51 protein-coding genes and 1 other RNA gene (2 of these 52 only partly in view) are annotated in these 57,039 nt (G+C 60.5%); 31 read left to right on the top strand and 21 right to left on the bottom strand.

What is annotated here, in order from left to right; all coding sequences use genetic code 11:
* The 4 genes from AWM79_RS02230 to AWM79_RS02215 form a co-directional block, all read left to right on the top strand.
* Window positions 1-1,848: the 3' portion of an ATP-binding cassette domain-containing protein gene (locus AWM79_RS02230; protein WP_060782050.1), read on the top strand. The gene continues 63 nt to the left of window position 1, outside the view; the window shows 1,848 of its 1,911 coding nt (coding positions 64-1,911); its start codon lies off the left edge, out of view; its stop codon occupies window positions 1,846-1,848.
* 125 nt (window positions 1,849-1,973) lie between these two features.
* Window positions 1,974-2,606, top strand: a complete 633-nt coding sequence (locus AWM79_RS02225) for a LysE family transporter (RefSeq protein ID WP_060783929.1) — start codon at window positions 1,974-1,976, stop codon at window positions 2,604-2,606.
* A gap of 154 nt (window positions 2,607-2,760) precedes the next feature.
* Window positions 2,761-4,656, top strand: a complete 1,896-nt coding sequence (locus tag AWM79_RS02220; RefSeq protein ID WP_060782049.1) for a cytochrome c/FTR1 family iron permease — start codon at window positions 2,761-2,763, stop codon at window positions 4,654-4,656.
* Between the two features lie 2 nt (window positions 4,657-4,658).
* Window positions 4,659-5,114, top strand: a complete 456-nt coding sequence (locus AWM79_RS02215) for a YaiI/YqxD family protein (RefSeq protein ID WP_060782048.1) — start codon at window positions 4,659-4,661, stop codon at window positions 5,112-5,114.
* A 34-nt stretch (window positions 5,115-5,148) separates the two neighbouring features.
* Here the strand turns inward: AWM79_RS02215 and elbB are convergent, their stop codons facing one another.
* Both elbB and AWM79_RS02205 read right to left on the bottom strand, forming a co-directional pair.
* Window positions 5,149-5,811: an isoprenoid biosynthesis glyoxalase ElbB gene (elbB, locus tag AWM79_RS02210; protein ID WP_060782047.1), complete on the bottom strand. Its 663-nt coding sequence runs from the start codon at window positions 5,809-5,811 to the stop codon at window positions 5,149-5,151.
* A gap of 195 nt (window positions 5,812-6,006) precedes the next feature.
* A complete protein-coding gene (locus AWM79_RS02205; protein ID WP_017130584.1) occupies window positions 6,007-6,618 on the bottom strand; it encodes a DedA family protein in 612 nt (203 codons plus the stop codon).
* Between the two features lie 207 nt (window positions 6,619-6,825).
* On the opposite strand from AWM79_RS02205, the gene hemB reads away from it, so the two are divergent.
* On the top strand, window positions 6,826-7,839 hold the full coding sequence (hemB, locus tag AWM79_RS02200; RefSeq protein WP_017130583.1) for a porphobilinogen synthase: 1,014 nt from the start codon (window positions 6,826-6,828) through the stop codon (window positions 7,837-7,839).
* An 18-nt stretch (window positions 7,840-7,857) separates the two neighbouring features.
* A complete protein-coding gene (gene ppk1 / locus AWM79_RS02195) occupies window positions 7,858-10,080 on the top strand; it encodes a polyphosphate kinase 1 (protein ID WP_060782046.1) in 2,223 nt (740 codons plus the stop codon).
* On the opposite strand, the gene ppx is transcribed toward ppk1, so the two are convergent.
* Window positions 10,067-11,569, bottom strand: a complete 1,503-nt coding sequence (gene ppx, locus AWM79_RS02190) for an exopolyphosphatase (protein WP_060782045.1) — start codon at window positions 11,567-11,569, stop codon at window positions 10,067-10,069. The genes ppk1 and ppx overlap by 14 nt on opposite strands.
* A 342-nt stretch (window positions 11,570-11,911) precedes the next feature.
* On the opposite strand from ppx, the gene trxA reads away from it, so the two are divergent.
* The 5 genes from trxA (at window position 11,912) to AWM79_RS02165 (ending at window position 18,526) form a co-directional block, all read left to right on the top strand.
* Complete coding sequence (gene trxA / locus AWM79_RS02185; protein WP_017130580.1) at window positions 11,912-12,241, top strand: thioredoxin TrxA; 330 nt, start codon at window positions 11,912-11,914, stop codon at window positions 12,239-12,241.
* A gap of 245 nt (window positions 12,242-12,486) precedes the next feature.
* On the top strand, window positions 12,487-13,746 hold the full coding sequence (gene rho, locus AWM79_RS02180; RefSeq protein ID WP_017125454.1) for a transcription termination factor Rho: 1,260 nt from the start codon (window positions 12,487-12,489) through the stop codon (window positions 13,744-13,746).
* Window positions 13,747-14,022: 276 nt separating this feature from the next.
* Complete coding sequence (locus AWM79_RS02175) at window positions 14,023-16,002, top strand: acyltransferase family protein (RefSeq protein WP_060782044.1); 1,980 nt, start codon at window positions 14,023-14,025, stop codon at window positions 16,000-16,002.
* 89 nt (window positions 16,003-16,091) lie between these two features.
* Complete coding sequence (gene ubiD, locus AWM79_RS02170; RefSeq protein WP_017130577.1) at window positions 16,092-17,558, top strand: 4-hydroxy-3-polyprenylbenzoate decarboxylase; 1,467 nt, start codon at window positions 16,092-16,094, stop codon at window positions 17,556-17,558.
* The gene (locus AWM79_RS02165; RefSeq protein WP_060782043.1) at window positions 17,558-18,526 is read left to right on the top strand and encodes a CDP-6-deoxy-delta-3,4-glucoseen reductase; all 969 of its coding nucleotides are present in this window, start codon (window positions 17,558-17,560) and stop codon (window positions 18,524-18,526) included. The genes ubiD and AWM79_RS02165 overlap by 1 nt, the downstream gene beginning before the upstream one ends.
* 96 nt (window positions 18,527-18,622) lie before the next feature.
* Here the strand turns inward: AWM79_RS02165 and AWM79_RS02160 are convergent, their stop codons facing one another.
* Window positions 18,623-19,105: a hypothetical protein gene (locus tag AWM79_RS02160; RefSeq protein ID WP_060782042.1), complete on the bottom strand. Its 483-nt coding sequence runs from the start codon at window positions 19,103-19,105 to the stop codon at window positions 18,623-18,625.
* A 459-nt stretch (window positions 19,106-19,564) separates the two neighbouring features.
* Here AWM79_RS02160 and AWM79_RS02155 point away from each other — a divergent pair, with 459 nt between their 5' ends.
* Together AWM79_RS02155 and AWM79_RS02150 are read left to right on the top strand one after the other, a co-directional pair.
* Window positions 19,565-20,212 carry a gamma-glutamylcyclotransferase gene (locus AWM79_RS02155; protein WP_060782041.1) on the top strand — a complete coding sequence of 216 codons (648 nt, stop codon included), beginning with the start codon at window positions 19,565-19,567 and terminating at the stop codon, window positions 20,210-20,212.
* A 310-nt stretch (window positions 20,213-20,522) separates the two neighbouring features.
* Window positions 20,523-20,936 (top strand): flagellar basal body-associated protein FliL, encoded by a 414-nt coding sequence (locus AWM79_RS02150; RefSeq protein ID WP_086009290.1) that lies wholly within the window; start codon window positions 20,523-20,525, stop codon window positions 20,934-20,936.
* Between the two features lie 78 nt (window positions 20,937-21,014).
* On the opposite strand, the gene AWM79_RS02145 is transcribed toward AWM79_RS02150, so the two are convergent.
* Window positions 21,015-21,464, bottom strand: coding sequence for an EVE domain-containing protein (locus AWM79_RS02145; protein ID WP_060782040.1), 450 nt, complete (start codon window positions 21,462-21,464; stop codon window positions 21,015-21,017).
* A gap of 185 nt (window positions 21,465-21,649) precedes the next feature.
* Here AWM79_RS02145 and AWM79_RS24800 point away from each other — a divergent pair, with 185 nt between their 5' ends.
* Window positions 21,650-21,808 (top strand): hypothetical protein, encoded by a 159-nt coding sequence (locus AWM79_RS24800; protein ID WP_017130571.1) that lies wholly within the window; start codon window positions 21,650-21,652, stop codon window positions 21,806-21,808.
* A gap of 50 nt (window positions 21,809-21,858) precedes the next feature.
* Here AWM79_RS24800 and AWM79_RS02140 read toward each other — a convergent pair whose 3' ends face one another.
* The 4 genes from AWM79_RS02140 to AWM79_RS02125 all read right to left on the bottom strand — a co-directional run bounded on the left by AWM79_RS02140 (window position 21,859) and on the right by AWM79_RS02125 (window position 23,278).
* Window positions 21,859-22,464, bottom strand: a complete 606-nt coding sequence (locus AWM79_RS02140; RefSeq protein WP_060782039.1) for a 5-formyltetrahydrofolate cyclo-ligase — start codon at window positions 22,462-22,464, stop codon at window positions 21,859-21,861.
* 81 nt (window positions 22,465-22,545) lie between these two features.
* Window positions 22,546-22,723: non-coding RNA, 6S RNA (gene ssrS / locus AWM79_RS02135), on the bottom strand.
* Between the two features lie 31 nt (window positions 22,724-22,754).
* Window positions 22,755-23,072 (bottom strand): cell division protein ZapA, encoded by a 318-nt coding sequence (locus AWM79_RS02130; protein ID WP_060782038.1) that lies wholly within the window; start codon window positions 23,070-23,072, stop codon window positions 22,755-22,757.
* On the bottom strand, window positions 23,069-23,278 hold the full coding sequence (locus AWM79_RS02125; RefSeq protein WP_017130568.1) for a TIGR02449 family protein: 210 nt from the start codon (window positions 23,276-23,278) through the stop codon (window positions 23,069-23,071). Before AWM79_RS02125 ends, AWM79_RS02130 begins: the two co-directional genes overlap by 4 nt.
* Before the next feature lie 260 nt (window positions 23,279-23,538).
* Between AWM79_RS02125 and AWM79_RS02120 the strand changes: the two genes are divergently transcribed.
* The 8 genes from AWM79_RS02120 to gcvH all read left to right on the top strand — a co-directional run bounded on the left by AWM79_RS02120 (window position 23,539) and on the right by gcvH (window position 32,447).
* A complete protein-coding gene (locus AWM79_RS02120) occupies window positions 23,539-24,093 on the top strand; it encodes a YecA/YgfB family protein (RefSeq protein ID WP_017130567.1) in 555 nt (184 codons plus the stop codon).
* 26 nt (window positions 24,094-24,119) lie between these two features.
* Window positions 24,120-25,454 (top strand): Xaa-Pro aminopeptidase, encoded by a 1,335-nt coding sequence (gene pepP / locus AWM79_RS02115; protein WP_017130566.1) that lies wholly within the window; start codon window positions 24,120-24,122, stop codon window positions 25,452-25,454.
* On the top strand, window positions 25,451-26,638 hold the full coding sequence (ubiH, locus tag AWM79_RS02110) for a 2-octaprenyl-6-methoxyphenyl hydroxylase (protein WP_060782037.1): 1,188 nt from the start codon (window positions 25,451-25,453) through the stop codon (window positions 26,636-26,638). Before pepP ends, ubiH begins: the two co-directional genes overlap by 4 nt.
* A gap of 81 nt (window positions 26,639-26,719) precedes the next feature.
* Window positions 26,720-27,943 carry a 2-octaprenyl-3-methyl-6-methoxy-1,4-benzoquinol hydroxylase gene (locus AWM79_RS02105; protein WP_060782036.1) on the top strand — a complete coding sequence of 408 codons (1,224 nt, stop codon included), beginning with the start codon at window positions 26,720-26,722 and terminating at the stop codon, window positions 27,941-27,943.
* A 106-nt stretch (window positions 27,944-28,049) separates the two neighbouring features.
* Complete coding sequence (locus tag AWM79_RS02100; RefSeq protein ID WP_060782035.1) at window positions 28,050-29,051, top strand: extracellular solute-binding protein; 1,002 nt, start codon at window positions 28,050-28,052, stop codon at window positions 29,049-29,051.
* A 98-nt stretch (window positions 29,052-29,149) separates the two neighbouring features.
* Window positions 29,150-30,766, top strand: a complete 1,617-nt coding sequence (locus AWM79_RS02095) for an ABC transporter permease (RefSeq protein ID WP_017130562.1) — start codon at window positions 29,150-29,152, stop codon at window positions 30,764-30,766.
* 156 nt (window positions 30,767-30,922) lie between these two features.
* Window positions 30,923-32,005, top strand: a complete 1,083-nt coding sequence (gene gcvT, locus AWM79_RS02090; protein WP_017130561.1) for a glycine cleavage system aminomethyltransferase GcvT — start codon at window positions 30,923-30,925, stop codon at window positions 32,003-32,005.
* Window positions 32,006-32,063: 58 nt separating this feature from the next.
* On the top strand, window positions 32,064-32,447 hold the full coding sequence (gcvH, locus tag AWM79_RS02085; RefSeq protein ID WP_017130560.1) for a glycine cleavage system protein GcvH: 384 nt from the start codon (window positions 32,064-32,066) through the stop codon (window positions 32,445-32,447).
* A 94-nt stretch (window positions 32,448-32,541) separates the two neighbouring features.
* On the opposite strand, the gene AWM79_RS02080 is transcribed toward gcvH, so the two are convergent.
* From AWM79_RS02080 to AWM79_RS02055, 6 genes are all read right to left on the bottom strand, one after another.
* Window positions 32,542-33,681 carry a DegT/DnrJ/EryC1/StrS family aminotransferase gene (locus AWM79_RS02080; RefSeq protein WP_060782034.1) on the bottom strand — a complete coding sequence of 380 codons (1,140 nt, stop codon included), beginning with the start codon at window positions 33,679-33,681 and terminating at the stop codon, window positions 32,542-32,544.
* A 388-nt stretch (window positions 33,682-34,069) separates the two neighbouring features.
* Complete coding sequence (locus AWM79_RS02075; protein ID WP_060782033.1) at window positions 34,070-34,387, bottom strand: DUF2388 domain-containing protein; 318 nt, start codon at window positions 34,385-34,387, stop codon at window positions 34,070-34,072.
* A gap of 67 nt (window positions 34,388-34,454) precedes the next feature.
* Window positions 34,455-34,904, bottom strand: coding sequence for an NfeD family protein (locus tag AWM79_RS02070; protein ID WP_060782032.1), 450 nt, complete (start codon window positions 34,902-34,904; stop codon window positions 34,455-34,457).
* A 9-nt stretch (window positions 34,905-34,913) separates the two neighbouring features.
* Window positions 34,914-35,834 carry an SPFH domain-containing protein gene (locus AWM79_RS02065; RefSeq protein ID WP_017130556.1) on the bottom strand — a complete coding sequence of 307 codons (921 nt, stop codon included), beginning with the start codon at window positions 35,832-35,834 and terminating at the stop codon, window positions 34,914-34,916.
* 134 nt (window positions 35,835-35,968) lie between these two features.
* Window positions 35,969-37,750 carry a type IV pilus assembly ATPase TfpB gene (gene tfpB / locus AWM79_RS02060; protein ID WP_017130555.1) on the bottom strand — a complete coding sequence of 594 codons (1,782 nt, stop codon included), beginning with the start codon at window positions 37,748-37,750 and terminating at the stop codon, window positions 35,969-35,971.
* Between the two features lie 385 nt (window positions 37,751-38,135).
* A complete protein-coding gene (locus AWM79_RS02055; RefSeq protein ID WP_060782031.1) occupies window positions 38,136-39,503 on the bottom strand; it encodes a CYTH domain-containing protein in 1,368 nt (455 codons plus the stop codon).
* A 159-nt stretch (window positions 39,504-39,662) separates the two neighbouring features.
* On the opposite strand from AWM79_RS02055, the gene argE reads away from it, so the two are divergent.
* Both argE and argA read left to right on the top strand, forming a co-directional pair.
* Window positions 39,663-40,823 carry an acetylornithine deacetylase gene (argE, locus tag AWM79_RS02050; protein WP_017130553.1) on the top strand — a complete coding sequence of 387 codons (1,161 nt, stop codon included), beginning with the start codon at window positions 39,663-39,665 and terminating at the stop codon, window positions 40,821-40,823.
* 138 nt (window positions 40,824-40,961) lie between these two features.
* Window positions 40,962-42,260 carry an amino-acid N-acetyltransferase gene (gene argA, locus AWM79_RS02045; protein WP_017130552.1) on the top strand — a complete coding sequence of 433 codons (1,299 nt, stop codon included), beginning with the start codon at window positions 40,962-40,964 and terminating at the stop codon, window positions 42,258-42,260.
* A gap of 43 nt (window positions 42,261-42,303) precedes the next feature.
* Here the strand turns inward: argA and gshA are convergent, their stop codons facing one another.
* From gshA to AWM79_RS02030, 3 genes are all read right to left on the bottom strand, one after another.
* Window positions 42,304-43,887 (bottom strand): glutamate--cysteine ligase, encoded by a 1,584-nt coding sequence (gene gshA, locus AWM79_RS02040; protein WP_017130551.1) that lies wholly within the window; start codon window positions 43,885-43,887, stop codon window positions 42,304-42,306.
* Between the two features lie 200 nt (window positions 43,888-44,087).
* On the bottom strand, window positions 44,088-44,471 hold the full coding sequence (locus AWM79_RS02035) for a PaaI family thioesterase (protein ID WP_060782030.1): 384 nt from the start codon (window positions 44,469-44,471) through the stop codon (window positions 44,088-44,090).
* On the bottom strand, window positions 44,471-46,795 hold the full coding sequence (locus tag AWM79_RS02030) for a Tex family protein (protein ID WP_060782029.1): 2,325 nt from the start codon (window positions 46,793-46,795) through the stop codon (window positions 44,471-44,473). Before AWM79_RS02030 ends, AWM79_RS02035 begins: the two co-directional genes overlap by 1 nt.
* 336 nt (window positions 46,796-47,131) lie before the next feature.
* Between AWM79_RS02030 and ompR the strand changes: the two genes are divergently transcribed.
* Together ompR and AWM79_RS02020 are read left to right on the top strand one after the other, a co-directional pair.
* The gene (gene ompR, locus AWM79_RS02025; protein WP_017130548.1) at window positions 47,132-47,872 is read left to right on the top strand and encodes an osmolarity response regulator transcription factor OmpR; all 741 of its coding nucleotides are present in this window, start codon (window positions 47,132-47,134) and stop codon (window positions 47,870-47,872) included.
* 95 nt (window positions 47,873-47,967) lie between these two features.
* Window positions 47,968-49,281 (top strand): ATP-binding protein, encoded by a 1,314-nt coding sequence (locus AWM79_RS02020; RefSeq protein ID WP_017130547.1) that lies wholly within the window; start codon window positions 47,968-47,970, stop codon window positions 49,279-49,281.
* 200 nt (window positions 49,282-49,481) lie between these two features.
* Here AWM79_RS02020 and rimK read toward each other — a convergent pair whose 3' ends face one another.
* On the bottom strand, window positions 49,482-50,387 hold the full coding sequence (rimK, locus tag AWM79_RS02015; RefSeq protein ID WP_017130546.1) for a 30S ribosomal protein S6--L-glutamate ligase: 906 nt from the start codon (window positions 50,385-50,387) through the stop codon (window positions 49,482-49,484).
* Entirely contained in the window at window positions 50,384-50,866 is a 483-nt protein-coding gene (gene rimB, locus AWM79_RS02010) for a retropepsin-like aspartic endopeptidase RimB (RefSeq protein WP_060782028.1), read from the bottom strand. Before rimB ends, rimK begins: the two co-directional genes overlap by 4 nt.
* A gap of 210 nt (window positions 50,867-51,076) precedes the next feature.
* Between rimB and AWM79_RS02005 the strand changes: the two genes are divergently transcribed.
* From AWM79_RS02005 to AWM79_RS01995, 3 genes are all read left to right on the top strand, one after another.
* Window positions 51,077-51,481 (top strand): RNA-binding S4 domain-containing protein, encoded by a 405-nt coding sequence (locus tag AWM79_RS02005; RefSeq protein ID WP_017130544.1) that lies wholly within the window; start codon window positions 51,077-51,079, stop codon window positions 51,479-51,481.
* Between the two features lie 151 nt (window positions 51,482-51,632).
* Window positions 51,633-52,535: an Hsp33 family molecular chaperone HslO gene (gene hslO / locus AWM79_RS02000; RefSeq protein ID WP_017130543.1), complete on the top strand. Its 903-nt coding sequence runs from the start codon at window positions 51,633-51,635 to the stop codon at window positions 52,533-52,535.
* Window positions 52,536-52,714: 179 nt separating this feature from the next.
* Window positions 52,715-54,262: a phosphoenolpyruvate carboxykinase gene (locus AWM79_RS01995; protein ID WP_060782027.1), complete on the top strand. Its 1,548-nt coding sequence runs from the start codon at window positions 52,715-52,717 to the stop codon at window positions 54,260-54,262.
* A gap of 104 nt (window positions 54,263-54,366) precedes the next feature.
* On the opposite strand, the gene AWM79_RS01990 is transcribed toward AWM79_RS01995, so the two are convergent.
* Window positions 54,367-55,260, bottom strand: coding sequence for a LysR substrate-binding domain-containing protein (locus tag AWM79_RS01990; RefSeq protein ID WP_060782026.1), 894 nt, complete (start codon window positions 55,258-55,260; stop codon window positions 54,367-54,369).
* A gap of 109 nt (window positions 55,261-55,369) precedes the next feature.
* Here AWM79_RS01990 and AWM79_RS01985 point away from each other — a divergent pair, with 109 nt between their 5' ends.
* Complete coding sequence (locus AWM79_RS01985; RefSeq protein ID WP_060782025.1) at window positions 55,370-56,215, top strand: class II aldolase/adducin family protein; 846 nt, start codon at window positions 55,370-55,372, stop codon at window positions 56,213-56,215.
* A 114-nt stretch (window positions 56,216-56,329) separates the two neighbouring features.
* A protein-coding gene (locus AWM79_RS01980) for an MFS transporter (RefSeq protein WP_060782024.1) crosses the window boundary here: on the top strand, window positions 56,330-57,039 show its 5' portion. Its footprint extends 607 nt past the window's final position; the window shows 710 of its 1,317 coding nt (coding positions 1-710); it begins with the start codon at window positions 56,330-56,332; its stop codon lies beyond the right edge, outside the window.

The following is a 57,039-nucleotide window of genomic DNA, read 5'->3' as shown; positions in this document are numbered from 1 at the left end:
CTGACCCTGCACGCCGGCCATAAAGCCGGCCTTATCGGTGCCAACGGCGCCGGCAAATCCAGCTTGTTCGCCCTACTGCGGGGCGAGCTGCACCCGGACTCGGGTGATTGCTTTCTGCCGGCCGATTGGCGTATCGCCCACATGCGCCAGGAGGTCGATACCCTCGAACGCCTGGCGGTCGACTATGTACTCGATGGCGACATACGCCTGCGCCAGGTGCAGCACGACCTGGCAGTGGCCGAGGCAGCCCACGATGGCGCTGCCCAGGCACGCCTGCACGCGGAACTCGACAGCGCCGACGGCTACACCGCCGATGCCCGCGCGCGCAAGTTGCTGGCCGGCCTGGGCTTCACTAACGAACAAATGGATCGTCAGGTCGGGGATTTCTCCGGCGGCTGGCGGATGCGCCTGAACCTGGCGCAGGCGCTGATGTGCCCCTCGGACCTATTGCTGCTCGACGAACCGACGAACCACCTCGACCTCGACGCAATCATCTGGCTGGAAGAGTGGCTCAAGAGCTACCCCGGCACCTTGCTGCTGATTTCCCACGACCGCGACTTTCTCGACGAAGTGGTCGATCACGTGGCTCATGTCGACCAGCGCAAAATTACTCTCTATCGTGGTGGCTACACGGCTTTCGAGCGCGCCCGTGCCGAACGTCTGGCCCAGCAGCAGCAGGCTTACGAGAAGCAGCAGGCGCAACGTGCGCATATGGAAAGCTATATTGCCCGCTTCAAGGCCCAGGCCACCAAGGCCCGCCAGGCACAGAGCCGGATCAAGGCACTGGAGCGAATGGAGGAGCTGTCGGCGGCCCACGTCGATTCACCGTTCGACTTCACTTTTCGCGAGTCGCATAAGATCTCCAGCCCCTTGTTGGACCTGTCCGATGCTCGGCTGGGTTATGGCGAGAAAACCATCCTGGAGAAGGTCAAGCTGCAACTGACCCCCGGTGCCCGAATCGGTCTGCTCGGTCCCAACGGCGCGGGCAAGTCGACGCTGATCAAGAACCTCGCCGGCGAGCTGTCGCCGTTGGCAGGGCGCATGACCCGTGGTGAAAACACCGTGGTCGGCTACTTTGCCCAGCACCAGCTCGACTCGCTGGACGCCAAGGCCAGCCCGTTGCTGCACCTGCAACGGTTGGCACCGACCGAGCGCGAGCAAACCCTGCGCGACTTCCTCGGTGGTTTCGATTTTCGTGGCGCACGCATCGACGAGCCGGTGTTGAACTTCTCTGGCGGCGAGAAAGCCCGGCTGGCGTTGGCCCTGATCGCCTGGGAACGGCCTAATCTGCTGCTGCTCGACGAACCGACCAACCACCTGGATCTGGAAATGCGCCTGGCGCTGACCATGGCCTTGCAGGAGTTCAGCGGTGCGGTACTGGTGGTTTCCCACGACCGTCATCTACTCAAGAGCACCACCGACCATTTCTACCTGGTGGCCGACGGTAAGGTCGAAGAGTTCGACGGTGACTTGGAAGACTATGCCCGCTGGTTGGTCGAATATCGCCAGCGGAACGCGCCGGTCAGCAGCACCCCAGTGAATGCCGATAAGACCGACAAGAAGGCTCAGCGTCAGGCCGCGGCTGCGTTGCGTCAACAACTGGCCCCGCACAAGCGTGAGGCCGACAAGCTCGAGGCCGAGCTGGGCAAGCTGCATGAGCAGCTGGCAAAGATTGAGGCGAGTCTCGGCGACAGCGCGGTCTACGAAGCGGATCGCAAGGACGAACTGCGTGACCTGTTGGCCAACCAGGCCAAGCTCAAGGTGCGTGAGGCGGAACTCGAAGAGGCTTGGATGCACGCCCTGGAACTGCTGGAAAGCATGCAGGCGGAACTGGAAGCGCTGTCTTGATGTGCCTTGGTGTTCCTACACAAGATGTCTGCTCGTCGATGATCCTGTCCGACAAAAAACAATAGTCAATTTCAGGCCCACGGATTAGCTTAAAGGCGGGTTGGAGTTCTTATCCGAGGTGCATGATGCAGATTGAGACATGGCTGGCATTTTTCGCGGCGTGCTGGGTGATCAGCCTGTCCCCGGGCGCCGGTGCGATTGCCTCGATGTCCAGCGGCCTGCAATACGGTTTCCTTCGTGGCTACTGGAATGCCCTGGGCCTGCAACTGGGCCTGGCGGCACAGATCGCGGTGATCGCCGCCGGTGTCGGTGCGGTCCTCACGGCCTCGGCCACGGCTTTCTACGCCATCAAGTGGTTCGGTGTGGCGTACTTGGTGTACCTGGCTGTCAAGCAGTGGGGCGCGATGCCCAACGACATGACCGAAGAGTCCACGATCCGGCCGATCGGCAAACCGCTGACCTTGATGTTTCGCGGTTTCCTGGTCAACGTCAGCAATCCCAAGGCCTTGGTGTTCATGCTCGCGGTGCTGCCGCAGTTCATCGATCCCCAGGCGCCGCTCGTGCATCAGTACCTGATCTTGGGCGCGACCATGATCGGCGTCGACATGATCGTCATGGCCGGCTACACCGGCCTGGCGGCCAAGGTCCTGCGCCTGTTGCGCACACCCAAGCAACAACGCCGCCTGAATCGGACTTTTGCCGGGTTGTTCGTGGGCGCGGCGGGATTCCTGGCGACTTTGCACAAGGCTACCCACTGAGTCCCGGTCGGCAAATACCCACAACCGACCCTTCCCAAAGATGCCGACCGCTTATTGAAAGGCACTATTTGCGCCTCAAGGGCGCGCGGCGCTTGAGTGAAGTGCAGTGAGAGGGAACAATGTGTTACTTCGCATTTCCATTTAGGTTGTTTCGATGATTGTTCCCACGCGTTTCCTGGCCTGGCTGATGCTGCCGATGTTCGCCCTATGCAGCTCCAATCTGCTGGCGAAGACGGTGGAAGGCGCCGCCCAGGCCCTGCACCTGATCGATTACATCGGCGCGGACTATCCAGCCACGGTGGCGGACGGCAAGGTCATCGACGAGACCGAATACCACGAACAGCTGGAATTCCTGACAGCTCTGCACAAGCTGATTGTCGCGCTACCGGCCCGTGCCGAGCGGGCGGAGCTGGAGCAGGGCGTGGTCGATCTGCGCAAGGCCATCAGCCAGCGCCAGGATGGCGCGCTGGTGGCGCGGCAGGCCCGGCAACTGGGCGCAAGGCTGGCGGTGAGCTACGAGGTCAGTCAAGCGCCGGCCATCACCCCGGATCCGAGTCGTGGTGCGCCGCTTTACGCCCAGCACTGCTCGGTCTGCCATGGTGACACGGGAGCCGGCGATGGCCCGGCGGGTGTTGGTCTGACGCCCCCGCCGGCCAATCTGCGGGACGCCGCGCGCCTGGATCGCCTGAGCCTCTATGGTCTCTACAACACCCTGACCCTCGGTGTCGAAGGCACGGACATGCCCTCGTTCGCCGATCAGCTCGATGAACGTCAGCGTTGGGATCTGGCTACTTATATCGCCGGTTTCAGCGCCGCGTCGGTGGCCACGAACGACAAGGCCTACAATCTGGCCGACCTGGCCCGCCAGACCCCTGATGAAGTGCGGACAGCCGAAGGCGACGCCGCTGCCGCGCTGTTTCGCGCCCAGCGCGCCCAACCGCCGCAGGTCAAGCGCGGCCCTGCGCAGTTGCTCGACTACACGGGCGCGACCCTGGACAAGAGCCTGGCGGCTTACCGTGTCGGCGACCGTGAACAGGCCTACGATCTGTCCGTGGCCGCCTACCTGGAAGGTTTCGAGTTAGTCGAAAGCTCCCTGGACAACGTTGACGCCAGCGTGCGCAAGGGCACCGAAAAATCCCTGATGGCCTATCGGCAATCCTTGCAGGATGGCTTGCCGGTCGAGCAGGTCGAGCAGCGCCTGGCGTTCGCCAAGGATAAGCTCAAGGAGTCCGCCGGGTTGCTCGGCAATGATGGACTGAGTCAATCCCTGAGCTTTATTTCGGGATTGCTGATCTTGCTGCGCGAGGGCGTAGAAGCGATCCTGGTGCTGGCGGCGATTCTCGCCTTCCTGCGCAACACCGGCCAGCAATCGGCGGTGCGTAGTGTCAATATCGGCTGGGGTCTGGCGTTGCTGGCGGGGCTTGGCACCTGGGCGCTGGCGGCCTATGTGATCGATGTCAGTGGCGCCCAGCGCGAGTTGCTGGAAGGGTGTACGGCGCTGTTCGCCAGTGTGATGGTGCTCTGGCTTGGCGTCTGGATGCACGATCGCCGCCATGCCGCGGCGTGGCAGGACTACATCAAGAGCAGTCTGGTCGGTGGTGGTGGTCGTTTCGGTTTCGCGATCCTGGCGTTCTTCTCGGTGTACCGCGAGTTGTTCGAAGTGATCCTGTTCTATGAAACCCTCTGGTTGCAGGCCGGTCCTGCCGGGCACAACGCGGTGCTGGCAGGCGGCGCGACGGCGCTGGTGCTGCTGATCGGCCTGGCCTGGGTCATCCTGCGCGGCTCGGCGAAGCTGCCGCTGGCGCTGTTCTTCGGGATCAATGCCGGGTTGTTGTGCGCGCTGTCGGTGGTGTTTGCCGGGCATGGCGTCAAGGCCTTGCAGGAAGCCGGGATCTTCGGCACGCGGCCAGTGGCGTTCTTCGACTTCGACTGGCTGGGGATCCATGCCGATGCTTATTCGCTGAGCGCTCAAGCCGTGGCCCTGCTGGCGATCATCGTGCTCTACAGCCGTAGCCGGTTGGCCGAAAAGCGCCGATTGCAGGCTTCCTGAGCATGCGCGTGTGGATCGATGCCGACGCCTGCCCCAAGGCGGCCAAGGAGCTGGTGGTGAAGTTCGCCCTCAAGCGCCGCTTCGAAGTGGTGCTGGTGGCGGGCCAGCCGCAGATCAAGCCGGCCTTCGCCTGCGTCAAGTTGATCGTGGTGCCCAGCGGGCCGGACGCCGCCGACGATTACCTGGTGGAGCATGCGGTGCCGGGGGAACTGGTGATTTGCAGCGATGTGCCCCTGGCCGATCGATTGGTGAAAAAGGCGGTGGCGGCACTCGATCCTCGTGGCAAGGAGTTCGATCCGCAGAACATGGGTGAGCGGCTGGCGGTGCGCAACCTGTTCACCGACCTGCGTGAGCAAGGGCAGATGGGCGGCGGTCAGCCGCCTTATGGCGAGCGGGACAAGCAGGCCTTCGCCAATGCCTTCGACCGTATCCTCACCCGGCTTTCACGGTCTTGCTGAACACAGGGCAGATGATCGTTGCCACCTGTAATGATCAAGCCTGCTGAGTCAGCTCCAGCACCCGGTCCACCAGTTTGTTGATCCCCGACGCCGCCTCGCCGATGGACTGTGCCAGCATATAGGCCGGGGTTGTCACCAGCTTGCGCGCCTTGTCCTCGACAATATCGCCTGCCGAGCACTCCTTGTGGGCGGCGCCCATGGTGTTGAGCGCCGCAGTGGTATCGGCATCGTTGCCGATGGTACAGGTCACGCCCGGGCCGTAGATCTTCGCCGCCAGCGCCGCGGTGATGCAGATCAGGCCCACCGGTTTGCCGGCTTCGGCAAAGGCTTCGATCAGCGCCAGGACTTCTGCCTGCACGCGGCAATTGGCCCCTTCGACGGCAAAGTCGGAAAAGTTCTTCGCCGCGCCGAAACCACCGGGCAGGATCAGTGCGTCGAACTCCCGTACATCGGCTTCGCGCAGGTCCTTGACTTCGCCTCGGGCGATGCGCGCCGATTCCACCAGAACATTGCGCGACTCGAGCATTTCTTCGCCGGTCAGGTGGTTGATCACCTGCAACTGGGCGATGTTCGGCGCAAAACACTGGACCTTCGCGCCGCGCTGATCCAGGCGCAACAGGGTGAGCACGCTTTCGTGGATTTCCGCGCCATCGTACACACCGCAGCCGGAAAGGATTACCGCGATCTTCTTGGTCATGTTCGATCTCCCAATAGTCGGTGTTAAATGTCTACCTATTTGGCATTCATTGTCAGCGGAATTTTTCCAGACTGCAGCTGATCTTGGATCCATCATTTGTTTCGGGGCGCCGTGGGCCTGATTGCTCTGGCGATTGCGTTTTTTTGTCGTACCGAGCGTGATCGGGCTTTAGGCTTTACTGCTACCGGACTCGGTTCATTCGCCGGGCGGGTCCTTAGGTCCGGACAAGGCGGTTTCTGCCGCAGCCTTGCGGGCGAGGCGGGCGCTCTTGATGCGACGCCAACTCCAGAGGAGCAGGCCGATCACCAGCAGGCCGCCCAACACCCATAGCTCGTATTTCTTTACGCTGCCCAGCAAACCTTCGAGCATTGCGCCGAAGTGATAGGCGGCGGCGGCGAGGGCTGCCGCCCAGATCGCCGCGCCGATGCCGTTGAGCAGCAGGTAGCGTCCGGGTGGATAACCCGACAGGCCAATCGCCACTGGCATGACTGTGCGCAGGCCGTAGACGAAGCGAAAGCTCAGCACCCAGATGTCCGGATGACGGCGAATATGCTCCAGCGCCCGGTCGCCCATCATTTGCCAGCGCGGTTTACGCGCCAATAACTTGCGGCCGTGCCGGCGCCCCAGGAAATACCACAGCTGGTCACCGGCATAGCTGCCGAAGAAAGCCACGATAACCACCAGGTTGATGTCCATGTATCCGCGGAACGCGAGGAAGCCGGCGAGTACCAAAATGGTCTCACCTTCGAAAAACGTGCCGAGAAACAGGGCGAAGTAACCGAAGTCCTGCAAAAATTGTTGGAGCATTGTCTGGATGCTGGCGAAATGAACGCGCAGCCTAACCCTTCGACGACACAGAGGAAAGTGTCCAAATGTGTCTCGACGTTAACATTTCCTACAAGGGCGGCGCGTGCGATGCTCGGTCGCAAGAGCAGCACAACCGTCATTCCTTCGTCATAATGGCCACCTATAACTGCCATGCTCGCCCGCCCGCGCGGGCTCAAGGAGTCTGCCATGAGCTTTACCCTCGCCCATCGCCTGTTTCCCGCCACTCGCCTGCGCCGCAATCGTCGCGATGATTTTTCTCGGCGCCTGGTACGTGAGAATATTCTGACTGTCGACGATCTGATCCTGCCGGTGTTCGTGCTGGATGGCGAAAATCGTCGTGAAACGGTGGCCTCGATGCCGGGCGTTGAACGCCTGAGCATTGATCTGTTGCTCGAAGAAGCGGCTAAATGGGTCGAACTGGGGATCCCCGCGCTGGCATTGTTCCCGGTCACGCCGCCAACGTTGAAGTCGCTGGATGGCGCCGAGGCCTGGAACCCGCAAGGCATTGCCCAGCGCGCCACCCGCGCTTTGCGTGCACGGTTCCCGGAACTTGGGGTGATCACCGACGTGGCCCTGGACCCGTTCACCACCCACGGCCAGGACGGTATCCTCGACGAGCAAGGCTATGTCCAGAACGATATTACCGTCGATGCGCTGGTCAAACAGGCGCTGTCCCATGCCGAAGCCGGCGCCCAGGTGGTCGCCCCCTCGGATATGATGGACGGACGTATCCAGGCCATTCGCGAGGCCCTGGAATTGGCTGGCCACGTCAATGTGCGGATCATGGCCTACTCGGCAAAATACGCCAGCGCCTACTATGGGCCGTTCCGTGATGCGGTCGGTTCGGCGCTGAACCTGGGCAAGGCGAACAAGGCCTCGTACCAGATGGACCCGGCCAACAGCGATGAAGCCTTGCACGAAGTGGCCGCCGATCTGGCTGAAGGTGCCGATATGGTCATGGTCAAGCCGGGCATGCCGTACCTGGATATCCTTTACCGGGTCAAAGATGAATTCAAGGTGCCGACCTTTGTCTATCAGGTCAGCGGCGAATATGCCATGCACATGGCGGCGATCCAGAATGGTTGGTTGAATGAAGGGGTGATTCTCGAATCCCTGACCGCCTTTAAACGTGCTGGCGCCGATGGCATCCTGACGTATTTTGCCGTTCGTGCCGCTCAATTGCTACGAGAGCAAAAATAGCCCTCACAGGAACACTCGATGAATACCGAAGGACTCAGAGAAGTTGAAGTAAAAGACGCTCAGTCGGTGGTGGGGCAGATTGCCGAAACCCCACCGGAGCTGGAGCCCGTGCAAGTGGTGGCCGAGGCGCCACATGTGGCGGTGCCGTCGGCGGTGGCGACTCCCAGCCTGGATGACAGCAGCCTGTACATCCACCGCGAGCTGTCGCAACTGCAGTTCAACATCCGCGTGCTGGAGCAGGCGCTGGACGAGTCCTATCCGTTGCTGGAGCGGCTCAAGTTCCTGCTGATCTTCTCCAGTAACCTGGACGAGTTTTTCGAGATTCGCGTCGCCGGGTTGAAGAAGCAGATCACGTTCGCCCGCGAGCAGGCCGGCGCCGATGGCCTGCAGCCGCATCAGGCCCTGGCGCGCATCAGCGAGCTGGTGCACGGCCACGTCGACCGCCAGTACGCGATCCTCAACGATATCCTGTTGCCGGAACTGGAAAAACACCAGGTACGCTTTATCCGTCGCCGTTATTGGACCATCAAGCTCAAGACCTGGGTGCGCCGCTATTTCCGCGACGAGATCGCACCGATCATCACGCCCATCGGCCTCGACCCGACGCACCCGTTTCCATTGCTGGTGAACAAGAGCCTGAACTTTATCGTCGAGCTTGAGGGTATCGACGCCTTCGGTCGCGATTCCGGCCTGGCGATCATTCCGGCCCCGCGCTTGCTACCGAGGATCATCAAGGTACCTGAGGAGGTAGGAGGGGCGGGCGATAATTATGTATTTCTCTCGTCGATGATCCACGCCCACGCCGACGACCTATTTCAGGGCATGAAGGTCAAGGGTTGCTACCAGTTCCGTCTGACCCGCAACGCCGATCTGGCGCTGGACTCCGAGGATGTCGAAGACCTGGCCCGGGCCTTGCGCGGCGAGTTGTTCTCCCGTCGTTACGGCGATGCGGTGCGCCTGGAAGTCGCCGACACCTGCCCAAAACATCTGTCGGACTACCTGCTCAAGCAGTTCAACCTGTCCGAGACCGAGCTGTACCAGGTCAACGGTCCGGTGAACCTGACCCGGCTGTTCAGTATTACCGGCCTGGACAGTCATCCGGAGCTGCAATACACGCCGTTCACTCCGCAGATTCCCAAGTTGCTGCAGAACAGCGAGAATATCTTCAGCGTGATCAGCAAGCAGGACATCTTGTTGCTGCACCCGTTCGAGTCTTTTACACCGGTGGTCGACCTGCTGCGCCAGGCCGCCAAGGACCCGCATGTCCTGGCTGTGCGCCAGACCCTGTACCGCAGCGGCGCCAACTCGGAAATCGTCGATGCCCTGGTGGATGCCGCGCGTAACGGCAAGGAAGTCACGGTGGTGATCGAATTGCGCGCACGCTTCGACGAAGAGTCCAACCTGCAACTGGCCAGTCGTCTGCAAGCGGCCGGAGCGGTGGTGATCTACGGTGTGGTCGGTTTCAAGACCCACGCCAAGATGATGCTGATCCTACGTCGCGAAGCCGGTGAGATTGTCCGCTATGCGCATCTGGGTACCGGTAACTATCACGCCGGCAACGCCCGCCTGTACACCGACTACAGCCTGCTGACCTCCGACGATGCGCTGTGCGAGGACGTCGGCAAGCTGTTCAGTCAGTTGATCGGCATGGGCAAGACCCTGCGCATGAAGAAGTTGCTGCATGCGCCGTTCACGCTCAGGAAGGGCATGCTCGACATGATTGCCCGGGAAACCCAGTTCGCCGTCGACGGCAAGTCGGCGCACATCATCGCCAAGTTCAATTCGCTGACCGATCCGAAGATTATTCGTGCGCTGTACAAGGCCAGCCAGTGCGGCGTGCGTATCGATCTGGTGGTGCGTGGCATGTGCTGCCTGCGGCCGGGCATTGCCGGGGTCTCGCACAATATCCAGGTGCGCTCGATCATCGGCCGCTTCCTGGAACACACCCGGGTATTCTACTTCCTCAACGGCGGCGAGGAGCAGATGTTCCTGTCCAGCGCGGACTGGATGGAGCGCAACCTCGATAAGCGCGTCGAGACCTGCTTCCCGGTAGAGGGCAAGAAATTGATCCTGCGGGTCAAGAAGGAACTGGAAAGTTATCTCACTGATAACACGCATAGCTGGAGCTTGCAGTCGGACGGGCGCTACATCCGTAACACGCCGACCGGCAACCAGAACGCTCGCAGCGCCCAGGCGTTCTTGCTCGATCGCCTGAGCAACCCGATCCTCAGTGTACGTTGAGGACGATACTGACTCGGGTCAGCCACTCCGCTTCCAGCGCGAAGTCGGCCTGAGTCAGTTGGTTCTGCTCCAGCCAGCCCTTGGGAAACACTACATCCAGGCTATCGCCGTGGGCACGCAAGACGACCTGCGGCATTTCCTGGGTGCCACGGATGTGGTGGAACAGGATCGCGAAGCGCAACAAGACGCACAAGCGAATCAGCTTGGTGCCGTCATTGCCGAACTCGGCAAACTTGTCCTTGGGAATATTACGTCGGTGGCCGCGTACCAGTAGTGCCAGCATTTGCTGGTCTTCCCGTGAGAAACCGGCCAGGTCGGAGTGCTCGATCAGGTAGGCGCCGTGCTTGTGGTACTGGTAGTGGGCGATATCCAAGCCCACCTCGTGAACCTTGGCGGCCCAGCCCAGCAGCTCGCGCCAGACTCCGGCATCCAGCTCCCAGGCTTCGGCCACCTGGTCGAAGGCGTGCAGCGCCTTGTGCTCGACCCGTGCCGCCTGTTCCACATCGACGTGATAACGCTCCATCAGCGAGGTGAGGGTGCGTTCGCGCACGTCTTCGTGGTGATGACGGCCCAGCAGGTCATAGAGCACGCCTTCGCGCAAGGCGCCGTCGCAGTGATCCATGCGCCGCAGGTCGAGGGCGTCGAAGATCGCCTCGAGAATCGCCAAGCCGGCGGGGAAGATAGTCCGGCGGTCAGGCTTGATGCCCTCAAAGTCGATTTTCTCGGCATCGCCGAGCTTGAACAGCTTGCGCTTGAGCCAGGCCAGGCCTTCGACATTGACCTCGCCGCTGCCGTGGCCGCCGGCCTTCAGTGCCAGGCCAATGGCGCGGATGGTCCCGGAAGAGCCGATAGCCTCGTCCCAGGTTAGGCGATGCAGAGCATGTTCGATGCTCATGATTTCCAGGCGCGCTGCCGTGTAAGCCTGGGCATAGCGCGCCGCAGTGATCTTGCCGTCGCGAAAATAACGCTGGGTATAGCTGACGCAGCCCATCTGCAGGCTTTCGCGCAACAGTGGCTCGAAGCGCTGACCGATGATGAATTCGGTACTGCCGCCGCCGATATCGGCGACCAGGCGCTTGCCTGGGGTGTCGGCGAGGGTGTGGGAGACACCGAGGTAAATCAACCGGGCCTCTTCGCGGCCGGAAATGACTTCCACCGGGTGGCCAAGGATATCTTCGGCGCGATGAATGAACTCCGCCCGGTTGCGCGCCTCGCGCAGGGCGTTGGTGCCGACGATCCGCACGGCACCCAGGGGCATGCCGTTGATCAGTTGGGCAAAGCGTTTCAGGCAATCAAGCCCGCGTTGCATCGATTCTTCGCTGAGCTTGCGCTCTTCATCGATACCGGCGGCCAGTTGAACCTTTTCGCCGAGCCGCTCCAGAATGCGGATTTCACCGTTCTGGGCCTTGGCCACGACCATATGGAAGCTGTTCGAACCCAGGTCGATAGCGGCGATCAGAGAAAGATTCTTGGCTTGAGAATGCGGCATGGTTGAAGGATCTCGGTCGATAACCCGGCCATCGTGCCACGATCGACCGTCGCCGCCAACGGATGGTGTTTGAGGTTTGTTGGATCCGCTTTTTTTACGCAGGTGGGCAGGAAGAATCGGTTTCACTTTTATTTTATCCCGAGATGCCGCATTGCGCATGGGGATTGCTTTTGTCATGCCCGGACGACATTTGCACGATGGGCGTGCAACCTGGCGGTGTTCGGCCATACTCAGACTCTTGGAGTACCATAGTTAGACTCAATCATCTGCGGCTTCCTGTACGTAGGAAGGGCGGCTATGATGGGCTACGTTTTTTTTTGGCTCACAACCCCGGAGACATCCATGAGCAGCGATCTTATCAAGCACGTCACCGACGCGAGCTTTGAAGCAGAAGTCCTGAAGTCTGAAGACTCTGTTTTGGTTGACTACTGGGCTGAGTGGTGCGGCCCCTGCAAAATGATCGCTCCGGTCCTGGACGAGATCGCCAGGGACTACAAAGGCAAGCTGATCGTCGCCAAACTGAATATCGACGACAACCAGGAAACTCCGGCCAAGTACGGCGTGCGTGGCATCCCGACGCTGATGCTGTTCAAGAAGGGCAACCCCGAGGCGACCAAGGTTGGCGCCCTGTCGAAGTCGCAGTTACAAGCTTTTCTCGACTCCAACATCTAAGCATCGTTCGGCTGTCATCAGAAAGCCTCGCAAATTGCGGGGCTTTTTCGTTAAAAGGGGCTAGACGCTCCGAAAGCCAGGTGTTACATTCGGCCCCGCACTGGTTTCTCCATTGCCCCCTGCAAGCCGTCGCCGACGCTCTCCTTTTCGAACAAGTACGCGATCCTGTCGCCTTCTCCGCGGCGCGGCCTCATTAAGCCAAAAGCTTAGTTTCCCCCCTCCATAAATGATTACGTCATTCCTATATGAATCTGACTGAACTCAAGCAAAAGCCGATTACCGAACTGCTCGAATTGGCCGAACAGATGGGCATAGAAAATATGGCCCGTTCGCGCAAGCAGGATGTGATTTTCTCCCTGCTGAAAAAGCACGCAAAAAGCGGCGAGGAAATCTCCGGTGATGGTGTGCTGGAGATCCTCCAGGACGGCTTCGGCTTTCTCCGCTCTTCCGATGCGTCCTACCTGGCCGGCCCGGACGACATCTACGTCTCGCCCAGCCAGATCCGCCGCTTCAACTTGCGCACCGGTGACACTATCGTCGGCAAGATCCGCCCTCCGAAGGAAGGCGAGCGTTATTTCGCCCTGCTCAAGGTCGACACGATCAACTACGATCGTCCGGAAAATGCCAAGAACAAGATTCTCTTCGAGAACCTGACGCCACTGTTCCCGACTGTACGTATGAAGATGGAAGCCGGTAACGGTTCCACCGAGGACTTGACCGGTCGCGTGATCGACCTTTGCGCTCCAATCGGCAAGGGTCAGCGTGGCCTGATCGTGGCACCGCCGAAAGCGGGTAAGACGATCATGCTGCAGAACATCGCGGCGAACATCACCCGCAACAACCCGGAAGTGCACCTGATCGTGCTGCTGATCGATGAGCGTCCGGAAGAAGTGACCGAAATGCAGCGCACCGTGCGCGGCGAAGTGGTTGCCTCGACGTTCGACGAGCCACCGACCCGTCACGTGCAGGTGGCTGAAATGGTGATCGAGAAGGCTAAGCGCCTGGTCGAGCACAAGAAGGACGTGGTGATCCTGCTCGACTCCATCACCCGTCTGGCCCGTGCCTACAACACCGTGATCCCGAGCTCCGGCAAGGTCCTGACCGGTGGTGTCGATGCCCATGCTCTGGAGAAACCGAAGCGTTTCTTCGGTGCCGCGCGCAATATCGAAGAAGGCGGCTCGCTGACCATTATCGCCACCGCGCTGGTTGAAACCGGCTCGAAGATGGACGAAGTGATCTACGAAGAGTTCAAGGGTACCGGCAACATGGAACTGCCGCTGGACCGCAAGATCGCTGAAAAGCGCGTCTTCCCGGCAATCAACATCAACCGTTCCGGCACCCGTCGCGAGGAGTTGCTGACTGCCGACGACGAGCTGCAGCGCATGTGGATCCTGCGCAAGCTGCTGCATCCGATGGATGAAGTGGCGGCCATCGAGTTCCTGGTCGATAAGTTGAAACAGACCAAGACCAACGATGAGTTCTTCCTGTCGATGAAGCGCAAGTAAGACGGCGCTTCAGGTCAAGGAGAACAGCGCTCCCGGCGTCACAATTTCGCCAGGGCTGAGCCTGCACGCCAGACCCTTTATCAGGTCGAGGTCAGGCTCAGGTCAATAGCATGGCCCCGAAGAAGCGCTTTTCGAGAGATGCGCCTGGCCATAGACGCATCTGGAGGGTGGGGTCGTCAAGGAAGAAAAGAGTGGGTGATCGGTGGATGCACGATTAAAAACTCGACTACGCTGCTTCTCGTCGTATTTCCTATTTGAACTGGGTGGCTTGGGCGGATGAGCACTCTTGCCTACCGGCGGGACATTGACGGCTTGCGTGCGGTAGCGGTCATCGCAGTTGTGCTGTTTCATTTTGATGTTCCAGGGTTCACTGGAGGTTTCGTCGGTGTCGACGTATTTTTCGTGATCTCCGGCTACCTCATCACCTCGCTCATTTGGCGCGATCGCCAGGGCGGACGTTTCAGTCTTGTCGAGTTCTGGGCTCGGCGCGCCCGGCGTATCCTGCCGGCGTTGTTCGCCATGATGCTGGCGAGCTTGGTGGCGGGGTGGTTTTTGCTGGCCCCCAAGGACTATGACGAGTTGGGGCATTCAATTCGTTACCAGGTGATCTTCACGTCCAACCTGCTGTTCGCGCGCCAAGATGGCTATTTCGATGTGGCCTCCGATCTCAAACCGCTGTTGCATACGTGGTCGTTATCGATTGAGGAGCAGTTCTACGTCATTTTCCCGCCCCTGCTGATATTGCTGTCGAGTCGGTTGAAATATTGGCGCACGGCGTTGTTCCTGTTGCTGCTGATGTCCTTTGCCATGAATCAGTGGGCACTGAGCGACTCTCCGCAAAAAGCTTTTTTTCTTTTGCACATGCGAGCTTGGGAGTTGCTGGCGGGCGCGTTGCTGGCGGTGTCGCCTTGTGGGCGGCGTGTGAACCCTCTGCAAGCACAGGCTGTCAGCTTGCTCGGTCTGGGGCTGATTCTGGTGGCGGTGTTGGGTTATCAGTCAAGCACGCCCTTTCCTGGGGCTGCGGCCTTATTGCCTGTAGTGGGCGCGATTTGCCTGATCTGGGCCAACGGCCAGCAGACGACTCTGGTAGGACAGCTACTGGGCAGTCGTTTGCCGGTGGGCATCGGATTGATTTCCTACTCGTGGTACCTGTGGCATTGGCCGGTGCTGGTCTTCGGCAAGTATGCCAGCGTTTACGGCCTTGGCTCTTGGGGGCTTGGCGTCTTGTTCATTTTGAGTCTGGTGCTGAGCTATGGGGCCTGGCGGTTTGTCGAGGTGCCGTTTCGTGAGCGACGGTGGCTGGCGGACAATCGGCGCATCCTGGTGGCGTCGGGCATGGCAATCCTCGGCTTGGGGCTGGTGGGGAGAAGCCTGGGCTGGACCGAGGGCATCCCTTGGCGACTGTCGCCCCAGGCACTGCAATATGCCGAGGCACGCATCTGGAGTCCCGAGCTGATGAAGTGTCTGTGGGATGACAAGAAAAACGACCGCCAGTTCTGCCATTTCGGCCTGCAATCTCAAGCGGCGCGTGCGCTGGTCTGGGGTGACAGCCATTCTGCGGCCTTGATTCCTGCTTTGGAAAATGAGGCGCGCGAGCACAACGTCAATATTACCCAGGCAAGCTATGCCGGGTGCTTGCCGTTCCACAGGCGCGAAAGCAGCGCCGGTTGTACGCGTTTCAATCAGCGTGTCAGTCAGGCACTGAATGAGGAGAAGTACAGCGACGTGGTGTTGGCCGCGCGCTGGAGCCTGTACGTCTACGGGCTGCCTTCGGGTGACACCAGGCCGGCGCTGATAAACCCGATGACCGGAAAGTACCAGCGTGCCGTCGCCGAGCGGCGTTTCGCCGAAGGCATGGGCACTCTGGTGCGGCAGTTGCGCGCCGCTGGCCATCGGGTCTGGTTGGTCAAGGAAGTGCCCCTGCAAGACTTCAGCGTGCCTTATCGTCTCAGTCGCCTGGCGATGATGGGATTGCCCACCCACACTGAGCGCCTGCCTCTGGCGGAGCATCAGCGACGCTTGGCCTATATCGATGCACTGTTCCTACAACTGGCGGCTGCCGATCCCGAGGTGAAGTTGTTGGATCCCGCGCTGAAGTTGTGTAGTGCTATCGATGGTTGCCGTGTCGAACTCGATGGCCGCTCGTTGTACACCGACGATAATCATCTCTCCGACGTGGGATCACGATATGTCGAGGAGTTCCTTGAGCCGTTGTTCATCACCCTGCGCGATCAAACCGTGGCGGGGCGTCTTTAGTGGGCGGTGCTTGTCCATGGCATGCAATAAGCTGCCAGCGGCCGTAAGAGCAGGTAGGATGTACGCCTATTTTACGGGTGGCAGGGCTAATGAAATTCAAGGATCTTCGGGATTTCGTGCGGCAACTTGAGCAGCACGGAGAGTTGAAACGTATCCAGGTGCCGGTTTCGCCAATCCTGGAAATGACTGAGATTTGCGACCGTACCTTGCGAAAAAAAGGCCCGGCGCTGTTGTTCGAGAAACCCACGGGTTTTGATATCCCGGTACTCGGCAACCTGTTCGGCACGCCGGAGCGCGTGGCCCGGGGCATGGGGGCCGATAGCGTCGGCGAGCTGCGGGAAATCGGCAAGCTGCTGGCGTTTCTCAAGGAGCCCGAGCCGCCCAAGGGGCTGAAGGACGCCTGGTCCAAGCTGCCCATCTTCCGCAAGATCATCGCCATGGCGCCCAAGGTGGTCAAGGACGCGGTCTGCCAGGAAGTGGTCATCGAAGGCGATGATGTCGACTTGGGCATGCTGCCTGTGCAGCATTGCTGGCCGGGTGATGTCGCGCCGCTGATCACCTGGGGCCTGACGGTCACCAAGGGGCCGAACAAGGAGCGTCAGAACCTCGGCATCTATCGCCAGCAGGTGATCGCCCGCAACAAGGTGATCATGCGCTGGCTCAGTCACCGTGGCGGCGCGCTGGACTATCGTGAGTGGTGCGAAAAGCATCCGGGTCAGCCGTTTCCGGTATCTGTGGCCCTGGGCGCGGATCCGGCGACCATTCTCGGCGCGGTCACGCCGGTGCCGGACAGCCTGTCCGAGTACGCTTTTGCCGGTCTGCTGCGGGGCAATCGCACCGAATTGGTGAAATGCCGCGGCAACGACCTGCAGGTCCCGGCCACTGCGGAAATCGTCCTGGAGGGTGTGATTCATCCGGGCGAAATGGCCCCGGAAGGACCCTATGGCGACCACACCGGCTACTACAACGAAGTCGACAGCTTCCCGGTGTTCACCGTCGAACGCATCACTCACCGGATCAAGCCGATCTACCACAGCACCTACACTGGGCGGCCCCCGGATGAGCCGGCCATCCTCGGCGTGGCGCTGAACGAAGTGTTTGTGCCGATCCTGCAGAAGCAGTTCCCGGAAATCACCGACTTCTACTTGCCGCCTGAAGGCTGTTCGTACCGCATGGCCGTGGTGACCATGAAAAAGTCATATCCGGGTCACGCCAAGCGCGTGATGCTGGGTGTCTGGTCGTTTTTGCGACAGTTCATGTATACCAAGTTCGTTATTGTCACCGACGACGATATCAATGCCCGTGACTGGAATGACGTGATCTGGGCCATTACCACGCGCATGGACCCCAAGCGCGACACGGTGCTGATCGACAACACGCCGATCGACTACCTCGACTTCGCTTCGCCGGTTTCTGGGCTGGGTTCGAAGATGGGGCTGGATGCCACTCACAAGTGGCCTGGCGAAACCACGCGCGAGTGGGGCCGGGTGATCGTCAAGGATGAGGCCGTGACTCGGCGGATCGATGCCATTTGGAATCAGTTGGGAATAGATTGATGCGTGTGACCTTGCAGCCCTGCGGAGCGGTGCTTGAGATACGGCCCGGCGAACGAATTCTCGATGGCGCCCGGCGATTGGGCTACGACTGTCCGCAAAGCTGTCGCAATGGCAACTGCCATGTCTGCGCCGCGTTGCTGGTGGAAGGGCGGATCGAGCAGGCGGGCAATGTGCTTGACCATGGCGAGTTCTACACCTGTATTGCCGAACCTCTTGAGGATTGCAGGGTGCTCTGGGATGGTGTTCTCGCCCAGGGCGAGCTGCCGGTGCGTCGCTTGGCGTGTCAGTTGATCGAGTGTGCTCACGTTGGCGGCGATGTCTGGCGGGTTCGCCTGCGGGCACCGGCGGGCAAGCCGCCGCGTTATCACGCTGGGCAGTACCTGATGATCGAGCGCGACAACGGTGAGAAATCGGCGTTTTCCCTGGCCTCGGCGCCCCATGCCGGGCGCGATCTGGAGCTGCATGTGTTGGTGCGCGAAACCAGTGCGCGAAGCCTGATCGAGCAATTGCAGCGCAACGGGATGGCACGGGTCGAGTTGCCGTTCGGCGATGCCCACCTGGCGGAGTTGCCGGACGGCCCGCTGGTGCTGATCGCTGCGAGCACGGGCATGGCGCAGATGCACGGCTTGATCGAGCACTGCCGCTCCACGGGCTTCCAGCATCCGGTGCATCTGTACTGGGGCGTGCGCCGGCCCGAAGACTTCTACGAACTGGAGCGCTGGGAAGAGTGGAAGACGCTGCCCAACCTGTTCCTGCACAAGGTGGTCAGTGATCCGTGCGGCTGGGACGGTCGGTGCGGGATGTTGCACGAGGCCGTCTGTGAGGATATCGCCGACCTGTCGGGCGTGCACGTCTATGCCGGTGGTTCACCGGCGATGATCTATGCGACGCTGGACGCTCTGGTCGAGGCGGGAATGGATGCGCACCAGATGCGCGCCGACGTGTTTGCTTACGCTCCCAGGCCCTGAATACGCCGGGCAGTCAGGCAGAGCATCTGCCGAGCGGCTTGTCGGAGCGGCGCCTCGCCCCTCGTCACGGTCATCCTCAGGCGCGCCGCAGATTCTTCAGAACCGCACACCCGTGGTGATCATCGCCGCATTCAAGCCCAGGAACACCAGTTCAGTGGCCAGCGGCCCGTAATGGGCACCGACCGAGGGAATGATCACCGGCGCCACGCCCAAGCGATTCAACGGAATCTTGTCGCGATACTCGCCACGATATCCTTGCAGCAGCCCTCCCGTCACCTTCGCATACAGCGGAAAACGCGAGCTGTCGTAACGCTGGCCGATATAGCCATAGTACGACCGCTGGCTGAACGAGTTACGAAAGGTCGCCGCGCCATACATCCGACCGGAGGTTTCATGACGCTCCAGGCCGATCAGGTCCTGGCGATTGTTGTGCTCGGGATCTGGCGAGTAGTGCCGGGTGTACAGGCTGGTCTGGGCGTACCAGAAGCCTTTTTCCTGGGGTGCCTGCTGTGCGGCGTGCGCTATACCGGTCGATCCCAGTAGTAGGGCGAGAGCCGTAATGATAGTCGATGTGTTCATGAGGGTTAGCCTTTCGTGCACGGCAATTAAAGAGGTGGCCGTTATACGAAGCTAGACACTGGGTTGTCAGGCTCTGGAATCTGAAAGGGACGTAGGGATTTTTACCAATTCTGCGTTTAGCGTATATATATGCTATTCAGATATTTATTTTATTTGTTTCATGTCATTAAACTATATATCGTTGGGCTATCGGCTATTGATCTGCCAATCAGCATCACAATGATCGATGCCGTTCCCTATATGGATCCATTGTGCCGGGCTACAGCCACAACCACCGTTCTGGCGGACCAGCTACCAGGCCGATGCAATCGACAACCAGTAGCCGGAACTCAGTGCCTACGCCAACCGGCTGGCGATATGAGCTATGGCACTTATTCGCCGTACAGTTACAGCGATGTGTTCTATTACAGGTAAAGTGACTTACAACTGGTAACTATTCAGGAGCCCCTCCGATTCGTTATGGCTGCCCTAGATCCTGCGTTGTTGAGTTTGACCTATCCGCCGCGCCTTGAGCTGGGGGCGCAGCTGACCCACGAACAATTGCTCAGCTCGATGCAAGCCACCATGGCCCGACACAAGGGCGGACCGGTCTGGCTGTTCGCCTATGGTTCGCTGATCTGGCGCCCGGAGTGTTCGGCGACGGAGCGAGTGCGCGCACGGATACACGGTTATCACCGTGGCCTGTACCTGTGGTCGCACGAGCATCGCGGTACGCCGGAGTTGCCGGGGCTGGTGTTCGGGCTGGATCGCGGCGGCTCCTGTAGTGGCTTTGCCTATCGGCTGTCGGAGGAGCAATTGGAGGCATCGCTCTATGCCTTGTGGCAGCGGGAGATGCCCGTGCCTTCCTATCGTCCGCACTGGCTCAATTGCCGGTTGGAAAATGGCCAGGTGGTCCAGGCGTTGGGCTTTGTGTTGGAACGGCACCTGCCCAGCTATGCCGGCAACCTCCCCGACAGTGTGCTGACCCAGGTGCTACAGAGTGCCTGCGGGCGCTACGGCAGCACTCGTGACTATGTCGAGCAGACCGCTAGCGCCTTGCGCAGCCACGCCATGCCGGATCGTAATCTGGAAGCGCGGCTCAAGCGCTGCCGGTCAGGCGCGCTTTAGGCACGACGTTACCGCCGTTCCAGCCGAAATGGTCAGCGGTATGGCCAGCGGTGGCTTAGCGAGCTCCCGTCCCGGCGTTTCGGCAGCGCCGAAGGCGTTGCACAGTACGGCTTTCATTGGACTATTTCTTTGGCAGTGATGGCCGATAAGTGTAGGTGTGTGACTCAATGGGTCAACGAGCATGCCCTGGCCTGATAGTCGGTTATAAGCGTTGTGCCTGGGTTCGACGGCAGGGATCTCAGGTATCCGACTTGAGCTAACCAGCTAACCGTATAGGCCACTAGGCCGCAAACCAGTTAAGGAGCGAATTGTGAACAGGTGGATTATGTTGATGTTGGCCTTGTCGCTACCGATGGCGGCAATGGCGCAAGAGGCCAAGGAGGGTGAGGCGGCTGTCCCCAAGGTCAGCTATATCAGCCTGACGCCACCGTTTGTCGGCAACTATGGCTTGGACGGTAGCCCCAAGCTCAAGGTCTATAAGGCCGATGTTGCCTTGCGTGTGACCGGTGACGCCGCGGCTCAGGCGGTCAAGGCCAATGAGCCGTTGATCCGTAACCAGTTGGTGGCGCTGTTTGCCCAGCAGAGCGTGGAGTCGATGATCAATGTCGACGCCAAGGAAAAGATGCGTCAGGAGGCCCTAAAGCAGGTCCAGCAGGTGCTGAGCGACGAGACCGGTAAACCGCAGGTGGAAGATCTGTTGTTCAATAACCTGATCGTGCAGTAATCCGAAACCGGTAGTGCCTGGTCCTGCCCCGTCGCGGGCTTGCCGGAATGCCGCAAAGCCGCGAAAAGGCCAGCCGATTCAACGCAAGGCCAGGATGGCTGCCCATTGCTCCGGTGTGACCGGCATCACCGACAGCCGACTGCCTTTGTGGACCAACGGCATCTGCTCAAGTGCCGCCTGCTGTTTCAGATAGCTGAGACTGAGCACTTTGGCGAAGGTCTCCACATGGCCGACCTGTAGCGCGCTCCAAGGATTTTTCTCGGCGGTGGCTTTCGGGTCGTGATAATGGCTTTGCCGATCCAGCGCTGTCGGGTCCGGGTAGGCCGCCTCGACGATTGTGCCGATGCCGGCGATCCCCGGTTCCGGACAACTGGAGTGATAGAAGAAGAATGGGTCGCCGACCGCCATCGCCCGCATGAAATTGCGCGCCTGATAGTTGCGCACGCCGTCCCAGCGGGTCTCGCCGAGTTTGGCCAATCCTTCGATGGAGAGTTCGTCCGGCTCGGATTTCATCAGCCAATAGGCCATGATTTTACTCCTTGGGTAGTTTGTCGGGCAGTTTCTTGCACAAACCGACAGTCGGTTGACGTCAGTGTTTGCGTAGTGGTTCACGTTATCGCAAAATAGCGGGATTTTAAGCTTGACGCTGCTGCACGGCCTATAACAAGAAACCGCTGCTGTCATCGTATGTCATTTGCCTAGGGGGGCAATCGATGAAACGCAAACCGGATTTACTATGGATTTTGGTTATTTTGTTCGGTTTGGGCGTGGTAACTACGGGTTACGCACAAGGCCTGTGGTCCAGTAAGAAAGACGCTCCGGTTGAAATCCTCCAGCACCAGCCTCAGCAGTCGACCCTGTTCAAGCGCTGATCCCGCCCAAGGCCGTTGCCCTCTTCAGTGATGCCTGTACAGTGCCTCGCTTATTGCGCGATGTACCAGGCACTGTCGCTGACCGTTCCCTGCAATGGCACGTCCCAGGTGGCTTGGTGCAGCTTCTCGACTTTCTGGCATTCATGGGCCAGCCCTAGCAGTATCGGCTTGCGCCAGCTCCGGCGGCGGGACTGGTAGGCCAGGCTGCGGTCGTAAAAACCGCCGCCCATGCCCAACCGTCCACCCAACGCATCGAAACCTACCAGTGGCAACAATACCAGGTCGAGCGCCCAGACCTTGCGCTGCGCTGCCGGATTGATCCGTGGCTCAAGGATGCGGAAGCGATTGGGGTGGAGCTTTTCGCCTGGGCGAATCCGCTGGAACACCATCTTGGTCCGTGGCCAGGCACTCAGCACCGGCAGATAGGTGTGCTTGCCGCGCCGCTGAGCTTCACGCAGCAGCAGGCGCGGATCGATTTCACCGTCGCAGGGCAGGTACAGGGAGAGATGGCGGGCGCGGCGAAACAGCGGGTGTTGCGCCAGTTGTCGATACAGGCCGCGCGCGGCCTGGTGTTGTTCGCCGGGCGTGAGGGCGCGGCGGGCCTTGCGTAGCAGCCGTCGAAGTTGCGGTCGGGAAAGCGGCGCAGGTTCGCTCATGGGATCGGGCTGTCGGCAATCCAGGACGGCGGCTCATGAAAGACCAATGCCGGTGCGATGTCCGGCATTGGGCGATAATTCAGGCTCCCCGACGTAGCGCTGTCGGCTTAGCCCTTGAACCCGAAAGTTCAAGGTGGAAGTTACAGTAGACCTTAAGGCTTTCCGTCTAGCGGACATGCACACCGGCCCAACGTGTAACACCCAGGGTAGTGCGAATCGGCTCAGGGACATCACCAACTGGCAAGTACTCCAGGGAGTGACGCTAGTATACCTGAAAGTGACCGTGGGAATCAGCCTTTGCTGGCATCCGAATCGGAAGACAGCACCAGATCCACCCGATCCAGCAGGTCGCGCACCTGTTCGCGCGTCGAGCCAGTGGCCTGCACGTCAGGGCGTTCCTGCTTGTGCAGCAGGTCATGGGTAATGTTCAGCGCGGCCATCACGGCAATGCGATCGGCCCCGATGACTTTGCCGCTGCCGCGGATTTCGCGCATCTTGCCGTCCAGGTAATGGGCGGCGCTGACCAGGTTGCTGCGTTCTTCCTGGGGGCAGATGATCGAATACTCTTTGTCGAGGATCTGCACGGTAACGTTATTGCTTGAACTCATGAGTCTTGCTCCAGGGCCTTGAGGCGCGAAATCATCGATTCGACCTTACGCCGGGCGATTTCGTTCTTTTCAATAAGGTGTGCGCGCTCCTCGCGCCAGGTTTTTTCCTGAGCTAGTAGGAGTCCGTTTTGGCTTTTAAGTTGCTCGACCCGGTTAATCAGCAGTTCGAGTCTGGCCATCAGCGCGTGCAGGTCGGTGTCTTCCATTCGTTAATCTACTTTGGTGTGCACTGAATATGACTGATGAGCAGCAGGTTTTGTACGAAAACCGCTTGCGCAACGATCATGCCGCGTTAAAAACAGGCTCGCCTGATCGCTGCTCGGCGAGTTTTCGTACAACCCCTGGCGCCTGGCAAGAGCGGCGCTTGGCAAACGAGTTGTGCGCCTTGATGGTCTTGGCGTGTCCCCGAATGCTAGGATACAAGGCCTTCATTCTAGACATTGCGCCGTTCGGCGCCTAGCCGCCCATGCCTACTCAGAATTCCCCGTACAACGCCTTTGCCACCCTGTTGAACACCAGCGGTCATCCGGTCTCGCCTGCCGAACTGCACGGGCTATTGCTCGGTCGCAGCTGTGCCGGTGCTGGCTTTGAAGCCGACAGTTGGCTGGTGGATGCCGCCGAACTGCTCGAAGGCGAACCGCAGGACAACGTGCGCAATGCCCTGATCGGCTTGCAGGAGATGGTCAAGGGCGAGCTTACCAGTGACGACATGACCGTTGTCCTGCTGCTGCCGAGCGATGATGCGCCGTTGACCGAGCGGGCGATTGCCCTGGGTCAATGGTGTCAGGGTTTCCTCGCCGGTTTCGGCCTGACCTACCGCGCCAATGCCCTGAGCATCGAGGCCACTGAGGTGCTGCAGGACCTCGCTGCCATTGCGCAGGTCCAGGACGCGCTGGAAGAGTCCGACGACGGCGAGAACGATTACATGGAGGTCATGGAATACCTGCGTGTCGCACCGTTGCTGCTGTTCACTGAGGTCAACAAATCGATTGAACCGGCTGCCAAGCCTTCGTTGCACTAAGCCAGGACAGGGAGCTCCTTCTGCCCATGATTCATATTCCTAAAGCAGAATACGCCCGGCGCCGCAAGGCGTTGATGGTGCAGATGGAACCCAACAGCATCGCGATCCTGCCGGCCGCCGCAGTAGCGATCCGCAACCGCGATGTCGAGCATGTCTACCGCCAAGACAGCGATTTCCAATACCTCAGCGGTTTCTCCGAGCCTCAGGCAGTGATTGTGCTGATTCCCGGGCGCGCCCACGGTGAATATGTACTGTTCTGCCGTGAGCGCAATGTCGAACGCGAACTTTGGGATGGCTTGCGCGCTGGACAGGAAGGTGCGATCCGCGATTTCGGCGCGGACGATGCCTTCCCTATCAGCGATATCGACGACATCCTGCCGGGCCTTATCGAAGGGCGCGACCGGGTCTATTCGGCCATGGGCAGCCACCCGGAGTTCGACCGGCACCTGATGGACTGGATCAATGTGATCCGCTCCAAGGCGCATCTCGGTGCGCAACCGCCGAAAGAATTCGTTGCCTTGGATCATCTGCTGCACGACATGCGCCTGTATAAATCGGCGGCGGAAGTGAAAGTGATGCGCGAGGCTGCGACGATTTCCGCCCGTGCCCATGTGCGGGCTATGCAGGCCTGCCGGGCCGGGTTGCACGAGTTCAGCCTGGAGGCCGAGCTGGATTACGAGTTCCGCAAGGGCGGGGCGAAAATGCCAGCCTACGGCTCCATCGTCGCCGCTGGGCGCAACAGTTGCATCCTGCACTACCAGCAGAATGACGCGTTGCTCAAGGACGGTGACCTGGTGCTGATCGACGCCGGCTGTGAGATCGACTGTTATGCCAGCGATATAACCCGTACCTGGCCGATCAACGGCAAGTTCTCGCCCGAGCAAAAAGCGATCTATGAGTTGGTGCTGGCGGCCCAGGAAGCGGCGTTCGCGCAGATCGCCCCGAACAAGCATTGGAATCAGGCGCACGAAGCCACGGTGCGGGTGATTACCGGCGGGCTGGTGGCGTTGGGGCTGTTGCACGGCGATGTCGAGGAGTTGATCGACAGCGAGGCCTACAAGGCTTTCTACATGCACCGCGCCGGCCACTGGCTGGGGATGGATGTGCATGATGTCGGCGAGTACAGGGTCGGCGGCGAATGGCGCGTGCTGGAGGTCGGTATGGCGCTGACGGTGGAGCCGGGCATCTACATTTCTCCGGACAACCAGGACGTAGCGAAGAAATGGCGCGGCATAGGCGTGCGCATCGAGGACGATGTCGTGGTGACTAAGCAGGGGTGTGAAATCCTGACCGGCGGTGTACCCAAGACCGTCGCCGAAATCGAGGCGCTGATGGCTGCGGCTCGGGCCGACGCAGCATGAGCCGGATCAATCTGGCGATCATCGGCGGCGGCCTGGTCGGCGCCAGCCTGGCGCTGGCGTTGCAGGCCGGAGCCAAAGCCCGTGGCTGGAAGATTGTGTTGATCGAGCCCTTCGCCCCTGGCGACAGTTATCAGCCAAGCTATGATGCCCGCTCCTCGGCGTTGTCCTTCGGTGCCCGGCAGATCTACGAGCGCCTTGGCTTGTGGCAATCGATTACCCAGCGGGCCGAGCCGATCAAGCAGATTCATGTGTCCGATCGCGGGCGATTTTCCACGGCACGGCTGTCGGCCAGTGAAGAAGGGGTGCCGGCCCTGGGCTACGTGGTCGAGAACGCCTGGCTCGGCCAATGCCTCTGGCAGGGGTTGGACCAGGCAGTGGTCAGTTGGCGTTGCCCGGCCGAGGTCACCCGCCTGCAGCCGCTGGAAGACAGCTACCGCCTGACCCTCAACGATGAAACCCTGCTCGATTGCGATCTGGTGGTGCTGGCCGATGGTGGTCGCTCCGGCCTGCGCGAGCAACTGGGCATCGGTGTGCGCAGGCGACCGTACAACCAGAGTGCGTTGATTGCCAATATTTCGCCGAGCGAACCCCATCACGGCATGGCTTTCGAGCGGTTTACCGATGAAGGGCCGATGGCGTTGCTGCCGTTGCCGGACAATCGCTGTGCGCTGATCTGGACCCGTCTCGGGATGGACGCCCGGCGACTCGCGGAACTGGACGAGCGCAGCTTCCTCAGTGAATTGCAGGGCGTGTTCGGTTATCGTCTCGGTACCTTGAAACAGGTGGGCGCCCGGCATCTGTACCCACTGACACTGGTGGAAGCCGAAGAGCAGGTCCGTCCACACCTGGTTGTGCTGGGTAATGCAGCCCACAGCCTGCACCCGATTGCCGGGCAGGGCTTCAACCTGTCCCTGCGCGATGCCCAGGCGCTGGCGGATACCCTGCTGACCAGTGAAGCGGTACCAGGCGACTTCGCCACCCTGCGCGGCTATCAGGAGCGCCAGCGCCTGGACCAGACGCTGACCGTCGGCTTCTCGGACCAGGTCACCCGGCTGTTCGGCAGTGCCCGGCCATGGGTTGCCCTGGGGCGCAATCTCGGTCTGCTCGGCCTCGACCTGCTGCCCCCGGCCAAGCGCTGGTTTGCCCGGCAGGCCATGGGCCTGGGGACCCGTTCCGATGGCTAGGACCCACACCTCGAACCCTGCAGGAGTCGTCAAGCTGGCTCCCACAAGGGGCGTGCTCACTCTTTACTACAGGCTTAAAGCATGGAAACGCGCGCAGATGTGCTGATTGTCGGGGCCGGGATGGTCGGCAGTGCCTTGGCCCTGGCCTTGAAAGACAGCGGGCTGGAAGTGCTGTTGCTCGACGGCGGCCCGCTGAGCGTTAAGCCGTTCGATCCACAGGCCGCGTTCGAACCACGGGTGAGCGCCTTATCGGCCGCCAGCCAGCGCATTCTCGAACGCTTGGGTGTGTGGGCGGGCATTGCCGGTCGGCGTGCCTGCCCCTACCGTGACATGCAGGTCTGGGACGGCAGCGGTACCGGACAGATCCACTTCTCGGCGGCCAGTGTGCATGCCGATGTGCTCGGACATATCGTCGAGAACCGGGTGATCCAGGACGCCTTGCTTGAGCGCCTGCACGACTGTGATATGGGCTTGCTGGCCAATGCCCGGCTGGAACAGATGCGCCGCTCCGGCGATGATTGGCTGCTGACCCTGGCCGACGGTCGCACATTGCGGTCGCCGCTGGTAATCGCCGCCGATGGGGCGAACTCGGCGGTACGTCGCTTGACCGGTTGCGCGACCCGCGAGTGGGATTACCTGCACCACGCCATCGTCACCAGCGTGCGCAGCTCGAAGCCGCACCAGATGACCGCCTGGCAGCGCTTTACCGATGACGGTCCGCTGGCCTTTTTGCCGTTGGAACGCGATGGCGGCCAGGATTGGTGTTCGATTGTCTGGTCGACCACGCCGGGCGAAGCCGAGCGTCTGATGGCCTTGGACCCAGCCACCTTCTGCGGCGAGCTGGAGCGGGCTTTCGAGGGGCGGCTCGGCACGGTGATTTCAGCCGATCCACGGCTGTGCGTGCCGCTGCGTCAGCGCCACGCCAAGCGCTATATCGCCGAAGGGCTGGCGCTGATCGGCGATGCGGCCCACACCATTCATCCACTGGCTGGGCAGGGCGTGAATCTCGGTTTCCTCGATGCCGCGGTGCTGGCTGAGGTGCTCCTGCATGCGGTCGAGCGCGGCGAGCGGTTGGCGGATGTGCGGGTGCTCAGCCGTTTCGAGCGTCGGCGCATGCCCCATAACCTCGGCCTGATGGCGGCAATGGAAGGTTTTGAGCGACTGTTCCAGGCCGACCGCTTGCCGTTGCGCTGGTTGCGTAACAGCGGCCTGAAGAGGGTCAATCAGATGCCCGAGGCTAAGGCACTGTTTGTTCGCCAGGCGCTGGGTTTGAGCGGCGACCTGCCGAAACTGGCCAAAATCTGAAAACGTTCGGCAACATCTGGTAACGCCTCCGTGCCGACTTCGGTTGAGGTGCCAAATGTGAGTCACTATCATTTCGCGTTCATTTCGAACTCGAGAGACCGCTCCCATGTCGGCACCCAAGCGTCTACTGACAGCTCTGGCCTTAACCTTCGTGGCGGGCGCCGCTCAGGCCGCCGACGAAGTGGTGGTGTACTCATCGCGTATCGACGAGCTGATCAAGCCGGTGTTCGATGCCTATACCCAGAAGACCGGGGTGAAGGTGAAGTTCATCACTGACAAGGAAGCACCGCTGATGCAGCGGATCAAGGCCGAGGGTGAGAACGCCACTGCCGACCTGTTGCTGACCGTCGATGCTGGCAACCTCTGGCAGGCCGAGCAGATGGGTATCCTACAGCCGTTCACCTCCCAGGTAATCGACAGCAATATCCCATTGCAATATCGCTCGTCGGCCCATCAGTGGACCGGCCTGAGCCTGCGGGCGCGGACTCTGGCGTATTCCACCGAGCGGGTGAAACCCGCCGACCTGACCACCTATGAGGCCTTGGCCGACAAACAGTGGGAAGGCCGCCTGTGCCTGCGCACGGCGAAGAAGGTCTATAACCAGTCGCTGACCGCCACCCTGATCGAAACCCATGGCGCGGCGAAGACCGAGCAGATCCTCAAAGGCTGGGTGAACAATCTGTCCACCGACGTGTTTTCCGATGACATCGCGGTGCTCGAGGCGATCAACGCCGGACAGTGCGATGTCGGTATCGTTAACACCTATTACTACGGTCGCCTGCACAAGCAGAAGCCGAACCTGGCGGTGAAGCTGTTTTGGCCGAATCAGGGCGACCGTGGCGTGCATGTGAACCTATCGGGGATTGGTCTGACCCAGCACGCACCTCACCCGCAGGCGGCCAAAGCGCTGGTAGAATGGATGACCACGCCTGAAGCCCAGCGCATCTTTGCCGACGTGAACCAGGAGTTCCCGGCCAACCCGGCGGTGCCGCCATCGGCGGAAGTGGCGAGCTGGGGCAAGTTCGTGCCTGATGCTTTGCCGGTGGAAATCGCCGGCAAGCGCCAGGCCGAGGCGATCCGCCTGATGGATCGCGTCGGCTGGAACTGAGCCAACGCACAAAGCCCGAGGAGGGTCCTCCCTTGTGGTGAGTGGTTGTGCCCACTCACCACAAATGATCGCTGTATCCCTTTGCTTCGAGAATCTCCTTGGCCCACCCCGTCCAACGCCGCTGGTATCCCCTGGTTTTCGCCGTCGCCACTCTGGTGTTGTTGCCGTTGAGCGTGCTGCTGCTGTCGTGGCAGTCGATTGACCTGCAGATTTGGTCCCATCTCTGGGAGACCCAGATGCCCCGCCTGCTGGGCAACACTTTGACCCTGGTGATTGGTGTCGGCATCGGCGTAACGCTGTTCGGCGTCAGTCTTGCCTGGCTCACCAGTCTCTGCGAGTTCCCCGGCCGTCGCTGGCTCGATTGGGCATTGATGCTGCCCTTTGCCATTCCGGCCTATGTCCTGGCGTTTGTCTTCGTTGGCCTGCTGGACTTTTCCGGCCCGGTGCAGAGCCTCTTGCGCGAAGTCTTCGGCGGTGGCCTGCGGCTGCCACGGGTGCGTTCCACCGGCGGGGTGATCCTGGTGCTGGTGCTGGTCTTCTATCCCTATGTCTATCTGTTGGCGCGCAGTGCGTTCCTGGCCCAGGGCAAGGGCTTGATGGAAGCCGCCCGGGCCCTCGGCCAATCGCCCTGGCAGGCATTCTGGCGCGTGGCCTTGCCCATGGCGCGTCCGGCCATCGGTGCGGGCGTGGCGTTGGCGCTGATGGAGACTCTGGCGGATTTCGGCGCAGTCGCGGTATTCAACTTCGATACCTTCACCACCGCGATCTATAAGACGTGGTACGGCTTCTTCAGTCTTTCCAGCGCGGCCCAGCTTGCCAGTCTGTTGTTGCTCGCGGTGATGCTGGTGCTCTACGGCGAGCGACGGGCCCGAGGCGCTGCTCGCGTCGGCAACGAGCGGCCTCGGGGCCAGGCGCTGTATCACCTGCATGGCCTGAAGGCCTGGGCCGCCAGCGGCTGGTGCCTGCTGGTGTTCGCTTGCGCTTTTGTCATTCCAGTGCTGCAACTGGTGGTGTGGTTCTGGCAACGTGGGCGCTTGGACCTTGATGAGCGTTACGCCGGACTGATCCTGCACACGCTGTACCTTGGGGGCATGGCCGCGCTGATTACCGTCGCCGTGGCGTTGCTGTTGGCGTTCGCGCGGCGTCTGGCACCGACTCGGAGCATCCGCGCCGGTGTCAGTCTGGCCAATCTCGGCTATGCGTTGCCCGGCTCGGTGCTGGCGGTGTCGATCATGCTCGCGTTCAGTTACCTGGACCGGGAGCTGGTGGTGGTGCTGTCGAGCTGGCTTGGCGGCGCTGGCAAGCCGCTGCTGCTGGGCAGCCTGTCGGCGTTGTTGCTGGCGTACCTGGTGCGTTTTATCGCCGTGGCCTATGGGCCGCTGGAAAACAGCTTGGCGCGGATTCGTCCGTCGTTGCCGGAAGCGGCCCGCAGCTTGGGTGTCGGTGGGCCACGGCTGTTTTTCAAGGTGTATCTACCGTTGCTGCTACCCGGCACCTTGAGCGCGGTGTTGCTGGTGTTTGTCGATGTGCTCAAGGAAATGCCCGCCACCTTGCTGATGCGCCCTTTTGGTTGGGACACGCTGGCGGTAAGAGTCTTCGAGATGACCAGCGAAGGCGAGTGGGCGCGGGCATCGTTGCCGGCGTTGACACTGGTGCTGGTCGGCCTGTTGCCGGTGATTGGCCTGATCCGTCGCTCGGCTCGGCATATCGGTTAGGTGCCAGATCGGTCCCTTGCGGCTACAATGCGCGGCATTCGGTGCGGTCCGTCTGACAGACCGGGTGCTGGAACATAGCTCAAGGCCCCATCCATAAAGGGCTCAAGCCAGTCCATTGCCTGTCCGCACCTTCGCCACGCCCGGAAGGAGAAACCCATGGGACAGCGTACGCCTTTGTATGACCTGCACCTCGCTCTTGGTGCGAAGATGGTCGATTTTGGCGGTTGGGATATGCCTCTGCATTACGGCTCGCAAGTCGAGGAACACCATCAGGTGCGCCGCGACTGTGGGGTCTTCGATGTTTCGCACATGACCGTGATCGATATCGCCGGCAGTCAGGCCAAGGCCTGGCTACAGTACCTGCTGGCCAATGATGTCGGACGTCTCGACAGTCCCGGTCGCGCCTTGTACAGCGCCATGCTCGACGAGCAGGGCGGGGTGATCGACGACATGATTGTCTACCGCACCGACGACGGTTATCGCTTGGTGGTCAACGCCGCCACCCGCGACCAGGACCTGGCGTGGATGAACACTCGGATCGGTTCGTTCGATGTGCAATTGCTGGAGCGCCCCGAACTGGCGATGCTGGCGATCCAAGGGCCGCAGGCCCGGCACAAGATCAGCGAGCTGGTGAGCCAGTCCCGTGGCCAGTTGATCCAGCAACTCAAACCCTTCGAAGGTCGCGGCGACGGCGACTGGTTTATCGCCCGCACCGGCTATACCGGTGAGGATGGCCTGGAGATCGTGCTGCCAGCGGATCAGGCGCCCGCTTTCTTCAACGATCTGGTCGGCGCCGGGATTTCCCCGATCGGGCTCGGTGCCCGCGATACCTTGCGGCTCGAAGCCGGAATGAACCTCTACGGTCAGGATATCCACCTGAATGTCTCGCCCCTGGCGGCCAACATGGCTTGGACCATTGCCTGGGAGCCAGCGTCCCGTGACTTCATCGGACGGGCCGCCCTCGAAGCGGAAAAGGCCAGTGGGCCGAAGCTCAAGCTGGTCGGCCTGGTGCTGGAAGAGCGCGGTGTTTTGCGTGCCCACCAGGTGGTTCGTATCGCTGACATTGGCGAAGGAGAGATCACCAGTGGTAGTTTCTCACCTACGCTAAGCAAGTCGATTGCGCTAGCGCGTGTTCCGTCGGAGACTGCTGATCGTGCCGAAGTGGAAATTCGCGGCAAATGGTACCCGGTTCGTGTGGTAAGGCCGACGTTCGTGCGTCATGGTAAAACCTTGATCTGATCTTATCTGGTGAGCCCGAGTGGCGGGCCGCTGACACTTTTTCTTGAGGACACTGAATATGAGCCAAATCCCTGCCGATCTGCGTTTTGCCGAAAGCCACGAATGGGCCCGCCTGGAAGCCGATGATACGGTGACCGTGGGCATCAGCGACTACGCTCAGGAGGCCTTGGGGGACGTAGTGTTCATTGAGCTGCCGGACGTCGGCAATGTATTCGCTGCCGGGGATCAGGCCGGTGTGGTGGAGTCGGTGAAGGCCGCTTCGGATATCTACTCACCGGTTTCCGGTGAAGTGATCGCGATCAACGACAAGTTGTCCGAGAAGCCAGAGGCACTCAACAGCGAACCTTACAGCGCATGGATCTTCAAGCTCAGGCCGAGCGATCAGGGTGAATTGGACAAGCTGCTGGACGCGGCGGGTTACCAGGTCACCATCGGCGAATAAGTAAGGTAACCAACGGTGGCGTGCCGACCAGCCCGCTCGCCACAGACCCGAGCCAGGCCCTCTCTCCTGCGCGGGAGAGAGGGCTCTGCCGGGGTTACGGTTGCAGTATCGCCTTGACTGCCGCCACCGAGCGCTCGACATCGGCCTGGGTGATCGTGTTGAACATCGGCAACGAGACGATCAGGCGTCCGACGCGTTCGGCGACCGGGAACATGCCCTCCTTGAAGCCGCGCTCGCGGTACAGGCTGAGCAGGTGGATCGCCGGGTAGTGGTAGCCGATACCGATGCCCCGCTGCTTCATGTCTTCCATAAAGGTCGCTCGTGCCGGCTGGCCATCGGCCCGCTCCGGCAGGACCAACTGGAACATGTGCCAATTGCTGTGGGTGAAATTCCTCACCGGTAGCTGGACGCCGGACCGCTCTTCGAAATCGCTGCCAAACAGTTCGAAATAGTACCGGGCCATCTCCCGGCGATGGGCGGTGATCGCGTCGATATGGGCGAACTGGCCCAGGCCGATGGCTGCGGCGACGTCGGTCATGTTGAATTTGCCGCCCAGTACATCCACGTCCAACCCGTCGTGGCCGGTGCGGGTCACGCCTTGCAGGCGATACTTCTCCGCCAGGCGCGCCTCCTCGGCGTTGTTCAGCACCAGGCAGCCGCCTTCGGAACAGGTGATGTTTTTGTTCGCCTGGAAGCTGAACGACACGAAGTCACCGAAAGCGCCAATCTTCTGCCCCTGCCACTGTGAACCCAGGGCCTGGGCGGCGTCTTCGACGATGCGCAGGTTGTGTTTCTTGGCGATGGCGTAGAGGCGGTCCATGTCCACCGGCAGGCCGGACAGGTACACCGGAATGATCGCTCGGGTGCGCGGGGTGATCGCGAGTTCGACCTGATCCAGGTCGATATTGCGGGTCACCGGGTCGATATCCGCGAACACCGGCGTAGCGCCGACCGCGATGATCACATTGGCGGTGGCGACCCAGGAAATCGGCGTGGTGATGACTTCGTCACCTGGGCCAATGCCCGCAATGCGCAGAGCGATTTCCATGGTGCAGGTGCCGGAGTTGAAGGTGCGCACGGGACGCCCACCGAAGTATTCCGACAACTGGGCTTCAAAGGCCGCCACCTTGGGACCGCTGGTGATCCAGCCGGAACGCAGGACGTCGGCGACCGAGGAGATGGTCGCTTCGTCGATGGTGGGTTTGGAGAAAGGCAGGAAAGGCAGTTGGCTCATGGGGGTCGTGACGTCCGAGGTGAAGGCCGGGAAATGATCCTCAAGCGATAAAGGATCGACAGCTATGCCGCGATGCTGCCGATGATACTGATTCGATGTGAAATTTCGGTTCTTTTTGCTGTCTTGACGCTGAACAGACGCTCGGTGATTGGCGCATGGCCTCAAGGGGGGCGCACCAAGAGAGATCCCTTCAGTCCCCGATCACCCATTTACCCCTCGCCAACGGGCCCAGGGTTATCCGGCAATGATCAAGGCGTTGGAACGCTGGCTTTGTGAGGTTAAAAGCCCTGACAGAGTCGAAAGTGGTATCGGCATGATAACGGCGCTGCGAAAACAAAAACGCCGACAGGCTGTCGGCGTTTCATCGTTCAGTTCGACGGGCTGTCGATCATTGGTCCGACAGTGCGTTCTTCGCCAGGATCGCGTTGGCCAGGTCCATGTCGCTGGCTTTCAGGTCTGGATGATCGGCGCGCACTTTCTGCATGGCCGCTTCCAGATAGGGGCCGCGAATATTGCCGTCGCTGGCAACAAAGCTGCCGGCATCATCCTGGGCGGCGACGATCAGCTTGTGGTCCTTGAAGGTCAGGTAGGTCGAGCCGGTGGTTGCACCGGATGAAATGACGTTGCGCCAGAAACCATCAGCCATGGCCGAACCAACGGGAAGGGACAGCAACGCGAGGGTGGCAACAGCATATTTGAGACGCATGGTGGTGATTCCACTTGGGGATATATGAACGTTGGATTGCGATTATCGAGGTAGAGTTCCATTGGCCCTATTCAACGGGTTCAACCTGCAGGATCGTGCCATTCTGCCCGATCACCCGAACCCGCGCACCGACTGCGGCGTCCGGGCCGGTCACCATCCATACGCTATCGCCAACCTTGATCTTGCCGCGTCTGTTGCTGATCGCCGCATGTACCACGAAGGTCTTGCCGATCAGATCATGCCCACGTTCGTTGAGACCCGGCTGGTCGCTGATGCTGGCGGCGCTACGCTGGCGTTTCCACCAGTACACCGCCGTCAGCACCGAAAGCAGGCCAAACAGCAGGAATTGCAGCGTCCACACCAGGCCAGGAATCACGAAGGTCAGCACGCCGACCGCCGCTGCGGCAATGCCCACCCACAGCAGGTAACCGCCGGCGCCGAACACTTCGAGTATCAACAAGATCGTGCCAAGGGCCAGCCAGTCCCAAAAGGACAGGTGTTGCAGGAAATCCCACATGGCAGTGCCTCAGGCCTTTTTGCCGTCGAAAGTGGCCTTGACGATTTCGCCGATGCCACCCACTGCGCCGATGACCTGGCTGGCTTCGAGCGGCATCAGGATCACTTTACTGTTGTTGGCCGAAGCCAGCTTGCCGAGGGCATCGATGTATTTCTGCGCGACGAAATAGTTCACCGCTTGCACATTGCCGTTGGCAATTGCCTCGGACACCACTTGAGTGGCGCGGGCCTCGGCCTCGGCTTCCCGTTCGCGCGCCTCGGATTCGAGGAAGGCGGCCTGTCGATTACCTTCGGCTTCGAGGATCTGCGCCTGCTTCTTGCCTTCGGCGGTCAGGATCGCCGAAGCCCGCAGGCCTTCGGCCTCAAGAATCTGCGCACGCTTGACCCGCTCGGCCTTCATCTGGCCGGACATCGCCGCCATCAGGTCAGCGGGCGGGCTGATGTCCTTGATTTCGATCCGGGTGATCTTGATACCCCACGGCGCGGTGGCTTCATCGACGGTGCGCAGCAGTTTCTCGTTGATGGTGTCGCGCTGGCCGAGCATGGCATCGAGTTCCATGGAGCCGAGCACGGTGCGGATGTTGGTCTGTAGCAGGTTACGGATGGCGTGTTCGAGATTGTTCACTTCGTAGGCCGCCTGGGCCGTATTGACCACCTGGAAGAAACACACCGCGTCGATCTGTACCGTCGCGTTGTCGGCGGTGATGACTTCCTGAGGCGGGATATCGAGCACGCTTTCCATCACGTTGATCTTGCGCCCGATGCGGTCCATGACCGGGACGATGATGTTCAGGCCGGGCTTGAGGGTAGTGGTGTAGCGCCCGAAGCGCTCCACCGTCCACTGATAGCCCTGAGGCACGACCTTGAAGCCCATGAAGACGACGGCGATGGCCAAGCCGACGAAAAGTAGAAGTACGCTACCGATTTGCATGACGGTTCCCTGTACAAGTGTTTGTCGAGAAGATGTGCTTCCTATAAGTGTAACGGGCTGCTGCGAGATAAGAAGTGTTTACTTTGTGATCAGGCATGTCCTGGTGGCGTCCGCCTGGAAACGGACGCACCCGGTTATTTCTGTTCGCTCTGCGGCGTCACTCGCAATACTTCCTCGATGGTAGTCAGCCCCGCCGCGACCTTCTGCGCACCGGACAGGCGCAAGCTGCGCATGCCTTCCATGAACGCCTGGCGGCGCACCGCCAGCAGGTCGGTATCGGCGTGGATCAGCGCTTTCACGCTGTCGCTGAGCAGCATGATCTCGTAGACCCCGGCCCGCCCGCGATAGCCGGTATCGCGACATTCCGGGCAGCCAATCGCCCGCTGCGCGCCGGTGGGCATCGGTGCTTGCCAAGGCTTGGTCAAGGTCTGCCAGTCTTCTTCGGACAGGCTCTGTGGGGCCTTACAGTGCGAGCAAAGGGTACGCACCAGGCGTTGGGCCATTACCCCGAGTACCGTGGCCTTGATCAGGTAATGCGGCACGCCCAGCTCCAACAGACGACTGATGGCGCTCGGCGCGTCGTTGGTGTGCAGGGTCGAGAGCACCAGGTGCCCGGTCAGCGCCGCTTGGATCGCCATCTCGGCGGTTTCCAGGTCGCGGATCTCGCCGATCATGATGATGTCCGGATCCTGGCGCATCAGGGCGCGCACGCCGCTGGCGAAAGTCAGGTCGATATTGTGCTGGACCTGCATCTGGTTGAAGGAAGGTTCGACCATCTCGATCGGGTCTTCGATGGTGCACAGATTGACCTCCGGGGTCGCCAGCTTTTTCAGTGTGGTGTACAGCGTGGTGGTCTTGCCCGAACCGGTGGGCCCGGTCACCAGGACGATACCGTTGGGTTGGCGCGTCATGTCCTGCCAGCGGCGCAAGTCTTCGGCGGCAAACCCGAGCTGGTCGAAATCCTTGAGCAGCACTTCCGGATCGAAGATGCGCATGACCATCTTTTCGCCGAACGCAGTCGGCAGGGTCGACAGACGCAATTCCACTTCGCCGCCGTCCGGGGTCTTGGTCTTCACCCGCCCGTCCTGGGGTTTGCGTTTTTCCGCGACATTCATCCGGCCCAGACTCTTGAGGCGGCTGACAATCGCCATGGTCACCTGGGGCGGGAACTGATAGACGTTGTGCAGCACACCGTCGATGCGAAAGCGCACTGTGCCCTGTTCGCGTCGCGGTTCGATATGGATATCGCTGGCCCGTTGCTGGAAAGCGTACTGGAACAGCCAGTCGACGATATTGACGATATGCGCGTCGTTGGCGTCCGGCTCCTGGTCGCTGGCGCCGAGGTTCAGCAGTTGCTCGAAATTGCCCAGGTTATGGCCTTTCTGGTCGACCGTGTTGGCACCGCTGACCGATTTCGCCAGACGGAAGAACTCCACCGTGTAGCGCTGGATATCCACCGGGTTGGCTACCACCCGTTTGATCGGCAGCTTGAGCACATGGCTCAGGTCCGCTTCCCAGCTCTTGACATGGGGCTGGGCGCTGGCGATGGTCACGCCGTCGCGATCCACCGAGACGGCGAGGATCTTGTGGCGTTGGGCAAAGGCATAGGACATCAGCGGCATGATTGCGGCGACATTGATCTTCAGTGGATCGATGCGCAGGTAGGGCTGGTCGACCTGTTGCGCCAGCCACAAGGTCAGGCTCTCGAGGTCCAGCGGCTTGCCGGGTCGGCTCAGGTCGGGAAGGCGCTGGCGGGCAATGAACTCCAACGGGTGCAGTTGGCTGTTGCGCGAATTGCGCCGGGTGGTCAGGGCACGCTCGGCTGAGTCCTGGCTGATAAAGCCCTGGGCGAGCAATTCGCGCAGCAACTCGTTGAGATCCAGCCAGCGGTCCTGGGAAAGTGGGGCGACGGGCATGCGGGCTTCCTATTCAGGCGGTCTTGCAACCATTGATTCAGACGTAACCCCTGTCTGACCCTGGATTGCAAAGAATAGTCGCGAGGCAGCCTGACGTTTGGTCCGATAACCAGGCAAAGATTGCAATTTCTTTCCGTGTGCAGCTAGTAGCCGGTTAGTTCGTTAGCTCAAGTTTGACTGCCAGAAGTCCATGGTCTGGGCGCTGTGACGAGCTTTAGCCCACTATGGCGAGAAACGGCGGGGCTGGCGGTGCCGAAATCGACTCGCAGAGCTAGCCATACAGGCCGCCCGCGACCCGCCATCTGCGGCGTCTGTCGTGGGCGCTTGCGGTCGGCTGCGATTGCGATCAGGTTGCGCACTGTTTCGCTGAGCATCACTCGCAAAGTTACAGGCGCAACAAGGTCTTCCAGGCCCGGCTCTGGAAGACCGTCAGTGCCTGTTGGACCCGCGCCTCCAGCACTTCTTCGCTGATATCCCATTGCGCCAGTTGCGCCAGCTTGTTCAGTTCGCCGAACAGGCGGTCCAGGTCCGGCAGCTCCAGCACGCCACGGGCCAGGTGCAGCCAGACCTGGATTCGCTCGATACGCGGCAGTTGCTCGGCGAGGTCTTCCGGTTGCTGCTGGTAGCGTGCCAGTTGCAACGAAGTGGCTTCCTCGGCCAGCAGGCGCGCCAGCCAGTTCTGCAACTGCGCCGCGCCCTGGCGGTCGCCACGGGTGGTGCGTCCAACCGCCCAACTGCGGGCCAGTAACCAGCGCGAGGTATTCAGGGAGAACAGGCCCCAGCGCACATCTTGCAGTTCTTCGAGGAATTGTTCCGGTGCGGCCTTGCGCACGTCTTCGTCTTCCGCGCCGGCGTTGAGCAACGGGCGCCAGTCTTCCAGCAGGGCATCCAGGGCGCTGCGCAGCTCGCTGGTCGCTTGCCGTGGCGCGGCCTGGCCGAGGCTGCCGATCAGGGCGCGCAACTCGATCAGTTGAGCGACCCAATCCTGCAACAGGCGCCAGTGGCCGTTGAAACGGTACTGTTCGGCCAGCCGCTGGCTGCTGCCGAGCAAATGCCAACCCAGTGCGGCGAAGGCGTCGTCCAGCGCCATCTCGGCGGTCAGTTGTGGGGCTGGCAGGCTCAGGGAATAGCTGTTGGCGTCAAACAGGCGATAGCCGCGCTCGGCCTTGCTGATATCGCAAGGCATCAGCGCCAGCTTCTCGGCCAACTCGGCGGCCAGTTCCAGCAAGGCGCTGGGTTCGCCTTCGCGCAACTCCAGCTCCAGCTCGCAGATTTCTTCCTTCTGCTGGCCGGCGACCACGAGGCCGAGGTCCAACGCCGCTTCGATCACTACCTTGGACTTGCCGCGACCCCAGGCGATTTCAGCGCGTTCGCGAATGAAATCAGTGGTGAAGATCGGTTTCAGGGTTTTCTTGTCCAATTCGGCGAGTGCCGTTGGCCAGCACTCGCCGTCGAGCTTCTGCACATCGAGCTTGGCCTTGGGCAGATGCCAGTCGTACTCGTGGCGCTCCGACAGGCCGGCGACGCTTTGACCACGAGTCTTGAGGGTCTGGATCACCGCCTCACCGTCACGGCGCAGGCGCAGCGCGACCTTGGCCTTGGCCAGGTCGCGCTCGGGAGTGTCGAAATATTGATTGGTCAGCTCATGACGTTCCCAGCCGCTTTTGTTGCGTTTCTTCAGCAGCGGGTGCTCGCGCAGGGCGCTGAGGGTTTCGCGGCTGACGCGGAGTTTGATTTCGGTTTCTTTCTGCATGGCCGGAGAATCCAGGATCGGGAGCGCAGCCGGGGAAAAGGGTGGCTGCCTAGGCCGTGCAGTGTACAGGACAAGCGGACGGTCCGCGTCGCGGCGGTTTATTCCAGGCGTTGGATGGCTCTATGATGGGGCTCGTCTTGGAGTCCGGGAGTCAGCGTAATGCCTTTGCCGTCGATGAAAGATCAATTCGCTGCCCTGATCGCGACTCCGTCAGTCAGTTGTACCCAGCCCAATCTGGACCAGAGCAATCGACCGGTGATCGACCTGCTGGCGGGATGGCTGGGCGACCTGGGCTTCAACTGCGATATCCAGCCGGTCAGTCCTGGCAAATTCAACCTGCTGGCCAGCTTCGGTAGCGGTCCCGGTGGCCTGGTGCTGGCCGGGCACAGTGACACCGTGCCGTTCGACGAGGCGCTCTGGCAGACCGACCCACTGAAGCTGAGCGAAGTCGACGGGCACTGGATCGGCCTGGGCAGTTGCGATATGAAGGGCTTTTTTGCCCTGGTCATTGAAGCGCTCCAACCGTTGCTCGACCAGCCGTTCAAGCAGCCGCTGCTGATTCTGGCCACTTGCGACGAAGAAAGCTCGATGTCCGGAGCCCGGGCGTTGGCCGAGGCCGGGCGACCGCTGGGGCGCGCGGCGGTGATCGGCGAGCCGACGGGGCTCAAGCCGATTCGCCTGCACAAAGGGGTGATGATGGAGCGCATCGATATCCTCGGACGCAGTGGCCATTCCTCGGATCCGAGCCTCGGGCACAGCGCCCTCGAAGCCATGCATGACGCGATTGGGGCACTCAAGGGCCTGCGCGGGCAGTGGCAGCGCGAGTACAACAATCCGCAGTTCAGCGTGCCCCAGCCGACCCTGAACTTCGGGTGCATCCATGGCGGCGATAACCCCAATCGCATCTGTGGGCAATGCTCCCTGGAGTTCGATCTGCGACCGCTGCCCGGTATGGACCCGGGAGTGCTGCGCGCGGCGATCCGCGCCAAGCTCGAACCCCTGGCGCAACTGCACCAGGTCAGGATCGACTATGCACCGCTGTTTCCCGCGGTGCCGCCCTTCGAGCAGGTGGCGGATGTCGAACTGGTGCGTATCGCCGAAAAACTCACGGGCCATCGTGCCCAAGCAGTGGCGTTCGGCACCGAAGCGCCTTATCTTCAGCGCCTTGGCTGCGAGACCCTGGTGCTCGGTCCCGGTGATATCGCTTGTGCGCATCAGCCGGGGGAATACCTTGAAATGTCACGTTTGCAGCCTACCGTAGCGTTACTGCGTGAACTGATTGAACATTATTGCTTGAGCCCGGCCTCGACCTTGCGTTAAATGCCAGGCCAAACCATCGGTTACTGATAAGGAGAGTTCGCGTGTCGCCAAGCCTGTTCCGACGATAACCAACAGCCCGTCGTGCGTTTTCATGTTGCGCCCACTTTTCATTGGCTGTTTTTTATACAGGTTCAGGTCATGCCCGAATACGTTAACTGGCTCCGCCATGCATCTCCCTATATCAATGCCCACCGCGATTGCACCTTTGTCGTCATGCTGCCCGGCGACGGTGTCGAGCATCCCAACTTCGGCAATATCGTCCATGACCTGGTGCTGCTGCACAGCCTGGGTGTGCGTCTGGTATTGGTCCACGGTTCGCGTCCGCAGATCGAAAGCCGCCTGGCCGCCCGTGGCCTGACCCCGCATTACCATCACGGCATGCGCATTACCGATGCTGCCACCCTGGAATGTGTGATCGACGCGGTCGGCTATCTGCGGATCGCCATTGAAGCGCGGCTGTCCATGGACATGGCGGCCTCGCCGATGCAGGGCTCGCGATTGCGGGTCGCCGGTGGCAACCTGGTGACGGCCCGGCCGATTGGCGTACTGGAAGGTGTCGACTATCACCACACCGGCGAAGTGCGCCGAATCGACCGCCGAGGCATCAACCGTCTGCTGGACGAGCGCTCCATCGTGTTGCTGTCGCCGCTGGGCTATTCGCCGACCGGGGAAATCTTCAATCTTGCCTGCGAAGACGTCGCGACCCGTGCCGCCATCGACCTTGGGGCGGAAAAACTCCTGCTGTTCGGCGCCGATCACGGCCTGATCGATGAACATGGCCGGTTGGTCCGCGAGTTGCGCCCACAACAGGTGCCGGCGCACTTGCAGCGTTTGGGCAGCGATTACCAGGCCGAGTTGCTCGATGCGGCAGCCGAGGCCTGCCGTGGAGGCGTGGCCCGCAGCCATATCGTCAGTTATGCCGAAGACGGCGCGCTGCTGACCGAACTGTTCACCCGCGACGGTGGCGGTACATTGGTGGCCCAGGAGCAATTCGAACGGGTGCGCGAGGCGGCGATCGAAGACGTCGGAGGCCTGCTCGACCTGATCAGCCCGCTGGAAGAGCAGGGTATTCTGGTGCGGCGTTCGCGCGAAGTGCTGGAGCGCGAGATCGAGCAGTTCAGCGTGGTCGAGCGTGAAGGGATGATCATCGCCTGTGCCGCGCTGTACCAGATTGCCGATTCGGATGCCGGTGAGCTGGCGTGCCTGGCAGTGAACCCGGAGTACCGGCATGGCGGACGCGGGGACGAATTGTTGGCACGTATCGAGACCCGGGCACGGGTTCAGGGGCTGAAGACCTTGTTTGTCCTGACGACCCGTACTGCCCACTGGTTCCGTGAGCGCGGGTTTGTACCGAGCAGCGTCGAGCGGCTGCCGAGCGCGCGGGCGTCGCTGTACAACTATCAGCGTAATTCGAAGATCTTCGAAAAAGCCCTCTAACGGCGCACACTTGTGGCGAGCGGGCAGGCCCGCTCGCCACAGATCAATGACTGATCGACAGAATGCTCGCCTGGTATGCCCCCACGAACACGTCGAAATCGCCCACTTCGTTCTGCTCGAGCGCCAGTTGCCGGACCAGCGACTGGCGCGCGCTGTCTTCGAAGGCGGCCTGTTCTTCCTTGGACAGCGGCTGGCTGCGGAAATACTCGGCATGGGTCAGGCTCTGGCGCATGGAGAACTGGGCAAAGCTTTCCTTGTGCTGGGTCATGCTCGCCAGCACCTGGGCCGACGGCGTCAGAGACGAGTCCCTGACCTTGGCCAGTTGCTCGTCCAAGGCCTTGCTGTAACCTTCGCCACCACGGCTCTGGTCCAGTAACGCCGACAGCGGGGCAATCTGTTCAAGCAATTCGGTGGCCCATTCCTTCATGTCCACCGCCTGGCCATGGCGCAGCAATTGCAAGCCTGGACGTCGACCTTCCTTCACTACGGTGAGGAAGTTCGAGGCAGCATTATGACATTCGTCGTTTTCGAGCAGTGGGCTGTCGTTCAGTGCGCAATACAGCAGGAATGCATCGAGGAAGCGCGCTTCGGCCACGTCGATGCCGGTGGGCAGGAACGGATTGATGTCCAGGCAGCGTGCCTCGACATACTGCACGCCACGGGCCATTAGCGCCTGGATTGGCCGCTCGCCGGTGTAGGTCACGCGTTTGGGGCGGATGTTGGAGTAGTACTCGTTTTCGATCTGCAGGATATTGGTGTTGAGCTGGACCCACTCACCGTCCTTGTGTGTGCCGATCTCGACATACGGCACATAGGGTGTCGCCACCGCCTTGCGCAAGCTGTCGATGTAGCTGTTCAGATCGTTGTAGCAGGGCGTCAGGCCGGCTTGGGCGTTGCTCTGGTAACCCAGGTCGCTCATGCGCAGGCTGGTGGCGTAGGGCAGGTACAGCGTGTCGGCGTCGAACTGTTCCAACGAATGTGCGCGGCCCCGCAAGAAACCCGCGTCCAGGGCTGGCGAAGCACCGAACAGGTACATCAGCAGCCAGCTGTAGCGGCGAAAGTTGCGGATCAGCGCGATATAGGCCTGTGACTGATAGTCGCGGTCCGTGCCGACGAAACCTTCAGCTTGCTTGAGCACCGGCCAAAGTTTTTCCGGCAGCGAAAAGTTGTAATGGATCCCGGCAATGCACTGCATGGTCTTGCCGTAGCGCAGCGCCAGGCCCTGACGGTACACATACTTGAGCTTGCCGATATTCGAGGTGCCGTAGTAGGCGATCGGAATATCTTCCTCGGCCGGCAGCGGGCAGGGCATCGACGGGCTCCACAGGTACTCGTTGCCGAGTTTGCTGTAGGCAAAACGATGGATCTTGTCCAGGCTGTCCAGGCTGTCGGCCGGGTCGGACAGGGCCGGAGTGATGAACTCCAGCAGCGACTCGGAGTAGTCCGTGGTGATTTGCTCGTTGGTCAGTGCAGCACCCAGCTCTTCCGGATGCGGTGTCTGCGCCAGGCGGGCAACGCCGGTGACGCGCAGGCATTCGCGCTCGATGCCGTGCAGGCACTGTTCGAGCAGGGAGAGGTGGGCGCGTTCGCCGAGCAGAGCCAGGCGGCGGTTGAGAAGTTCGCTCAAGTTGGATTCCTTCACGCGTCAGTCGCCTCAATATGGGGGTGGGCCAGACGGTCTACAAGGGTGAAGTTGAGAACAGGCGTTGTTGGCAGATAACTGTCAGAAAACGCCGATACTTGGTCCCTCAGTCGAGCACAATGTCGACGGAAAATTCCGGCACCGCATTCGCAGTGTCGAAATTAACCCAAATAGAGACGGGACAGCTAGAGAACAGCGAACGTACCTTGTGCCTTGGCGACGAGTTTGTCGCCTTGGCGTACCTCTGCCTCGACCACCAAGGTGCGGCGACCGGGATGGATGACCGTAGCGATGCACAGCACATCGCCGTCTGCCACTGCCCGCATGTAGTTGATCTTGCATTCGATGGTCACGCTACGCTGGTCGAAGCCATGGGTCGCCGAACAGGCCAGACCCATGGTGATGTCCACCAGGCTGAACAGTGCGCCGCCATGCAGGACATTGCCGCGATTGCGCAGTTGTGGTGTCAGCGACAGGGCCACTTGCGCAACGCCAGTGTCGAGGCGTTGCAGGCGGCAACCGATCAGTTCGCTAAAGGCACTTTGGGTGAGGCCCTCGGGGATTTCCATCAGCGCTTCTTCAACTGTTTGGCATTGGCGAATAGCGAGGCCATGGCATTGTTGCTCGGTGCCGGGGCTGCGGTTTCCTTGCGCGGCGCGTGGCTTTGCGACTGGCGCGGGGCCGAGCCCGGACGCGAGCCACGGGCGCCGTCGATCTTCTCGCCTGGGGTGTCGCTCATGCGCATCGACAGGCCGACGCGTTTGCGCGGGATATCGACCTCCATGACTTTCACCTTGACCACGTCACCGGCCTTCACTGCCTCGCGCGGGTCCTTGATGAACTTCTCGGACAACGCCGAAATGTGCACCAGACCGTCCTGGTGGACGCCGATATCGACGAAGGCCCCGAAATTGGTCACGTTGGTCACCACGCCTTCGAGGATCATCCCCAGTTCGAGGTCCTTGAGATCCTCGACACCGTCCTGGAACTCGGCGGTCTTGAATTCGGGGCGTGGATCGCGACCCGGCTTCTCCAGTTCCTGGAGAATATCGGTGACGGTGGGCAGGCCGAAAGTCTCGTCGGTGAACTTCTTGGGGTCCAGGCGCTTGAGGAAGCTGGCGTCGCCGATCAACGAGCGGATATCACGGTCGGTCTCGGCGGCGATGCGCTGGACCAGCGGATAGGCTTCGGGGTGCACCGCGGACGAGTCCAGCGGATTGTCGCCGTTCATCACGCGCAGAAAGCCTGCGGCCTGCTCGAAGGTTTTCTCGCCCAGGCGCGCCACTTTCTTCAGCGCGATACGGGTCTTGAAGGCACCGTTCTCGTCGCGATGGTTGACGATGTTCTGCGCCAGGGTCGCGTTCAGACCGGAGATTCGCGCCAGCAACGCCACGGAGGCAGTATTCACGTCGACGCCGACGGCGTTTACACAGTCTTCCACCACTGCATCCAGGCCACGCGCCAGCTTCAGTTGCGACACATCGTGTTGATACTGACCGACACCGATGGATTTCGGATCGATCTTCACCAGTTCGGCCAGTGGGTCTTGCAGGCGGCGGGCGATGGAGACCGCACCACGGATCGAGACATCGAGGTCGGGGAATTCCTTGGCGGCCAGTTCGGACGCCGAGTACACCGAAGCGCCCGCCTCGGAAACCATGACCTTGGTCATCTTCATGGCTGGGTATTTCTTGATCAGTTCGGCGGCCAGTTTGTCGGTTTCGCGGCTGGCGGTGCCGTTGCCGATGGCGATCAGGTCCACCGAGTGTTTGGCGCACAGCGCGGCGAGGACGGCCAGGGTCTGGTCCCACTTGTTGTGCGGTACGTGCGGGTAGACCGTGGCGTGGTCCAGCAACTTGCCGGTGGTATCCACCACGGCGACTTTGCAGCCGGTACGCAGGCCTGGGTCGAGGCCGAGGGTCGCGCGCGGGCCGGCCGGGGCGGCCAGCAGCAAATCATGCAGGTTGTGGGCGAAGACGTTGATCGCCTCGGTTTCCGCGCTGTCGCGCAACTCGCCCAGCAGGTCGGTTTCCAGATGGGTGTAGAGCTTGACCTTCCAGGTCCAGCGCACCACTTCGCCAAGCCATTTATCGGCGGCACGGTTCTGGTTCTGAATGCCGAACTGTTGGCCGATCATGCCTTCGCACGGGTGCAGGGTGCCGGGCAGCTCGTCGCCGACTTTCAGCGACGAGCTGAGTATGCCTTCGTTGCGGCCACGAAAGATCGCCAGAGCGCGGTGCGACGGCATGCTTTTCAACGGTTCGTCGTGTTCGAAGTAGTCGCGAAACTTGGCGCCTTCTTCTTCCTTGCCGGCGATCACACGGGCACTGAGGGTGGCCTCCTGCTTGAGATAGTTGCGCAGCTTGTCCAGCAGGTTGGCGTCTTCGGCGAAGCGCTCCATCAGGATGTACTTGGCGCCTTCGAGGGCTGCCTTGGTGTCGGCGACGCCTTTTTCCGCATTGACGAAGCGCGTGGCTTCGTTTTCCGGGGTCAGCGACGGATCGTTGAACAGGCTGTCCGCCAGCTCGCCGAGGCCGGCTTCCAGGGCGATCTGGCCCTTGGTGCGACGCTTCTGTTTATAGGGTAGGTACAAGTCTTCGAGGCGGGTTTTGGTGTCGGCGAGCTTGATGTCGCGGGCGAGCGTAGGGGTCAGCTTGCCTTGTTCCTCGATGCTGGCAAGGATGCTGATGCGCCGTTCATCGAGTTCTCGCAGGTAGCGCAGGCGTTCTTCCAGGTGCCGCAACTGGGTGTCATCCAAGCTGCCGGTCACTTCTTTTCGGTAGCGGGCGATGAAGGGGACGGTAGAACCTTCATCCAGTAGAGCGACGGCCGCTTCGACCTGTTGTGGGCGTACACCGAGTTCTTCGGCGATGCGGCTGTTGATGCTGTCCATAAAACCACCTGACAAAGTATGAAATCAGGCACGCCGGGCCTCAGGGCTTGTCGGGCGAGCCTGGTTTGGGATCAAAAGGCGCACCTTGTGACCCGTAAAATCAGCACATTGTTGTGAGCCTGTGAAAAAAAGATGGCATCCAACAGCAATGATCAGACGTTGCCTGACGCAGAAGGCGGGGCATTATAACCAGCGTTCCGAGCTTGAGGGGGATTGTGCGTGTATAGACATAAAACAACGTTTGCTGGTAGTCGAGGAAAAATCTGCTAACAATGCACCAGATACGCATAGCGGTCGCTGGCCCCATAATGCGCGCCGAGATCAAAGGAGCAACCCATGAGCAGCACTGCACAAACTGCTGAAGGCGAAAAAATTCTCATCGTGGATGACGATCCGGGGCTGAGTAGCCTGCTGGAGCGTTTTTTCACCAGCAAGGGCTATCGTGCCCGCGCGGTGGCCAACACCGAGCAAATGGACCGTCTGCTGGCGCGTGAAGTGTTCAATCTGGTGGTCCTCGACCTGATGTTACCTGGCGAAGACGGCTTGACGGCTTGCCGTCGCCTGCGCGCAGCGAACAACCAGGTGCCGATCATCATGCTGACCGCCAAGGGCGACGAACTGAGCCGGATCAAGGGCCTGGAACTGGGTGCCGACGATTACCTGGCCAAGCCGTTCAACCCCGACGAACTGATGGCGCGGGTCAAGGCCGTGTTGCGGCGTCAGGCGGCGCCGGTTCCGGGCGCTCCGGGCAGCGAGGACGAGAGTGTCACCTTCGGCGACTATGAACTGTCCCTTGCCACCCGCGAACTCAAACGGGGCGAGGAGGTGCACATGCTCACCACCGGCGAATTCGCCGTGCTCAAGGCCCTGGTGATGCATGCCCGCGAGCCGCTGACCCGCGACAAGCTGATGAACCTGGCCCGAGGACGGGAATGGGATGCACTGGAACGCTCCATCGACGTGCAGATTTCCCGTCTGCGCCGTATGATCGAACCGGATCCATCGAAGCCGCGCTATATCCAGACCGTCTGGGGCGTGGGTTACGTGTTCGTGCCGGATGGCGCTGCAACCAAGTGACCGGTAATTTGTAGGAGCGAGTTGCTTGGGCAAGTCGCGATCCGCAATTGTGCGAGCCTGGCTGCTCGCTCCTGCAAAGTATGTAGCGGCTGTCTATGAAAACCCCTCTCTGGTTTCCCCAAAGCTTCTTCTCGCGCACCCTTTGGCTGGTGCTCATCGTGGTGTTGTTCTCCAAGGCGCTGACCCTGGTCTACCTGCTGATGAACGAGGACGTTCTGGTGGATCGCCAGTACAGCCACGGCGTGGCCCTGACTCTGCGAGCCTACTGGGCTGCGGATGAGGGCGACCGTGACAAGATCGCCGACGCGGCCGGCCTGATCCGCGTGGTCAGTGGTGGCGTGCCGGAAGGCGAGCAGCACTGGCCGTACAGTGAAATCTACCAGCGCCAGATGCAGGCCGAACTGGGTGTCGATACCGAGGTGCGCTTGCGCATGCATGCGCCGCCCGCCTTGTGGGTGCGGGCGCCGAGCCTGGGCGCTGGCTGGTTGAAGGTGCCGCTGTACCCGCATCCGCTGCGCGGGCAGAAGATCTGGAGTGTGCTGGGCTGGTTCCTGGCTATCGGCCTGCTGTCCACGGCGTCGGCCTGGATCTTCGTCAGCCAGCTCAACCAACCACTCAAACGCCTGGTCTTTGCTGCTCGGCAACTGGGCCAGGGGCGCAGCGTGCGCTTGCCCATCAGTGACACACCGAGCGAAATGACCGAGGTATACAGTGCCTTCAATCAAATGGCCGAGGACGTCGAGCAGGCGGGGCGTGAACGGGAACTGATGCTGGCCGGGGTTTCCCACGACCTGCGCACGCCGTTGACACGCTTGCGTTTGTCCCTGGAGTTGATGGGCGGCCACAGCGACCTCAGCGAAGACATGGTGCGCGATATCGAGGACATGGATGCCATCCTCGATCAGTTCCTCGCGTTCATCCGCGACGGGCGCGACGAGTCGGTGGAAGCAGTGGATCTCAGCGATCTCGTGCGCGAGGTGGTGACGCCCTATAATCAGAATGAGGAACGGGTGCGCATGCGCCTGCAGCCGATCCAGCCCTTCCCCCTGCGGCGGGTATCGATGAAGCGACTGTTGAACAACCTGATCGGCAACGCCCTCAACCATGCTCGAGAAGGCGTGGAAGTGGCAGCTTATGTGTCAGGAGACATCAGTGCGCCCTACGTGGTGTTGAGTGTCATGGACCGCGGCGCGGGTATCGACCCGGCCGAGTTGGAAGGGATCTTCAATCCGTTCACCCGAGGCGACAAGGCCCGTGGCGGTAAGGGCACTGGCCTGGGTCTGGCGATCGTCAAGCGGATCGCGTCGATGCATGGCGGCAATGTCGAGCTGCGCAACCGTTCCGGTGGAGGCCTGGAGGCGCGGGTTCGCCTGCCGTTGGGATTGATGCTGCCGCGCGATGCGGTCTAGCGGCCTGTAGGGTGAGTTCGTCAGCTCAAGTACGGATGCCAGAAGTTCATGGCCAAGGCGCTGTGACGAGTCATAGCGGACTATGGCGAGGAACAGCAACGCCGGCCAGGGGCTTGTGGCGCCGAAATTGACTCATGGAACTCACCACACAGGCCACTAGCCTGGCGGGATAACCGCGCATCGCGTGACTGAAAAGATGATCAGCCCTTGCCCTTGGTTCGGGTCATGTTCGGTCCGCCATTTTTCTCGAGGTGTTGAATGATCATTCCCGCCACGTCCTTGCCGGTGGTGACTTCGATGCCTTCCAGGCCTGGTGACGAGTTCACCTCCAGCACCAGCGGCCCGTGATTGGAGCGCAGGATATCCACGCCGGCCACGCTCAGGCCCATTACCTTGGCCGCCCGTATCGCGGTCATGCGCTCTTGCGGTGTGATCTTGATCAGGCTGGCGCTGCCGCCACGGTGCAGGTTAGAGCGGAACTCACCGGGCTTGGCCTGGCGCTTCATCGCCGCAATCACCTTGTCGCCGACCACGAAGCAGCGAATATCCGCACCGCCGGCTTCCTTGATGTATTCCTGAACCATGATGTTCTGCTTCAAACCCATGAAGGCTTCGATCACCGACTCTGCCGCCGTCGCCGTTTCGCACAGCACTACGCCGATACCCTGGGTGCCTTCCAGCACCTTGATCACCAGCGGGGCACCATTGACCATCTCGATCAGATCGGGGATATCGTCGGGCGAGTGAGCGAAACCGGTGACCGGCAAGCCGATTCCGCGGCGCGACAACAACTGCAGCGAGCGCAACTTGTCCCGTGAACGGGCAATCGCCACCGATTCGTTGAGTGGAAACACCCCCATCATTTCGAATTGGCGCAGCACCGCGCAACCATAGAAAGTCACCGAGGCGCCGATCCGCGGGATCACCGCATCGAAGCCTTCCAGTGGCTTGCCGCGATAGTGGATCTGCGGCTTGTGACTGGCGATGTTCATATAGGCGCGCAGGGTATCGATCACTACCATTTCATGGCCACGTTGGCTTCCGGCCTCGACCAGGCGACGAGTGGAATACAGACGCGGGTTACGCGACAGCACGGCGATCTTCATGCAACACCTGTGACAGAGGTAGTAGTGACCGGGAAAGCCGGCTTGTCTTGAACGTATTTTTGGCCCGGATTGACCACCAACTGGCCGTCGATCAGGGCTTTGGAACCGAGCAACAGGCGATAACGCATGGCCTTGCGGCAGGCGAGGGTAAACTGCACTTGCCACACCCGGTCGCCCAGGGCCAGGGTGGTGGCGATCACATAGCGCACCTGGGCGTGACCGTTGGAGCTTTTAATGGTCTTCATCGCCAGCAACGGTGCCTCGCAGCGCCGGTGGCGCAATTGCACCACGCTGCCCAAGTGGGCGGTGAAACGCACCCATTTCGCCCCGTCGCGCTCGAATGGTTCGATCTCGGTGGCATGCAGGCTGGAAGTACTGGCACCCGTGTCGATCTTCGCCCGTAGGCCCGAGACTCCCAGGTCCGGGAGCGCCACCCACTCGCGTAGACCGACAACAGCTAAATGGTCAAATGTCTTCAAAATGCTCAACCAGTGAGAGGTCCGCTCTGGCCGTGGAGGCAGCCATAATCGCGGTATTCACGCAGAATAATGGGTAAATGGCGACAGATATTTGTGTGACTTGTTTCAGGTCGTGAAATCAGCCCTGATATCCAGCATTTTAGCCGGGGACATTCAGCTTCGATGGCAGGGGTAGTACAGTTCAGTAATATTTCAGTTTGAGGAATCCCCGTGGCGCAGAAACCGGAAGCGGACGACAAGGTTCGGCTCGACAAGTGGTTATGGGCAGCGCGCTTCTACAAGACCCGTGCCTTGGCCAAGGAGGCGATCGAAAGCGGCAAGGTGCATTGTCGTGGCGAGCGCTGCAAGCCGTCCAAGGAGCCGCATGTGGGCGATGAGTTGCTGATTCGCGTCGGCTTCGAGGAGCGTACCGTGGTGGTGCGGGCGCTGTCGGTGGTGCGGCGTGGCGCGCCAGAGGCGCAAGCGCTCTACGCCGAAACCGAAGCCAGCATCGTCCGGCGCGAAGCCGCCGCGGCCCAGCGCAAGGCCGGCGCCCTGGGGCTGACCACCGATGGCAAGCCGACCAAGAAGCAGCGACGGGATCTGTTCAAGTTCCGCGGCAGCGGCGCCGACTGATCACCGCTCTTGCGCTGTAGGCTAAGGGACGGCATGTCCTTGACTAGCCGACATTTGCCCCCATGTTGCTTGGTTCGAACCCTGTTTGTTCATAAAATGCTCATATTTCCTGAGCCGAACACTCTTATTCCTACTTCTAGAATTGAACCTTATGTCAGATCTACCGGACACCGATTACACCCAGCGCTTCATCTTCGATGACAGCGACACCCGTGGCGAACTGGTGTCTCTGGAGCGCAGCTACGCCGAAGTCCTGGCCAAACACCCCTATCCCGAACCGGTTGCCCAGTTGCTCGGCGAACTGATGGCCGCTGCCGCCCTGCTGGTCGGCACCTTGAAGTTCGATGGCCTGCTGATTCTCCAGGCCCGTTCCGAAGGCGCGGTACCGCTGCTGATGGTCGAGTGTTCCAGCGAGCGCGAAATCCGTGGTCTGGCACGCTACGAAGCGGACCAGGTCGCCCCTGGCGCCAGCCTGGCCGACCTGATGCCCAATGGCGTCCTGGCCCTGACCGTCGACCCGATCCAGGGCCAGCGCTACCAGGGTATCGTCGACCTCGACGGTGCCACCTTGTCGGAGTGCTTCACCAACTACTTCGTCATGTCCCAACAGGTCGGCACCCGCTTCTGGCTCAACGCCGACGGCCAGCGTGCCCGTGGCCTGCTGTTGCAGCAATTGCCGGCCGACCGCCTCAAGGACGAAGAAGAGCGCGCCGCCAGTTGGCAGCACATCACCGCCCTGGCCACCACCCTGACCGCCGAAGAACTGCTCGGCCTCGACAATGAAACCGTGCTGCATCGCCTCTACCACGAAGAAGCGGTGCGCCTGTTCGACATTCAGCCGCTGAGCTTCCGCTGCAGTTGCTCGCGCGAGCGCTCGGGCACCGCACTGGTCAGCCTGGGGCTGGAAGATGCCCAGGAGCTGGTGATCGAGCGCGGCGGTGTGGTGGAGATCGATTGCCAGTTTTGCAACCAGCGTTATCTGTTCGATGCAGCCGATATTGCCCAGTTGTTTGCCGGCGCTGGGGTCGACACTCCGTCAGATACTCGTCACTAAAACGCTTCAGCACAGGTAAGTTCCCTGTCAAACGCCGGAAAATAGGCGTTCTGACAGGAGGACCCTACTCTTTTTGGGCTTTTCTGGCATAATCCCGCCCACTTTTTTCGCGGTAGTAGTGCATGACTTTCTACTACAAAACGTTTGGAGCACTCGGCCACTGGCCGACGGGGAATCTCATGACGCAAGCAAACAATGCCGTGTACACCGATCTGAGTGTCGATGATCTGGTCAAGGAAGCCCTGGCTCGCGGTGAAGGCGAACTCGCCGATACCGGCGCGCTGGTCGTGCGGACCGGTCACCGCACCGGTCGTTCGCCGGTAGACCGTTTCATCGTAGAAGAGCCTTCCACCCAGGACGCCATTGCCTGGGGCCCGATCAACCGCAAGTTCCCAGCCGACAAGTTCGACGCCCTGTGGAACCGTGTCACAGCCTTTATCGGCGAGCGCGAGCGTTTTGTTTCCCACGTGCATGTAGGTTCCGACCCTGCGCACTACCTGCCGGTCAAGATGACCACCGGTACCGCCTGGCACAACCTGTTCGGTCGTTGCCTGTTCATCAACCCTGAAGCGGGCCAGTACAACGCCGGTGGCAAGGATGAGTGGCAGATCCTCAACGTTCCAGGTTTCGAGTGCGTGCCAGAGCGTGATAGCACTCACTCCGACGGCACCGTGATCATCAACTTCGCGGCCAAGAAAGTCCTGATCGCCGGCATGCGTTACGCCGGTGAGATGAAAAAAGCCCTGTTCTCGGTGCAGAACTTCCTGCTGCCGGCTGCTGACGTGCTGCCGATGCACTGCGCGGCCAACATGGGCGAAGAGGGCGACGTGACCTTGTTCTTCGGTCTGTCGGGCACCGGCAAGACCACCCTGTCGGCTGATGAAAGCCGCTACCTGATCGGCGACGACGAACACGGCTGGGGCGTGGGCGTGGTGTTCAACATCGAAGGTGGTTGCTATGCCAAGTGCATCGACCTGTCGGAGAAGAACGAGCCGGTGATCTGGAAAGCCATCCAGCATGGCGCCGTGCTGGAAAACGTCGTGCTCGATGCCAACAAGAAGGCCGACTACGCCGACGACAGCCTGACCCAGAACAGCCGTGCGGCCTACCCGCGTGAACTGATCGAAAAACGTGCGCCGAAAAACCTCGGTGGCGAGCCAAACGCCGTGATCTTCCTGACCTGCGATCTGACTGGCGTACTGCCACCGGTGTCGATCCTCAGCGAAGAACAGGCCGCTTACCACTTCCTGTCCGGCTACACCGCACTGGTGGGCTCGACTGAAATGGGGTCGGGCGCCGGCATCAAATCGACCTTCTCCACCTGCTTCGGCGCACCGTTCTTCCCACGTCCGGCTGGCGAATACGCGGAACTGCTGATCAAGCGCATCCGTGGTTTCGGCTCCAAGGTCTATCTGGTCAACACTGGCTGGACCGGTGGTGGCTACGGTGTGGGCAAGCGTTTCAATATTCCGACCACCCGTAGCGTGATTGCCGCTATCCAGAGCGGCGCGCTGATCGGCGTTGAAACCGAGCATCTGGACACCATCAACCTGGACGTGCCGTTGGCTGTACCGGGCGTCGAGACCGGCTTGTTGAACCCTCGCAACACCTGGGCGGACAAAGCCGCCTATGACGAAGCGGCGAAAGCGCTGGCCGGTCTGTTTATCGAGAACTTCAAGAAGTTCGACGTAAGCGACGCAATCAAGATGGCGGGTCCGAAGCTGTAAGCATCGCTTGCTTGACTGGTTGAAGAGAAAGCCGCCTTCGGGCGGCTTTTTAGTCGGGGCGCACGACCGCGACAACAGTTAAGTACCGATGAGATCACTCAAACTTATCGACTGCAGGCATCCGTTAGCCAATCACGAAAGGCTACGATCTTTGCTGAATTTCTCTGCGTATGTCGATAGCAGAGAAAGTGCATTTCATGCATCACAGAAGTGCAATCTTCAACGAGATATCTGACTAGCCTGCCATCCGCCAGTTCTTGCTCAGAGAAACGCACACTTTCAAGCGCGAGGCCCAGGCCATCGACAGCGGCGGCCAAGGCCAGCGCACCCCGGTCAAATGAAGGGCGATGCATGATTTCGGGCGAAGACCGTCCATGCCGACGAAAGAAGTCTTGCCAGGAAAGCGGGTTGAGTTGCGATTCTATCAGTGGAATGGAGTCCAGCTCGCTGAAACTGATTTCCATTCTGCCGCCCAGTAGCAGTGGCGCCCCTAGCGGGCAACACTCTTCTAATCCCAAACTTTGCACGCAGGTATCGGAGCTTTTTAGCGCCGTTCCATAGGCAATCACCATGTCCAATTCAGGGTGCTTGTGCAAATCTATGGGTGCGGCACTGGATGAGAGCTGAAGTGTGAATTGGGGGTATTTGCCGAAAAAATCGGTCAGCCGTGGTCCGAGCCATTTGCTGGCAAAACTGGGAGAGCAATGGACGGACAGCTTCTCCGTTTCGGCAAAAGGTCGAAGTTCAGTGCAGATCTGATCGACCGCATCAAAAGCCGGCTTGATGACATTGAATAATCGCTGGCCCTGATTGTTGAGTTCCAAATGCCGACTGTGACGGATGAAAAGAGCAAAACCGAAAAAGTTTTCCAAGCTTTTGATTTGGTGACTGACAGCAGATGGAGTCTGGTGCAGCTCAGCGGCTGCAACGCTGAAATTACCGTGTCGCGCAGCAGCTTCAAACGCTCTCAGTGCTACCAGACTGGGTCGGTTACTCATTATTGTTATCCTGTGAAATTATTTCACAGCACAGTGAAATAGCATCGTTTGTCGCCGTTTGCAAGGTTTGTGAAGGTACAACCTCAATCGAACTACGAAGGTTGCCCCTATGAATATCAGCGTTAAACCTGCGGATAACACACTCACTAAATCCAACAACAGAATCTCTATTTATCAGCCCGAGCAAGAGGGCTTGATCTATCCGCAAGTGCCTGAATTCGAAACCCATGCCGAGCAACGCAGGCATTTGAAAGAGCGTCTGGTAGCCGCCTGCCGCGCTTTTGCCCTGCAAGGCTTTGACTATGGTTTTGCGGGTCACCTGACGGTTCGAGACCCCGAGTTTCCGGAGTTGTACTGGACTAATCCGATGTGCGTCCACTTCTCGCAGGTCAAGGTGTCAAACCTGATTCTGGCCGACCACAGTGGCAAAATTGTCGAAGGCGACTACGCCATCAACCGCGCCGGTTTCGTGCTGCATGCCAATGTCCACGAGGCTCACCCGCACATCGTTGCGATGTGTCATGCCCATACCGTTCATGGCGGTGCCTGGGCCAGCACCGGCTTGCCTTTGGAGCCTATCACTCAGGATGCCGCGGCTTTTTTTGAGGATCAGTTGGTGATTACCGCCGAGGCTGGTGCCGTCGCGGTCAAGACCGATTCGGGCAAATCCATCGCCTCGCTGTTCGGCAAACACAAAGCCATCTTGCATCAAAACCACGGCCTACTCACGGCGAGCAGTCACAGCATCGAAAGCGCCGCATTTTGGTTTATCGCGCTTGAGCGTTGCTGCCAGCAGCAACTGATGGTTGCGGCGACAGGTATCAAGCCAAAACTAGTGACTGACGAGCGCGCCCGCTTCAGTCGCGAAAACGTCGGCAGCGATTACATCGGCTGGCTGCACTTCCAACCTATCTGGGGGCAACTGCTGCAAACCCAGCCAGACATGCTGGATTGAAAGAATGCTTGATGTGAGTTTTCGATAAAACACGACACCTCTTGCGAGGCTTCAATACTGGGCAAGGGGTGAGACGCGAGCCTTATAAATTTAACAATGCTTGGAGGCGTCCTCATGACTACCATTGCCGACCGTGCTCAGCCACTGACAGGAACACTGATTAATGCGCAAGACCTGGTCTATAGAAAGGTGATGCTGCGACTCATTCCGTTCTTGTTTCTCTGCTATGTATGCTCCTACCTCAACCGTATCAATGTAAGTTTTGCCAAGCTACAAATGGCTCAACACCTGGCTTGGAGCGATGCCGTTTATGGCCTCGGCGCCGGCATGTTTTTTATTGGCTACTTTGCCTTTGAAATTCCAAGCAATATCATCATGTATAAGGTAGGAGCCCGACGCTGGCTCGCCAGGATCATGGTGACTTGGGGTGTGATCTCCGCAGCCATGATGTTCGTCAGCACACCCACACAGTTCTACGTCATGCGTTTTTTACTGGGAGTGGCTGAAGCCGGATTCTTCCCAGCTATTCTGCTTTACATCTCCCAATGGTTCCCTTCATCCAGGGGCGCCAAAGTCACTGCGCTGTTCATGGCGGCGATTCCAATGTCCGGTGTAATAGGTGCGCCGCTTTCCGGTTGGATCATGCATTCCCTGAGCGGAGTACAGAACCTCGCTGGCTGGCAGTGGCTGTTCATACTGGAAGGGCTGCCGACCATTATCGTCGGCGTCTTTGCCTACTTTTATCTGACGGATAGAATTGAAGACGCACGTTGGTTAGACGAAGAGGAGAAGAAGGTTCTCAGCCACAATATCAACAAGGAATC

Source organism: Pseudomonas agarici, assembly GCF_001543125.1.
Lineage (GTDB): Bacteria > Pseudomonadota > Gammaproteobacteria > Pseudomonadales > Pseudomonadaceae > Aquipseudomonas > Aquipseudomonas agarici.
This window is presented reverse-complemented; position numbering and strand designations above follow the sequence as displayed.

Bases quoted from the DNA above. Each gene is read 5' to 3' on its own strand.
- AWM79_RS02225 (WP_060783929.1), top strand. From the start codon at position 1,974: ATGCAGATTGAGACATGGCTGGCATTTTTCGCGGCGTGCTGGGTGATC.
- AWM79_RS02220 (WP_060782049.1), top strand. From the start codon at position 2,761: ATGATTGTTCCCACGCGTTTCCTGGCCTGGCTGATGCTGCCGATGTTC.
- AWM79_RS02215 (WP_060782048.1), top strand. From the start codon at position 4,659: ATGCGCGTGTGGATCGATGCCGACGCCTGCCCCAAGGCGGCCAAGGAG.
- elbB (WP_060782047.1), bottom strand. From the start codon at position 5,811: ATGACCAAGAAGATCGCGGTAATCCTTTCCGGCTGCGGTGTGTACGAT.
- AWM79_RS02205 (WP_017130584.1), bottom strand. From the start codon at position 6,618: ATGCTCCAACAATTTTTGCAGGACTTCGGTTACTTCGCCCTGTTTCTC.
- hemB (WP_017130583.1), top strand. From the start codon at position 6,826: ATGAGCTTTACCCTCGCCCATCGCCTGTTTCCCGCCACTCGCCTGCGC.
- ppk1 (WP_060782046.1), top strand. From the start codon at position 7,858: ATGAATACCGAAGGACTCAGAGAAGTTGAAGTAAAAGACGCTCAGTCG.
- ppx (WP_060782045.1), bottom strand. From the start codon at position 11,569: ATGCCGCATTCTCAAGCCAAGAATCTTTCTCTGATCGCCGCTATCGAC.
- trxA (WP_017130580.1), top strand. From the start codon at position 11,912: ATGAGCAGCGATCTTATCAAGCACGTCACCGACGCGAGCTTTGAAGCA.
- rho (WP_017125454.1), top strand. From the start codon at position 12,487: ATGAATCTGACTGAACTCAAGCAAAAGCCGATTACCGAACTGCTCGAA.
- AWM79_RS02175 (WP_060782044.1), top strand. From the start codon at position 14,023: ATGAGCACTCTTGCCTACCGGCGGGACATTGACGGCTTGCGTGCGGTA.
- ubiD (WP_017130577.1), top strand. From the start codon at position 16,092: ATGAAATTCAAGGATCTTCGGGATTTCGTGCGGCAACTTGAGCAGCAC.
- AWM79_RS02165 (WP_060782043.1), top strand. From the start codon at position 17,558: ATGCGTGTGACCTTGCAGCCCTGCGGAGCGGTGCTTGAGATACGGCCC.
- AWM79_RS02160 (WP_060782042.1), bottom strand. From the start codon at position 19,105: ATGAACACATCGACTATCATTACGGCTCTCGCCCTACTACTGGGATCG.
- AWM79_RS02155 (WP_060782041.1), top strand. From the start codon at position 19,565: ATGGCTGCCCTAGATCCTGCGTTGTTGAGTTTGACCTATCCGCCGCGC.
- AWM79_RS02145 (WP_060782040.1), bottom strand. From the start codon at position 21,464: ATGGCCTATTGGCTGATGAAATCCGAGCCGGACGAACTCTCCATCGAA.
- AWM79_RS24800 (WP_017130571.1), top strand. From the start codon at position 21,650: ATGAAACGCAAACCGGATTTACTATGGATTTTGGTTATTTTGTTCGGT.
- AWM79_RS02140 (WP_060782039.1), bottom strand. From the start codon at position 22,464: ATGAGCGAACCTGCGCCGCTTTCCCGACCGCAACTTCGACGGCTGCTA.
- AWM79_RS02130 (WP_060782038.1), bottom strand. From the start codon at position 23,072: ATGAGTTCAAGCAATAACGTTACCGTGCAGATCCTCGACAAAGAGTAT.
- AWM79_RS02125 (WP_017130568.1), bottom strand. From the start codon at position 23,278: ATGGAAGACACCGACCTGCACGCGCTGATGGCCAGACTCGAACTGCTG.
- AWM79_RS02120 (WP_017130567.1), top strand. From the start codon at position 23,539: ATGCCTACTCAGAATTCCCCGTACAACGCCTTTGCCACCCTGTTGAAC.
- pepP (WP_017130566.1), top strand. From the start codon at position 24,120: ATGATTCATATTCCTAAAGCAGAATACGCCCGGCGCCGCAAGGCGTTG.
- ubiH (WP_060782037.1), top strand. From the start codon at position 25,451: ATGAGCCGGATCAATCTGGCGATCATCGGCGGCGGCCTGGTCGGCGCC.
- AWM79_RS02105 (WP_060782036.1), top strand. From the start codon at position 26,720: ATGGAAACGCGCGCAGATGTGCTGATTGTCGGGGCCGGGATGGTCGGC.
- AWM79_RS02100 (WP_060782035.1), top strand. From the start codon at position 28,050: ATGTCGGCACCCAAGCGTCTACTGACAGCTCTGGCCTTAACCTTCGTG.
- gcvT (WP_017130561.1), top strand. From the start codon at position 30,923: ATGGGACAGCGTACGCCTTTGTATGACCTGCACCTCGCTCTTGGTGCG.
- gcvH (WP_017130560.1), top strand. From the start codon at position 32,064: ATGAGCCAAATCCCTGCCGATCTGCGTTTTGCCGAAAGCCACGAATGG.
- AWM79_RS02080 (WP_060782034.1), bottom strand. From the start codon at position 33,681: ATGAGCCAACTGCCTTTCCTGCCTTTCTCCAAACCCACCATCGACGAA.
- AWM79_RS02075 (WP_060782033.1), bottom strand. From the start codon at position 34,387: ATGCGTCTCAAATATGCTGTTGCCACCCTCGCGTTGCTGTCCCTTCCC.
- AWM79_RS02070 (WP_060782032.1), bottom strand. From the start codon at position 34,904: ATGTGGGATTTCCTGCAACACCTGTCCTTTTGGGACTGGCTGGCCCTT.
- AWM79_RS02065 (WP_017130556.1), bottom strand. From the start codon at position 35,834: ATGCAAATCGGTAGCGTACTTCTACTTTTCGTCGGCTTGGCCATCGCC.
- tfpB (WP_017130555.1), bottom strand. From the start codon at position 37,750: ATGCCCGTCGCCCCACTTTCCCAGGACCGCTGGCTGGATCTCAACGAG.
- AWM79_RS02055 (WP_060782031.1), bottom strand. From the start codon at position 39,503: ATGCAGAAAGAAACCGAAATCAAACTCCGCGTCAGCCGCGAAACCCTC.
- argE (WP_017130553.1), top strand. From the start codon at position 39,663: ATGCCTTTGCCGTCGATGAAAGATCAATTCGCTGCCCTGATCGCGACT.
- argA (WP_017130552.1), top strand. From the start codon at position 40,962: ATGCCCGAATACGTTAACTGGCTCCGCCATGCATCTCCCTATATCAAT.
- AWM79_RS02035 (WP_060782030.1), bottom strand. From the start codon at position 44,471: ATGGAAATCCCCGAGGGCCTCACCCAAAGTGCCTTTAGCGAACTGATC.
- AWM79_RS02030 (WP_060782029.1), bottom strand. From the start codon at position 46,795: ATGGACAGCATCAACAGCCGCATCGCCGAAGAACTCGGTGTACGCCCA.
- ompR (WP_017130548.1), top strand. From the start codon at position 47,132: ATGAGCAGCACTGCACAAACTGCTGAAGGCGAAAAAATTCTCATCGTG.
- AWM79_RS02020 (WP_017130547.1), top strand. From the start codon at position 47,968: ATGAAAACCCCTCTCTGGTTTCCCCAAAGCTTCTTCTCGCGCACCCTT.
- rimK (WP_017130546.1), bottom strand. From the start codon at position 50,387: ATGAAGATCGCCGTGCTGTCGCGTAACCCGCGTCTGTATTCCACTCGT.
- hslO (WP_017130543.1), top strand. From the start codon at position 51,633: ATGTCAGATCTACCGGACACCGATTACACCCAGCGCTTCATCTTCGAT.
- AWM79_RS01995 (WP_060782027.1), top strand. From the start codon at position 52,715: ATGACGCAAGCAAACAATGCCGTGTACACCGATCTGAGTGTCGATGAT.
- AWM79_RS01990 (WP_060782026.1), bottom strand. From the start codon at position 55,260: ATGAGTAACCGACCCAGTCTGGTAGCACTGAGAGCGTTTGAAGCTGCT.
- AWM79_RS01985 (WP_060782025.1), top strand. From the start codon at position 55,370: ATGAATATCAGCGTTAAACCTGCGGATAACACACTCACTAAATCCAAC.